At 58.1% G+C, this 46,399-nt stretch carries 47 protein-coding genes and 3 pseudogenes; 20 read left to right on the top strand and 30 right to left on the bottom strand.

Annotation, left to right across the window (positions count from 1 at the left end; all coding sequences use genetic code 11):
- The first annotated feature begins 485 nt into the window (after positions 1–485).
- Positions 486–2,870: a TonB-dependent siderophore receptor gene (locus AABE20_RS04985; RefSeq protein ID WP_338332101.1), complete on the top strand. Its 2,385-nt coding sequence runs from the start codon at positions 486–488 to the stop codon at positions 2,868–2,870.
- 512 nt (positions 2,871–3,382) lie between these two features.
- Here AABE20_RS04985 and AABE20_RS04980 read toward each other — a convergent pair.
- From AABE20_RS04980 to AABE20_RS04970, 3 genes and pseudogenes are all read right to left on the bottom strand, one after another.
- The gene (locus AABE20_RS04980; protein WP_338332100.1) at positions 3,383–5,437 is read right to left on the bottom strand and encodes a toll/interleukin-1 receptor domain-containing protein; all 2,055 of its coding nucleotides are present in this window, start codon (positions 5,435–5,437) and stop codon (positions 3,383–3,385) included.
- A gap of 51 nt (positions 5,438–5,488) precedes the next feature.
- A complete protein-coding gene (locus AABE20_RS04975) occupies positions 5,489–7,465 on the bottom strand; it encodes a hypothetical protein (protein ID WP_338332099.1) in 1,977 nt (658 codons plus the stop codon).
- A 269-nt stretch (positions 7,466–7,734) separates the two neighbouring features.
- Positions 7,735–8,131: pseudogene (locus tag AABE20_RS04970) on the bottom strand (DDE-type integrase/transposase/recombinase); the annotation flags it as partial.
- 110 nt (positions 8,132–8,241) lie between these two features.
- Between AABE20_RS04970 and AABE20_RS14370 the strand changes: the two are divergent.
- The 16 genes and pseudogenes from AABE20_RS14370 (at position 8,242) to AABE20_RS04900 (ending at position 21,034) form a co-directional block, all read left to right on the top strand.
- Positions 8,242–8,400, top strand: a complete 159-nt coding sequence (locus tag AABE20_RS14370) for a DUF2840 domain-containing protein (RefSeq protein WP_408740712.1) — start codon at positions 8,242–8,244, stop codon at positions 8,398–8,400.
- Positions 8,397–8,612: pseudogene (locus AABE20_RS04965) on the top strand (S26 family signal peptidase); the annotation flags it as partial. The gene AABE20_RS14370 and the pseudogene AABE20_RS04965, both read left to right, overlap by 4 nt.
- Positions 8,613–9,145: 533 nt before the next feature.
- Positions 9,146–9,727 carry an Arm DNA-binding domain-containing protein gene (locus AABE20_RS04960; protein ID WP_338332098.1) on the top strand — a complete coding sequence of 194 codons (582 nt, stop codon included), beginning with the start codon at positions 9,146–9,148 and terminating at the stop codon, positions 9,725–9,727.
- Positions 9,714–10,316, top strand: coding sequence for a site-specific integrase (locus AABE20_RS04955; protein WP_338332097.1), 603 nt, complete (start codon positions 9,714–9,716; stop codon positions 10,314–10,316). Before AABE20_RS04960 ends, AABE20_RS04955 begins: the two co-directional genes overlap by 14 nt.
- A gap of 358 nt (positions 10,317–10,674) precedes the next feature.
- A complete protein-coding gene (locus AABE20_RS04950; protein WP_029329788.1) occupies positions 10,675–11,166 on the top strand; it encodes a DUF2946 family protein in 492 nt (163 codons plus the stop codon).
- A 145-nt stretch (positions 11,167–11,311) separates the two neighbouring features.
- A complete protein-coding gene (locus AABE20_RS04945; protein WP_082770917.1) occupies positions 11,312–13,492 on the top strand; it encodes a TonB-dependent receptor domain-containing protein in 2,181 nt (726 codons plus the stop codon).
- A gap of 125 nt (positions 13,493–13,617) precedes the next feature.
- Positions 13,618–13,716, top strand: coding sequence for a methanobactin (gene mbnA / locus AABE20_RS04940; protein WP_074448733.1), 99 nt, complete (start codon positions 13,618–13,620; stop codon positions 13,714–13,716).
- 54 nt (positions 13,717–13,770) lie between these two features.
- Complete coding sequence (gene mbnB / locus AABE20_RS04935) at positions 13,771–14,592, top strand: methanobactin biosynthesis protein MbnB (RefSeq protein ID WP_338332096.1); 822 nt, start codon at positions 13,771–13,773, stop codon at positions 14,590–14,592.
- The gene (mbnC, locus tag AABE20_RS04930) at positions 14,579–15,154 is read left to right on the top strand and encodes a methanobactin biosynthesis protein MbnC (RefSeq protein ID WP_010517452.1); all 576 of its coding nucleotides are present in this window, start codon (positions 14,579–14,581) and stop codon (positions 15,152–15,154) included. Before mbnB ends, mbnC begins: the two co-directional genes overlap by 14 nt.
- Positions 15,151–16,056 (top strand): MbnP family copper-binding protein, encoded by a 906-nt coding sequence (locus tag AABE20_RS04925; RefSeq protein ID WP_157132976.1) that lies wholly within the window; start codon positions 15,151–15,153, stop codon positions 16,054–16,056. The genes mbnC and AABE20_RS04925 overlap by 4 nt, the downstream gene beginning before the upstream one ends.
- Position 16,057: 1 nt before the next feature.
- The gene (locus AABE20_RS04920; protein ID WP_143221966.1) at positions 16,058–17,233 is read left to right on the top strand and encodes a methanobactin export MATE transporter MbnM; all 1,176 of its coding nucleotides are present in this window, start codon (positions 16,058–16,060) and stop codon (positions 17,231–17,233) included.
- A gap of 47 nt (positions 17,234–17,280) precedes the next feature.
- The gene (locus AABE20_RS04915; protein ID WP_157132979.1) at positions 17,281–18,570 is read left to right on the top strand and encodes an aminotransferase class III-fold pyridoxal phosphate-dependent enzyme; all 1,290 of its coding nucleotides are present in this window, start codon (positions 17,281–17,283) and stop codon (positions 18,568–18,570) included.
- Positions 18,571–18,669: 99 nt separating this feature from the next.
- Positions 18,670–19,047 carry a copper homeostasis periplasmic binding protein CopC gene (gene copC / locus AABE20_RS04910; protein ID WP_010517558.1) on the top strand — a complete coding sequence of 126 codons (378 nt, stop codon included), beginning with the start codon at positions 18,670–18,672 and terminating at the stop codon, positions 19,045–19,047.
- Positions 19,044–19,934, top strand: a complete 891-nt coding sequence (locus tag AABE20_RS04905; RefSeq protein WP_034931184.1) for a CopD family protein — start codon at positions 19,044–19,046, stop codon at positions 19,932–19,934. Before copC ends, AABE20_RS04905 begins: the two co-directional genes overlap by 4 nt.
- Before the next feature lie 179 nt (positions 19,935–20,113).
- Positions 20,114–20,305 (top strand): annotated as a pseudogene (locus tag AABE20_RS14365) (LysR family transcriptional regulator); the annotation flags it as partial.
- Positions 20,306–20,389: 84 nt separating this feature from the next.
- Positions 20,390–21,034, top strand: coding sequence for a LysR family substrate-binding domain-containing protein (locus AABE20_RS04900; RefSeq protein WP_228120804.1), 645 nt, complete (start codon positions 20,390–20,392; stop codon positions 21,032–21,034).
- Between the two features lies 1 nt (position 21,035).
- Here AABE20_RS04900 and AABE20_RS04895 read toward each other — a convergent pair whose 3' ends face one another.
- The 12 genes from AABE20_RS04895 to AABE20_RS04840 form a co-directional block, all read right to left on the bottom strand.
- Positions 21,036–21,275, bottom strand: coding sequence for a DUF2274 domain-containing protein (locus AABE20_RS04895; protein ID WP_007397926.1), 240 nt, complete (start codon positions 21,273–21,275; stop codon positions 21,036–21,038).
- On the bottom strand, positions 21,272–22,471 hold the full coding sequence (locus AABE20_RS04890) for a TraB/TrbI/VirB10 family type IV secretion system protein (protein WP_338332095.1): 1,200 nt from the start codon (positions 22,469–22,471) through the stop codon (positions 21,272–21,274). Before AABE20_RS04890 ends, AABE20_RS04895 begins: the two co-directional genes overlap by 4 nt.
- The gene (gene trbG, locus AABE20_RS04885) at positions 22,468–23,469 is read right to left on the bottom strand and encodes a P-type conjugative transfer protein TrbG (RefSeq protein WP_007397924.1); all 1,002 of its coding nucleotides are present in this window, start codon (positions 23,467–23,469) and stop codon (positions 22,468–22,470) included. Before trbG ends, AABE20_RS04890 begins: the two co-directional genes overlap by 4 nt.
- Entirely contained in the window at positions 23,466–24,149 is a 684-nt protein-coding gene (gene trbF / locus AABE20_RS04880; protein ID WP_034933516.1) for a conjugal transfer protein TrbF, read from the bottom strand. The genes trbG and trbF overlap by 4 nt, the downstream gene beginning before the upstream one ends.
- Before the next feature lie 5 nt (positions 24,150–24,154).
- Entirely contained in the window at positions 24,155–25,582 is a 1,428-nt protein-coding gene (trbL, locus tag AABE20_RS04875) for a P-type conjugative transfer protein TrbL (protein WP_034933517.1), read from the bottom strand.
- 5 nt (positions 25,583–25,587) lie between these two features.
- Positions 25,588–26,391 carry a P-type conjugative transfer protein TrbJ gene (trbJ, locus tag AABE20_RS04870; RefSeq protein ID WP_034933520.1) on the bottom strand — a complete coding sequence of 268 codons (804 nt, stop codon included), beginning with the start codon at positions 26,389–26,391 and terminating at the stop codon, positions 25,588–25,590.
- Positions 26,388–28,841, bottom strand: a complete 2,454-nt coding sequence (trbE, locus tag AABE20_RS04865) for a conjugal transfer protein TrbE (protein WP_110581268.1) — start codon at positions 28,839–28,841, stop codon at positions 26,388–26,390. The genes trbJ and trbE overlap by 4 nt, the downstream gene beginning before the upstream one ends.
- Positions 28,842–28,856: 15 nt before the next feature.
- Positions 28,857–29,135, bottom strand: coding sequence for a VirB3 family type IV secretion system protein (locus AABE20_RS04860; RefSeq protein WP_007397919.1), 279 nt, complete (start codon positions 29,133–29,135; stop codon positions 28,857–28,859).
- Positions 29,135–29,503 (bottom strand): TrbC/VirB2 family type IV secretion system protein, encoded by a 369-nt coding sequence (locus AABE20_RS04855; RefSeq protein WP_034933525.1) that lies wholly within the window; start codon positions 29,501–29,503, stop codon positions 29,135–29,137. Before AABE20_RS04855 ends, AABE20_RS04860 begins: the two co-directional genes overlap by 1 nt.
- Entirely contained in the window at positions 29,500–30,456 is a 957-nt protein-coding gene (gene trbB / locus AABE20_RS04850; RefSeq protein WP_034933530.1) for a P-type conjugative transfer ATPase TrbB, read from the bottom strand. The genes AABE20_RS04855 and trbB overlap by 4 nt, the downstream gene beginning before the upstream one ends.
- A gap of 193 nt (positions 30,457–30,649) precedes the next feature.
- On the bottom strand, positions 30,650–31,096 hold the full coding sequence (locus AABE20_RS04845; RefSeq protein ID WP_010517994.1) for a hypothetical protein: 447 nt from the start codon (positions 31,094–31,096) through the stop codon (positions 30,650–30,652).
- A 7-nt stretch (positions 31,097–31,103) separates the two neighbouring features.
- Positions 31,104–33,095 carry a conjugal transfer protein TraG gene (locus tag AABE20_RS04840; RefSeq protein ID WP_010517992.1) on the bottom strand — a complete coding sequence of 664 codons (1,992 nt, stop codon included), beginning with the start codon at positions 33,093–33,095 and terminating at the stop codon, positions 31,104–31,106.
- Positions 33,096–33,383: 288 nt separating this feature from the next.
- Here AABE20_RS04840 and AABE20_RS04835 point away from each other — a divergent pair, with 288 nt between their 5' ends.
- Together AABE20_RS04835 and AABE20_RS04830 are read left to right on the top strand one after the other, a co-directional pair.
- Positions 33,384–33,638 (top strand): type II toxin-antitoxin system Phd/YefM family antitoxin, encoded by a 255-nt coding sequence (locus AABE20_RS04835; protein WP_010517990.1) that lies wholly within the window; start codon positions 33,384–33,386, stop codon positions 33,636–33,638.
- On the top strand, positions 33,638–34,066 hold the full coding sequence (locus AABE20_RS04830; protein WP_034932826.1) for a type II toxin-antitoxin system VapC family toxin: 429 nt from the start codon (positions 33,638–33,640) through the stop codon (positions 34,064–34,066). The genes AABE20_RS04835 and AABE20_RS04830 overlap by 1 nt, the downstream gene beginning before the upstream one ends.
- 13 nt (positions 34,067–34,079) lie before the next feature.
- On the opposite strand, the gene AABE20_RS04825 is transcribed toward AABE20_RS04830, so the two are convergent.
- The 13 genes from AABE20_RS04825 to AABE20_RS04760 all read right to left on the bottom strand — a co-directional run bounded on the left by AABE20_RS04825 (position 34,080) and on the right by AABE20_RS04760 (position 42,592).
- Positions 34,080–35,819 (bottom strand): relaxase/mobilization nuclease domain-containing protein, encoded by a 1,740-nt coding sequence (locus AABE20_RS04825; protein WP_034932823.1) that lies wholly within the window; start codon positions 35,817–35,819, stop codon positions 34,080–34,082.
- Between the two features lie 282 nt (positions 35,820–36,101).
- Entirely contained in the window at positions 36,102–36,818 is a 717-nt protein-coding gene (locus AABE20_RS04820; protein ID WP_034932820.1) for a lytic transglycosylase domain-containing protein, read from the bottom strand.
- A gap of 4 nt (positions 36,819–36,822) precedes the next feature.
- Entirely contained in the window at positions 36,823–37,161 is a 339-nt protein-coding gene (locus AABE20_RS04815) for a DUF736 domain-containing protein (RefSeq protein WP_034932818.1), read from the bottom strand.
- Position 37,162: 1 nt separating this feature from the next.
- The gene (locus AABE20_RS04810; RefSeq protein ID WP_084149795.1) at positions 37,163–37,720 is read right to left on the bottom strand and encodes a S26 family signal peptidase; all 558 of its coding nucleotides are present in this window, start codon (positions 37,718–37,720) and stop codon (positions 37,163–37,165) included.
- Positions 37,717–38,214, bottom strand: coding sequence for a DUF2840 domain-containing protein (locus AABE20_RS04805; protein WP_034932813.1), 498 nt, complete (start codon positions 38,212–38,214; stop codon positions 37,717–37,719). The genes AABE20_RS04810 and AABE20_RS04805 overlap by 4 nt, the downstream gene beginning before the upstream one ends.
- A complete protein-coding gene (locus AABE20_RS04800; protein WP_197713592.1) occupies positions 38,211–39,296 on the bottom strand; it encodes a replication initiator protein A in 1,086 nt (361 codons plus the stop codon). Before AABE20_RS04800 ends, AABE20_RS04805 begins: the two co-directional genes overlap by 4 nt.
- 7 nt (positions 39,297–39,303) lie before the next feature.
- Positions 39,304–39,555, bottom strand: coding sequence for a helix-turn-helix transcriptional regulator (locus AABE20_RS04795; RefSeq protein WP_084149793.1), 252 nt, complete (start codon positions 39,553–39,555; stop codon positions 39,304–39,306).
- A 221-nt stretch (positions 39,556–39,776) separates the two neighbouring features.
- Positions 39,777–40,325 carry a DUF2285 domain-containing protein gene (locus AABE20_RS04790; RefSeq protein WP_223846632.1) on the bottom strand — a complete coding sequence of 183 codons (549 nt, stop codon included), beginning with the start codon at positions 40,323–40,325 and terminating at the stop codon, positions 39,777–39,779.
- A 19-nt stretch (positions 40,326–40,344) separates the two neighbouring features.
- On the bottom strand, positions 40,345–40,563 hold the full coding sequence (locus tag AABE20_RS04785; RefSeq protein WP_075595803.1) for a transcriptional regulator domain-containing protein: 219 nt from the start codon (positions 40,561–40,563) through the stop codon (positions 40,345–40,347).
- A gap of 139 nt (positions 40,564–40,702) precedes the next feature.
- A complete protein-coding gene (locus AABE20_RS04780) occupies positions 40,703–40,966 on the bottom strand; it encodes a hypothetical protein (RefSeq protein ID WP_034932810.1) in 264 nt (87 codons plus the stop codon).
- 572 nt (positions 40,967–41,538) lie between these two features.
- Positions 41,539–41,691 carry a hypothetical protein gene (locus AABE20_RS04770; RefSeq protein ID WP_166498132.1) on the bottom strand — a complete coding sequence of 51 codons (153 nt, stop codon included), beginning with the start codon at positions 41,689–41,691 and terminating at the stop codon, positions 41,539–41,541.
- Between the two features lie 343 nt (positions 41,692–42,034).
- On the bottom strand, positions 42,035–42,358 hold the full coding sequence (locus AABE20_RS04765; RefSeq protein WP_034930119.1) for a DUF736 domain-containing protein: 324 nt from the start codon (positions 42,356–42,358) through the stop codon (positions 42,035–42,037).
- Positions 42,359–42,376: 18 nt separating this feature from the next.
- Positions 42,377–42,592, bottom strand: a complete 216-nt coding sequence (locus AABE20_RS04760) for a hypothetical protein (protein WP_034932806.1) — start codon at positions 42,590–42,592, stop codon at positions 42,377–42,379.
- 651 nt (positions 42,593–43,243) lie between these two features.
- Between AABE20_RS04760 and AABE20_RS04755 the strand changes: the two genes are divergently transcribed.
- Positions 43,244–43,846 carry a plasmid pRiA4b ORF-3 family protein gene (locus AABE20_RS04755; protein ID WP_239015994.1) on the top strand — a complete coding sequence of 201 codons (603 nt, stop codon included), beginning with the start codon at positions 43,244–43,246 and terminating at the stop codon, positions 43,844–43,846.
- 175 nt (positions 43,847–44,021) lie between these two features.
- Here AABE20_RS04755 and AABE20_RS04750 read toward each other — a convergent pair whose 3' ends face one another.
- Positions 44,022–44,957: a DUF2493 domain-containing protein gene (locus AABE20_RS04750; protein ID WP_034932802.1), complete on the bottom strand. Its 936-nt coding sequence runs from the start codon at positions 44,955–44,957 to the stop codon at positions 44,022–44,024.
- A 313-nt stretch (positions 44,958–45,270) separates the two neighbouring features.
- Entirely contained in the window at positions 45,271–46,317 is a 1,047-nt protein-coding gene (locus tag AABE20_RS04745) for a DUF7146 domain-containing protein (protein ID WP_034932798.1), read from the bottom strand.
- Positions 46,318–46,399 lie beyond the last annotated feature (82 nt).

Raw genomic sequence — 46,399 nt, 5'->3', positions numbered from 1 at the left:
GCGTCCCTATCTCTTAAATCGCTCATGCTTCATAGCTGAACAAGACCAGAAGTATTCAGCAAGGCGTCAGTCGCCGGGAGCTTACGATATGCCCCATCCTCGGGCAGAACGAAACCCCGCTCGACCAGCAATGTGCCATCGGTATCGAGGCTGACAAAGACGCCGGCTCGCTGCATGTGCACCGAATCGAAGGACACAGCGCGTTCTTCCAGCGTCTCAAACCATGGGGCGTAACGCGGTATCGCCCAGTCTACACCATCCCAATGACGTCTTGCGATCTGACAATTCATGTGTCGCGCAAATGTTATATGCAGCACAGACCCAAATGCTGCGTATGTAGGCATTGTCCGCGCAGTTGTAATATTTCAATCATTAAGAATGATAAAAAAATTGTAATGTTTTGTCGCTTTGGGTGGGGGCGGTGGTCTGCTAGGTGCATTGCACATGAGAACTACTCGCATTAACATCTTTGGTAGGACCTTGATGTGACACTCCGTCCCGTAACATCTTTCAGCGTAACTGCTCTTTTGGCCTCGACATTCCTCTCTCTGGGGGGAGCATTGTCTGCACAGGCAGCAGACGCGGCGTATAATACAAATAACAAGACAACTTCAGACGAAGTGTTGGAAAAAAAAGCGGACGCCCCCAAAACCCCAGCGGTAAAGGCGAACAAAAATCAGAAGACCATCGTCAATGTCGCTTCCAAGGCGGACGAGAGTATTCTGGTTAAGGCCCACAGGTGGGACCACGGCAGTTACACGGCATCGGAAACAAGCACATCAACCGGTTTACCGCTAAGCCTGCGAGAAACACCACAGACCGTTACCGTCATGACCCGGCAGGTCATGGATGATCAGCAGATCAATAGCCTTGATGATGTTCTGAACACGACCCCCGGTGTTACCTCTTATGCCAACGATAATGCCGGTCGCACAACCTACCGTGCACGTGGCTTTAATATTACCAACTACAAGATTGATGGCATGCAGATTGATGCCTCAACCAGTTTTGGTGGTGTGGGTTCGTCCATGAATATGGACCTGTACGACAACGTGCAGATTGTCCGTGGTGCCAATGGTCTGCTGGGCGGGACGGGGGATCCATCCGCAACAATTTACCTGCAACGTAAGGCACCGCAGCGCGAATTTTCCGCCAATGGCCTGTTACGGCTGGGGAACTGGAACGAACACCGCGTTATGGCGGACCTGAATGCGCCATTAAACCACTCGGGCACCATCCGCAGCCGGTATGTTTTTTCGTGGGATGATACGGATACTTTTCGTGTGCGCGAACACGTTAACCGTATTGGCGCGTTGGCAAACTTTACGGCGGACATATCCTCGCGCGATACACTTAATTTTGGCTTCCAGTATGAACGAACCCAAAATGATGGCGCATCCTGGGGGACAAACGTGCCAATCTGGTATGCTGATGGGACAAAAACAAACCTCTCCCGCAGCACAAACCCTGCGGCAGACTGGAGCCAGGCCACCCGCGACCAGTACACCGCTTTTATTAACTATGACCATGATTTCTCAGCCGGCTGGCACCTGAAGGCTGGGTACATGCGTACGCAGGGAAGTTCCTATAACAACCTTGGTGTTGCAAAAGTTAACAATGCAACACGGAAAACCTATGGTGGTTTCTGGAATCAGGACGGCACAGGCGCTTATCTGAACGCTCTTCATGCCGAGTATGAAGATGCACGCGACAATGCTGACGTGCATGTCTCTGGCCCGGTGCATTTCCTGGGGCATGAGCACCAGCTTGTGTTCGGCTTTAACGGCTATAATGATGAGCTGACGCAATACACATTCAACAATGCCTTGGGGAACTGCTCCATTGCCGGGGTTACACCGTATTCAGGGTGCCAGTACCGAGCGACCGGGTTGCCCATTGCGAACTGGCAGACATGGGATGGTTCTTACCCCAACTTTGTAACGCATCGTACCCACGCGCGTGAAGTTGATGTTACTCGCAATTATGGTGCCTATACATCCGGGCGTTTTGTGCTGGCCAAGGGGCTGTCGCTTATTCTGGGTGGGCGTATCAGTAGTTATCAGGCTTATAAGGGCACTTATAACAAGGCGAACCAGTATTCCGGCTCTTCCAGCACAGGGCAGCAGAATGCAGTGCTAACGCCTTATGCCGGTATGGTTTATGATTTTACCAAAACCATGTCGATTTATGGAAGCTACACAAACGTCTATACGCCTCAGTCAAACCTGCGGGATTCTGATAACAGACCTCTCAATCCGGTTATGGGCAAGAGCTATGAAACGGGTTTGAAAGGGGCATTCTTCAAACAGCGCCTGAATACATCTCTGGCTTTTTATCTTAACCGGCAGAGCAACGTAGCACTGGCAACAGGTACCACAAACGTTACCACGGGTGAGGCCATTTATGATTCAGTCAACGGCGTGAAAACGGAAGGGATCGACTTTGATGCCTCCGGCGAACTGCTGCCCGGTTGGAATGTCTTTTTTGGGTATAGCTATCTTTACGAAAAAGGCCTGAGCTATCGTCAGGACCCGCATCACCTTGTGCGTCTGACAACGAGCTATACATTCCCCGGAAAACTGCATCATCTTACCATTGGTGGGGGGGTATCCAGCCAGTCCAGCACGGAATGGACAACCAACCCGGGGCGTCCTCTTGGGGGTGGCAAGTATGATGCATCCAATCTCCGGGTTAAAGGGTATACACTTATCAATATCATGGCCCGCTACCGTGTCGCGAACTGGCTGGATATTGCAGGCAACATTACAAACCTTACCGATCGCACCTATGTCCGGCAGGCAGGGTTTTACGATGGCATGATTTATGGTGAACCCCGTACGTTCAGCTTTACTCTACGCGGTCATTATTGAAAATAATCTATGCTCAAGATGTATTGTCGGAGATAGAAGGTAAAGCAGAAGCGATATGAATTGTGGACCTGAAGTTATGAGGGCCGCAGTCATATCGCATTGCCATGTGTGATCTGTTTTTCAGTCTGCGATGTGGATTGCGAGCATGCTTTCGATCAGATGGCGCTTTTTATACAGACCATATCTTGGAACGAATGGCGCGATCATACATGGCACAGGACTGCGAAGGACAATGCCTTTGTAAAAGACTGGACGTCGAACCGTAAGCGCCTGAAGCAGGCTTACGTTCCCGATGGCGTGGTGTTTGCAACCAAACCGGCGTTAACCTCGATACCATGAGGTTCTTAGAATCCTCCATCTCCCCCCCCCCCGAACCAGGCGCACTATCGACCGGGATTAACCCGGTCGATAACGGGTTGTGCCGTTTATTTCAGGCAGTTGAAAAAGCGGCGCGGAGCAAAAAGCTTTCCCAGAACATTATTATGCAAAAAACCAGAGGATACCGATATTTTTTAATCTGCCTGACTGAATGCCCGCAATGCATTGGCCCGCTCGCCGGACGAAAGACCCGTGAGCAGGGCAGCGCGCTGGTCGTCGGTAAGATGGTCGCAATGGCGGGCAATAATCTGTATTGCCCCCACTTGAGCACTCCCCATGCCATGCAGGATCATCGCCGCTTCATCAAACGAAAGATGATCCGGCAAAACGGGAGCAAGTGCGATCAGAGCATTATATCGATCCCCCCCACTGACAGTGCCCATGAGCACAGCAAGCGATGGTCCATCCTGCGGAACGGCCAGATGGCCTGCAATAAGCTGAAGTCCCCCGACCCAGGAGTTCGAAAGGAGATGCAGAACCCCGTCAAGTTCGGCCCCCTTTACATTGTTCTGCACATGTCCTGTGATCGTATTCAGCGCATTGTACCGATCGCCACCTGTTGTTCTGCCAAGCAGTGCGGTCAACTGTGGTACGCTCAGGCCATCTGGTAGATGTGGCGCAAGCAGTTGCAGAACACCAACATAACTGTTGCCGCTCCCACGCAGGAACGCCAGCGCATTTTCGACAGACACTGTATCTGGCATATTGGATAACAGCGCATTGACTGCGTTGTACCGATCTCCTCCATCGAGCCGTCCCAGAAGAAGCTGCACGTCAGTCGCCTGCATGGGGCGGGGCAGCAAAGGCACCATAAGCTGCAACATACCAACCCAAGAGTTACCACTTGGCCGCAAGATTGCAAGCGCGGATGCCGTATCAATCGGATCAGACACATTGTGCGCAAGCGCATTCAGCCCGTTATACCGATCTCCACCTGTTGTGCGCCCAAGTAACGCCACCAGGTCAGGACCAGAAAGGGTGGTGGGGAGCAAGGGGGCAAGCTGCTGGATCATACCTACGCGGGAATCACCGCTTGCATTCAAAATACCCAGAGCCTGTGGAACATTCAGGGGCGTTTGCATATGATCTATAAGGTCATGCAGCTTATTGTAGCGCGACCCGCCCGTTATGCCTTCCAAAAGAGCGATCGCCTGCTCGCCTGACAGTTTTTCTTCATGCATGTCAAATGCCTGACCAAGCACGTTTTCCCGCGCAGAGGGATTGATTGCGCTCAACTGCGCCACAATCCGGACCAGAGGGCCAGAACCAGCCGAACCCTTTGCCGCCTCTGGCAGGCTTGGCAGCGCCGGGTCCTTGGGCATAGGTGTTGGCTCGGGAAGGGCCATTGAAACCTCTGGCGGCACAATCTGCGCTGGAGTTGCAACAGGGTGAGTGGGAGCCGGTTCTGGCGTACGCGGAGCAGGGGCGGCGGGTGGCGCAGGCAGAGCGGGGGGGCGCGCAGATTCGACCGTTGAATGCACTGTTGCCGCAAGCTTCTGGGCGTCTGGCTCGGGAACAGCAGGCGTGACTGCCGGGGCACTCCGGGGGGCTGGCGGCTCCATTTTTGCGGCTGCGCTCTCAGCTTCAATCGCTGCGGGATGGGGCGGCAACGGTGCCTGAGTGCCTGACTTTTGCTGCCACATAAAGGCTCCAGCAGCGGCGGCAACAATAACGGCGGCTCCACCCCCCATCAACCCTATGCGGCTACCGGACATACGGCGCGGAAGCCGCACGGCAGTCGCTTCCACCTCGACCGGCACATCCCCCTCGGCGGCGGCTCTGATCTGCCTGCGCAGGGCTGCGCACAACCGTTCTATGGCCTCATTGTAATTTTGAAAAAGATCAATGAACTGCGCATTGGTTAACTGATATTCAAGCGCTCCGCTTGGAACAATATCTTCAAGGCGGACAGGGATCATGGGCTTGCGGCGTGCGCTGGCCAGCGAAAGCTCGCGCGGGATCTCGCGCGAATTGTTGGCATTGGTGCTGAACAGCAGCAGCATGGCGGGCGCGGCTTCCAGTGCGGTAACAATAGCACCCTGATAATCTTCCCCCAGCCCGATATCACGCGAGCTGATCCAGCACGGAATCCCACGCCGTTCCAGATCCTTGACAAGACGGTCCGCCGTCTCCCGGTCACGCGATGAATGGCTGATGAAGATAGGGTGATTGTGGTCAGGGTTAATCATAATCATCTCTTATATATACTGTTTAAAGGGGTTTTAACTTTCAGGCTGTGCTCAGCCGCCGCTTTTAAAGCCAACTGGACGTGCCCGGTGGGTCTGTATCCAAATTGCATTTTCCATCAATGCCTGTCGTCCTAGCGCAATCACCAGGTCCTCCCAGTCCGCATGCGCCTCATCTGCCCCGGACTGGTGCATGTGCTCCGCCGAGCGCATGCGAGCCGCCTGCTTGGCGGCTTCTTTAAACACCAGCAAAGACTGGCTGTAGGAGTGCAGATGATCCTCGTAGGCACGCGCCTCCTTGAAAATCAGGAAAAAAGCCGCAACCGCAGGCAGAACCCCGATCAGAACGGTGGGAACCTCCCGCAGCCACTCGGGGATCATCTCGGGCAACGCGCCCCCGCAGACGATCTGCACAAGAACCAGAACAACCGCAAAGCCATATGTCCCAATAAGGCAGAACTTGGCATATTTGTCACTGACCTTGACGGCCCGATCATAAATATCGATGCGGGTGGCAAAGTACTTCCGCTGCGCCACGACCCATCGCTCATGGATTGTGGTGCGCAGATTCTGGGGGCGCGCATCGGTTGCATGCATGCGGCATCTGCGCATCCGCAGGGCGGCTCCAATACCCATTAACGAAGGACCTCTCAGCGCCAGACGGATCCAGCCGATTTCGTCTTCCTGATGCCGTAGGTAGTTGTCCGATGCCGCTAGCGGAATACCGCTTGCGGCCCATATTGTCTGCACACGCAAGGCCTCGGCAAGCGCGCGGTAGTCCTGATAGTGGTTTTGCCATCCGCGTTTTTTAACCACCCAACGATAGAGCGCGAAGGACAGCGCCAGCACAACAATATAGCCCAAGAGCCAAGGTACTTGCTTGCCATATTCGCAATAGATTTCAAAACAGGCCGATGCGATCGGAATGGTTATGCCAAATGCAAACAGTGCGCCCAGACGACGTTGCCCGCTTCCTCCGGTGGGCCATGACAGCCCCGGAGACCAGCTACCGATAAGGTTCTGCTGTGCCTGATAGGCATAAAGATCGGCCTGCGCATATAGCCGCACCAGACGCAGGATTACCGAACTTTCCGTGTCTGGCACGCCAAGTTCTCCTGCAGCTATCTCGCAGTCACGGGCCGTCATGCGGCCGACCGTGCCAAGCGCCTGCCCTGCGGTTGCAATCTGGTGGCAACTCGCGGGGATAAGACCCGCAAGTGTGGCGCAGTCCTGAGGTAAAGACAGGTCCAGAACCGCTTGAGGGCGTACAGTTTCCCCGCATGGCTGCAGGTTGGGAAGAGGCGGCGGCTGGTCCCACCAGATGGCCTGGCCGGGTAGTCTGCCTTCCATGGCGCGGCTGACCCGTGGCGCTGCTATCTGGAGCACTGGCCCACTCCGCGCCAGTTCAAGCCGGGACAGCCGTTCGGCAAAAAGAATGCTCCGGTCGAACATAGCAACCGGTACTTCTGTATATTCCCCGTTCATCCGCATGGACACCACATGCGCAGTGCCACCACGTCGGGTCCGCTGGCGGCTGATGCGGGTGCTCAGGGGTTCGGCATCATACCCGTCCCATAGGGCAAGCAGAAGATGGCATTGGCGACACAGCAGAATACCCAGCTGCTCATATTGAACGGCGGCGCGCTTTTCCGCACTCGCACCCTCTGGCATTTCGACATCGGGGAGTTCGATAATATCCGTCGGGTCCAGCGCCCCCAACACACGATCGAATGTTTTAGCTCCTTCTGCCGACAAAGTCTGGCGGTAGCGGGCGCGCTCCATAGGCAAAAGTGCTACAACCCCGACCGACAGCTCCTGAGCGACCTCGGCCACCAACTGGTCCGCTCCATCGGCCAGCGCCGTAACAACACGCAACCCCGAACCAAAAGCATGATGCCAGACACCTAGTGCATGGCGCACGGCAAGACGCACCTGCTCCATACTCTCTGGAGCAAGGTCACGATGGCCGGTAACGCCTATTAATATATGAAGGTCACTGCCCTGTTTCGAGGCATCAAATTGTCCATTCATGATCACTCCGGGCAGAGAAAAGTCTTATCTATTCGACTGTTGGCAATATCTAACGAATTGGTCAAATGCGGATAAAAAAGGCCTCCTGCTGACACGCCTGAACCTGACAGGCCTTGGCGATGGCAAGAAGGCAGTAAAATCTTCTTTACATGCAAAAAGAGCACTCGCCCAGTCACGGCAATCTGTTCCGCGCTCAGGTTGCAGTATCCGGGCCTGATCGCTCCCGGTTGCACAACCGCGATGACGCTTGCGACGTGGCTCCTCCCGAGATGGTTCAGCACCTTATTTCCCGCGGGCTTTCGTTGCCAGATGGCCTGTTCAAGGGCGTTGAGCGCGAACTGGGAGGTCATGGAAGTCGAAACTTTCCAGCCCACGATCGTGCGAGCGAACACATCAATGACGAACGCCACATAGACCATACAATTCCAGGTCTGGACATAGGTGAAGTCCGAGACCCTGAAGCTGGTTGGGGGCCTCGGCCCGAAACTGCCGGTTGACCCTGTCATCGGGACAGGGGCGTGCCGTATCCGGACGGGTCGTGATGACCTTCTGGCCCCGGATTGCACTTTTCAGAGCCATCTTGCGCATCAGGCGCCCAACGGTGCAACGCGCCACCTGTCGTTCTTCGCGCAGCAGGCTGTGCCACACCTTGCGCGCACTATAAACAGCACGGCTTCTTCTTCTTCTCTACCATAGGGTTCATCTTCCGAAAGTTTTACTCTCCGGTAAACCCGGGGCAGTTCAATTCTGCGAAGACGTCGATGGCTGTCTAGGGTGTGTCGTCAGTTAATTCCAATAATGGCGGAGACGAATTGCACGGCTGCGAGGAAAGTTGGCGGCATGTCCATAACCGTATCATCGCCGGGCAGGAACCACGGCCCTATACACAGCCCCTGCACGCGGCATGGCTGAAACGGGCGAGGCTGGTGTCATGACGCGGCGCGCCTGGTTCTTCGGCACCTATTTCGTCGTGCTGGCGGTAGGTGTGTCCGCTGCCTTACGTGTAACACCCCGGCTGCTATGGAACAGCACGGCCAGCGTCCCGGTGGGGCTGTATCGGCTGCGTGCTGAAGGTGACTTGCATGTCGGGGATCTTGCCGCCCTGCGTCTGCCCGACCGGCTGGCCCTGCTGCTGTCACAACGCGGCTAGCAGTTGCTCGCGCACTCAACGATGACGAACTTTCCCGTGACCTCTTAAAGTCGTGCCGTAAATTTGTGGAAGCTTTCATCTGACCGCAAAGAGACGGTGAACTGAGGCTCTGAGACCGCTTTCAGACGACTGACCTTAAGGACGTCACCCCGATTCCTTTCCTTCCCGGCCCTCTTCTGGCGCGCCTCGCACGCAGCGTTGCTACGCGGGAATTCTCTCCCGAATGATTCCTATATGATTCCAGTTGGCGTGTTGGAACGCAGAAAGCCCGCTCGGGGAGCGGGCTAACTACTTGATTTCAAACGGAATTTCTGGTTGCGGGGGCAGGATTTGAACCTGCGGCCTTCAGGTTATGAGTTTGTAGGCAAGAGCTACGCCCTGCCACGAAATTCCCCGACGCATCCCGAAGAACCACTACTATCCTATTATTTTAATTGAATAAGTCGTTCATTTTGGCTCTTCTGTCTACGCTTACTCACGCTGACGTTTCAATCCCATTTGCATCCTATACGCATCCTGTGGAGGCAGCCATGCCCCGGATATCAAAGCGCATAATCGCCACCCTCCAGCCTGCTGAGAAGGACTACATCGTCTGGGACGATCAGGTCGCCGGCTTCGCCCTGCGGGTCTGGCCTTCGGGTCGGATGAGCTACGTGGTTCATTATCGAGCCAATGGCCGGTTCCGACGTTATACGATCGGCCATCATGGTCCCTGGACGGCAGACAAAGCACGCGATGAAGCGATTAAAATCCTCGCTCGTGTGAAAGACGGCAACGACCCAAACACCGAACGCGGCGAAGAGCGGACCTCCCCCACAATCAGTCAGTTCTGCAAGACTTTCATTGAACGGCATGTAAAGACGCATCTGAAATCAACCACACAAGCCGAATATCAACGCGCGATTGACCTGTTCATTATAAAAAAAAATTGGCAGCCGGATGGTGGCCACCCTGACCCACTCGGATGTGGTCGCATTCCACCACGCCTATCGCCATATCCCGTATCAGGCGAACCGGACTCTGGGTGTGCTGTCGAAAATGTTCTCTCTGGCAATCCTCTGGGGTGTGCGGACAGACAACGTCAATCCATGCAGGGGCGTGAAACGCTATAAGGAGCAGAAGCGCGAGCGCTACCTCACAACAGAAGAACATCAGCGTCTTGGCAAAGCACTCGACGACGGCCGTTCCGCAATGCCGGAAGCCGTCAACGCGTTCCAACTCCTGCTTTTAACCGGTTGCCGCCTGCGGGAAATCCAACGTCTGAAATGGGAATATGTTTTTCTGGACGAAGGGATAATCAGATTACCTGACAGCAAAAATGGTGCCCGCACGGTTCAGTTGGGCGAGAGTGCGATCGGCTTGCTTGGAGACATCACGCGGGTTGAGGGCAATCCCTATGTCATCACGGGACGGAAAGACGGTGGTCACCTGACCGATCTGGAGAAGCCGTGGCGGCGCATCCGAAAGGAAGCCGGGCTGCATGATGTCCGCATTCACGATCTCCGCCATTCCTTTGCATCCGATGCGCTGGAACTCGGCGAGGATCTGGTCATGATCGGGAAACTGCTGGGTCATCGCGATCTCAAATCGACCGCACGTTATGCTCACCTCAAGAAAGAACCAATCCAGCGTGCAGTCAAAGGGATCGATTTGAAAATTTTTACGGCACTTGTTTCAGGAGGCAGCGAGAGCAACATCTGAACACGTCAATTATGCCCTGCCTCACAGAACTATTTTTAAAAATACCTAAAAATATATTCGGCTTTGTTGCACAATTCACTGATTGGTCGTGCTGAACGCTCTTATGTTTTTTGTTATACGACCGCCTAAGTGATTGAGGTTCCGAGCGTTGTGAAGCGGTTAAAAGTAGCAACGTGGATGTGAACTTCGGCGATCTTCCACGTATTTGCGAAACAAAGCCGCCGCCAAGCCAAAATGGGCTCTTCAAGCATCCTGGTAGGAATGCCTGCCATGTGTGTGCAATATCGGGTTGACAGGCTCGCAACCATAATGGATTTTATAAAAAGTCTACCGTGACAGGAGCATATGTTTTCAAAAGATGGCCCATGCCATACATCCTGCGCCCCGCTCTTCATTGAGCCGCTGGTTTCTGGTCGCGTTCACGCTCATGGGCTTTCTGGGGCAACTCCTGATCCAGAGTCAGGCAATGCCGGGAGAAATGCCTCGTGCTACCATCCTGCGCCTGACAGGCATTGATATCGCTCCACATCTTTATCACACGCCACATAAGCACTCCGTCTGTGCGGATATGCCTGGCATGACAATGGACAATGTGACGCAGGCTGTGTCAGCCGACAATGAGGGCGACCACGACCACATGTCCGGGCATCCTTCTCATCACGATGGAAGCTGTCCGTTATGCCCCCTCCTGCACCTGCCAGTATTCCTGTTCACAGCTCTCGTGATCTTGCTGGCACTGGCGTTTATTCGTTGGCAACGCCACGTCAACATCGTTAACCCCCGTGCTCCACCTGTCATCACACTTGGTGTTCCTTTCTCCTGTGGCCCCCCTGTGTCTGCGGTCTTCTAGCGCCCGCAGGCCGTTTAAGCTGTCATTCATCGACCGTACGCGTTCACTTAACGCATAGTGCGTCGCTGACGTCATAAACTAATGACGAAAAAGACAATGACCGTCCTGCTGGCTGAACGATATTCTCAGCTCAGGATCAGCTTCCATGTCTTCGACACATGTTTGCGCACACACGTTCCATCGCGCGCACTTACTTTCTGCCGCCGCAATTTTTCTTATCCCGTCCTTCGCGGCGCATGCCAATGAACTGCCCGGAAAAGAGCGTGAGAGTGCCGCATCAACCAGGCAGGCGGCGATTAAAAAAACTCCGGAACAGTCATCACGAAACACGTCAAAACAACTCGGCGCTCACGTAAAAACAGGAGCAGCCGTCCCTATATCCAGCAACGCAGCTGAGCGGCTCGTTGTCACAGCCACGCGAACGCCACAGCAGATCCAGGACGTTCCCGCCTCGGTCAGCCTGATAACACGTCAGGACATCCAAATGAGGCAATCTTCCACGATTTCAGATGCCCTCAATCGCTTGCCTGATGTCGATATGGTCGGCACGGCGCGTATGGAAGGTCAGGTTCCCCAAATCCGTGGGTTTGCGGGACGCGAGATCATTTTGATGGTCGATGGCGCACGGCGTAATTGGGATTCCCAAGGGATTGAAGCGCCGCTTTATATCGATCCCGCCTTTATCCAGAGTGTAGAAGTTGTCGCCGGATCAGCGTCCACTCTTTATGGAACAGGTGGTCTCGGCGGAGTTATGTCAATTAAGACTATTGACGCAAAGTCCCTTCTGAAACCGGGTCAAGGCTTGGGCGGAGAAATTGATGGCGGCTATCAAAGCGCCAACGGAAATGGGAAGGGATCAGCAAAAATATACGGAAAATGGGGCAAGTTCGATGCGCTTCTTGCTTATTCTGGGCAAACCTTCAACTCGATACGATTAGGGGGCGGCGAGAGACTTTCACCCAATGACGGGCAAAGCCACAGCGCACTACTTAAACTTGGATATGACATCAATGACCGAATTAGAATAGATTTTGGTCAGCAATTTTATCTTGATGAAAACTATAGATCTTCAGTGCCACAAAAAGGTCCTTCCACTTACCACTGTTCTACCTGCCAAGAGCAAAATGTCCGACAGGACGAGTCAACATTGCACCTCACAACACGTAACGAGCAAGGCGAGGAAGATGGAAGGCTGACCCTTTACAGAACGAAAATGGCCTCAAAGCAGGTGCCGAACAGCATGGACTCTAATGGCGGGTCCACTGTCCTTGAGACCTATGGTTTCGACTTACAAAAATCATACTTTCGTAATTTCGGATTGTTTGGAAGACATAAATTTACTGGAGGCGTAAATTACTACCGCGATTTTTATACGTACACCACATCTGGTTCAAATACACCCAACGCACAACAGCAGGTATATGGGGTTTACGGGCAAGATGAAATAAAATTTCGCCACCATGTCACTCTTTCCCCTAGCTTGCGTTACGATAGATACAATACCTTTCCTGAACACGGGAAAGGTCTCTCAAATAGCTCAAACGGTGCTATTCTTCCAAAAATAACATTATCGTGGCAACCAACACGCGAATGGATGATATATCTCAGTTGGGGGAAAGCTTATAATGCTCCCACCCCAGCGCAAAGCGACATGGATTTGACAGGCAATCAATGGTTCGCAAATTTTGTTTCTAACAAAAATCTAAAACCCGAATCTGCCAAAACATACGAAGGCGGATTTACTTATACAAAGAGCGCACTGTTTAGCGAGCACGATCGTGCGAGCGTCCGCGCTACAGGTTTTTACGAAGACGTAACCAATCTCATTCAAGAAGTTGCTATCGGGCGTTTTAATGGAAAATATGGGAAAAACAGACCCATTTATCAATATCAGAACGTTGGACACGCCACACGTTACGGTATTGAGCTACATAGTAATTACGACATAGGAAACTGGGGGTTTGATCTGAGCTTCAGCCACATAAGAGTCACAAACGCTCGGACCGGTGCTGGGTTGTACTCGCCTCCAGATAAAGTTGCCGCTGATATGCGTTACCGTTTTCCGAACATCGGACTGACTTTAATGTACAGCCTCATGGCCGTAGACGCTCAGAACTACGATGCAACTATTATTCGTCGGCGTCCCGGCTATATGGTGCACGACATACTCGCAACCTGGGCACCTCCTCGCAAGCCTTGGCGAATTAATTTTGCTGTTACCAACTTATTCGACAAGGAATACAGTATGTATAAAATGGCTTCCACAAACGTTGATTTTCCTGAAGTAGGTCGCAGCTTTCGCTTTGATCTATCATATAGATTTTGACAATCGCCAGGAGGTTATTCTGAAATAAATCAAATTATTACACGTAATTCCATTGATTTATTTCCTGTTTTTATGTATAATTAGACGCCGCATAGAATGTCTATTGTGGTTACTGGAGGTATGAAATGGCTATTACTATAACTATACTTAAAACCAAACAAATTTCTGTACCTGTCCGGGCCGGACTGCAGTGTGGTTCGGGTGTCTGCGGTTATAACGCTTAAAACAATACAGAGACTGGCGCCTTTCCGCGCCAGTCTCGCCCTAGGAGGTATACGATGTGTAACGGTTCTATTGGCATAAATTTCACTGGCGGCCAATCTTACTCATCTATTATGTCCCTTATTGACGAGGGACATATAGATTACGTCGAACTCCTGATCGACAATTTTTTACATCTCAATCCAACAGAAATTGCAAAGAAATTTCCTTGCCCTGTCGCATTCCATATTATGCAATCCCGTTTTTTGGAGCGAGGTGAGGAAGAATTAAAGTATATATCAAGCAGAATAACGCAAATGTCTGAGGCGTTTCAGCCACTTTATATTTCCGATCATATCGCACTTTTCGAGCATAACGGAACTAATTTTTATCAACTCGCCGAAATAAATTATGCAATAGGGTCAATATATTTTGATAAAATTCGGCGATGGCAGGATATGCTTGGTCATACTCTATATTTAGAGAATTATCCTTCACTGCTCGACGGTTCTTATGAAGCTCCAACTTTCTTCGAGCATATATCAAAGAAAACTGAATGTAATGTGTTGTTTGATATATCCAATGCTGTTTGTGCCTCTAGGAATACGGGCGCAGACATAGACGACTGGAAGAATGTAATATCGAAAACGCTACACTATCATGTTGCAGGATACACTCCAGTACCAAGCGATAATAATATTTTAATTGATTCACATTCGGAGCAGATTTCATCAGAAACGGAGATCTTCATAGATCGTTATGCTGATCTGTTTTTTCGTGAAAATACTACAATTACTTACGAACGAGACGGAAATTTTGATTACGACCTTATAGTGGAAGATTTAAACAGCCTTCGCTTGAAATCGAAAAACCAGAGTGTATACAATGAACAATCATAGAAAATATTTGCGTGATATCGATGTCATAGACTTTATGTCGCGCCCAGATCAGTTTTCTTTGTTTTCTGACAACAGGCGCGCGTTGGTGCGATTAGATATTGCGTGGCGCGGTTATTGGCATGCTCTTTATGATCCATGTCCATCCCTACTGGATTTTTCTGGTGATCAAGACGGATTCAATATTTTTCGGCCCTTTATGAGGTGGGGTTCTGAGCGAAAAATTTGTTTTGGTTGGCCATTACACCTCTGGGTTATCATTTGGTTGCAAGAAAATGAGATGCTGAATAGTTCTAATTCCGAAATCATTCTATCGGAATTGGCGGGAGCTGCAGCTGCTCGGTGGGCCATATCTGATCGCACAGAAGCACTAGGCATCGCCATTTACCGCGGTATCAAACAAAACTGGACTGTCGGCTGGAAGTGCCGTGCGGTAGATCTGCAACGAGAAATTCAAGAAATTGAAATTGGTGCGGATTTAAGCCCGGAAGATGATATTCCGTCGTATTTCCTTATTTTTGATAACAAAATTTCTGTATTCCCTGGATGGAGCCGCATACTGTGAGCAATTTGACCTATGCGCCGTCAGTGTATAGAATAAATTTTTTTTTGTTATTCATTGGGATGGGTCTATTTATTTTCCCGGCCTTTTCTTCAAACGAAGCCCACGCAGCACCAAAGCTCGGGCGCCTTACTTTCCAGGCGGCATTCGGAAACCAGCCGGTAAGTTGTGCTAGAACCATAAGCCCGGTGGGGACAAGCGACAATACGGTCCGCATCAACGATCTACGCTTCTACATCCACGATGTGGCGCTGCTCACGAAGGACGGCCGTGCGGTGCTGGTCAAGCCAGGGCCGTCCGGCCTCTGGCAGCGTGACGGGATAGCGCTGATCGACCTGATCGATCGCAATATTCCATGCAGCGATACGACTCCGTCGCCGAACTCGGCTATCAGTTTTGTTTGGCCGCAAGGCCATTTCACCGGCCTGCGCTTCACCGTTGGGCTGCCTATGGCCGCCAATCACGGCGATCCTACGATTGCACAGCCACCACTGAACATGACGAGCATGTTCTGGACCTGGCAGTCAGGATATCGTTTTTTCACGCTCGACATCACGATGATTCCGAAGCCTGGCGACAAAGCGCGACCGCACGGCTTCCCTGTCCATATCGGGAGCACCGGCTGTGAGTCCGCCAGCGCGGTCGAGGCGCCGAAGGGCGCGTGCACGGCCCCGAACCTCGTCACGGTCACGCTGCCGGAGTTCGATCCGGCGCATCAGACCGTGAAGCTCGACATAAGTCGACTGCTCGCTCTGAGTAATGTCAGCACCAACCAGATTAATAGTGCGCCAGGTTGCATGTCTGGACCGGACGACAAGGATTGCGCAGGTGTGTTCCGTGAGTTCGGCCTGCCATTCGGATCAGAGACCTCTCCGCCGGCTCAGTCGGTATTTCGGGGTCGATAAGATGCGCACGTTATTTCGCAAAGTTCTCCAGATGGCCCTTCTGGGTGGGGGGGCGCTGCTTCTATCGGCCGCAACCCGGCCCACGACGTGGCATTGGGACATCCCCTCCTGGGCGCCTGCGCCAGTCGTCCCGTCCGACAATCCGATGAGGGCAGAGAAGGTCGCACTGGGGCGGCGGCTGTTTTATGACAAACGGCTATCGGAGAATGGGACGCTCGCCTGCGCGTCGTGCCATCTCCAGAAACTGGGCTTTGCCTCTGGTGTCCCGACGCATGTAGGCGCGCATGGCGAGCCGGGACTACGCACGCCGATGCCACTGGCGAACGTAGCCTATCTGCCGAGCTACACCTGGGCCAATCCACAGCTCACCACTCTGGAAAAGCAGATGCTGATCCCGATGTTCAGCGACCAACCGGTCGAGCTGGGCATGGGCGGCCAGGAAAAGGCGCTGTTTGCCCGGCTCTCGGATGATCCCTGCTATGCGCGCCTGTTCCGTGTCGCCTTCCCCGAGGCGAAGGGCGCGATCACACTCTCCACGGTCACGAAGGCGATTGCATCCTTCGAGCGCACGCTGCTGTCCTTCGACAGTCCCTACGACCACTCGCTGCATGGCGACAAGACGGCGCTGTCCCCGGCCGCGCAACGAGGCGAGGCGCTCTTCTTCGGCGAGAAGCTCGAATGTTCGCATTGCCATAATGGCCTGAATCTGACCGACAATATCCGCGCGGCTAACATGCCCTTTCCAGAAACAGGCTTTCACAATACCGGCTTGTATAACGAGGACGGCAAGGGGGCCTATCCTGCCAGTGATCACGGGCTGCGGACAGTGACAGGCAATGCCGAGGACGAGGGGAAATTCCGCACGGAAAGCCTGCGCAACGTCGCTCTGACGGGTCCCTATATGCATGATGGCTCCATCGCCACGCTGCACGACGTGCTGGCAGCACATTACTCGAAGGGAGGTCGGTCGGCGACAGGGCCACACGGAGAGAACCCGTTGCGCGACCAGTTCATAGAGCCGTTCGATATCAGCGAGGCGGAGATCGCGGACGTGATCGCCTTCCTGAACTCCCTGACGGATCAGAGCTTCCTCACCAACCCGGCGTTCTCAGATCCGGGAAAGACCTGCCCTTTGGCTCTGCCCTCAGCCTCTCCCTCTGGTAAAGGCGCACAATGATGACTTCGCGACTGGTGTACGGCTTATCGCATCTTAGCAACTCCGCCATGTCATCAGGCGTCGATATGGTATCTGGATCTGGTGTCTTCGTCTTCGATTCTTCGGGTAAAGACTATATCGACGCGGTGTCGGCACTGTTTTGCGCTACGCTCGGCTTTCATAATGAACGCCTGATCGAAGCCGCCACACGCCAGATGCGAGAGCTGCCAGTCTATCCCACCGCGCTAAACCGGACGGTCCCTGTCGTCCACGCGCTTGCGGACGCGCTCAGCGCGGCAGCGCCGATACCGGACGCTCACGTTCTTTTCGCCACAACCGGATCGGAAGCTATCGAAACTCTCATTAAAACGACTTGGTATATCAATAAACAACGAAATCCAAAACGGCATAAAATAATCACGCGTCGGGGGAGCTACCATGGATCGACGATATTTGCCACGAGACTTGGCGGGATCGAAAGCATTATCAATTCATTCGATCTGACGGGTGACGATATTCTGTATGCTGCGCAACCCCGCTGGCCACGTGACGCGTTGGCTGGAGAAACAGAAGAAGATTATGCACATCGCCTGGCGCTGGAACTGGCAGAACTGATAGATCACACGGGTGCCGAAAATATCGCGGCCTTCCTCTGCGAGCCAGTCTCGATTGCTGGCGGCATGTACCCAGCGCCGGAAGGATATTTTGAAGCAATCCGCAACGTCTTGTCGATGCGCGATATTCCTCTTTATTTCGATGAAATCGTGACGGGCTTCGGTCGAACCGGAAAGATGTGGGGAAGCCAGACCGTCAACCAGACGCCCGACTGCCTCGTCGCATCGAAGGGGCTTTCAGCGGCCTATCAACCGATTTCGGCGGTCGTCATGAATGATGATTTTCACTCCGCATTGGTGGACTGCTCGATTATGCACCATGGGTTTCATCATGGCGGCACATATCACGCACATCCTGTTGCCGCTGCCGTCGCCCTTGAAACGCTAAAAATCTATGAGGATGAAAGAATAGTAGATCATGTGCGGGATATTTCAGAACATTGGATAAAGATGATTTCGAAACTTGCGGCACACGAACTGGTCCGATCCACACGGACAATCGGATTATTAAGCGCGATTGAAGTCGGATTCCGTAGCTACAGGGAGCTTGATTTCCGAAATGATGAGAAGAGAGACATCAAACGGTCAGTTGTGAAAGCATGTATGGAACACGGCGTCCTGATAAGAATCTCACACGATAGCATAATTTTAGCACCACCTCTCATTATTTCTAAAAAAGACATTGATGAGCTTGAGCAACGCATGACGAAAGCTTTCAATACTATTCTGTTTTCAACAGCATAGCTGCGTCGAAGGTATCCTTTTCGTTGGCCAATAAGAGACTTTTTTCTCTGAAAATATTTGTCTTTCTGCTGTAATTCACACCAAGCAAGGAAAGTAAACATGACTTCTATCCGTAAAATCGTTGCCTCTATGTGTCTCGCAGGGAACTTCGTTCTGCAGATGGCGGACCCTGCCTATGCACATGCCCACCTGAACGCCGAAATACCCGCTGCGGATAGCACGGGAACGGCGCCGCAGAGCCTGACGCTAGGCTTTACTGAAGCAGTAGTTGTCAAGCTCACCGGCGTCGTTGTCACTGGCCCCAAGGGTAATGTTATAGAAACAGGAAACGTTTCCCTGTCGGATGACGGCAAGACTCTGACGATCCCGCTCAAAATTGACCTCGTGCCTGGACGATATTCCGTAACCTGGCACGCCCTTGCCGTCGATGGACACAAGACTCATGGCGTCTACGGGTTCACAGTTACTAACCGATGACACCGGATGCTTTCCTGATCCTATGTCGCGCCGCACGAGACAGCCTGGCGCTCTTTCTTACAGGTAGCCTGCTTTTTGCAGGGTGGCTGGCTCCGCGCAAACTCGGAAACGCACTCTCTGCCCGCCTGGGAAAGTTTTGGGCATGGGGGAGCGTTTTTACGACGGTAATCGTCGTTGCAACACTGCCAGCCGAAGTCTCCGAGGTCGGAGATGGATGGCAGGATGCCTTCTCGCCGACTTTAAGCAAAGCCGTGCTTGTTGACACCACCATTGGACAGGCATGGATCATTCAGGCCGTAGCTGGCGTCTGTCTTCTACTTCTAACTTGGCGTAAATGCGGCGCGGTCCTGTCGGTCATACCCGCATGCGTGCTTCTGACGGCGACAGCCTTGACAGGTCACGTGCGCATGATCGGTGTGGGCGCGATGTTCTTCCAGGCCGTGCATTTGCTTGCAGGTAGTTTCTGGTGCGGGGGCCTCATCCCCGTTGCCATGCTTGTCAGTGATACACGAAAAAAGAAGTGGGATTGCTCCATGCAAGTGGCGTTAGCACGGTACTCGGCTGCGGGGCATATCGCGGTGCTTCTGGTCCTGCTTACCGGCTCTGGACTCGGCCTGAATATCCTGGGGGGATGGCCGAAGCATGTCACTGTCTATTCTACACTACTCATTCTCAAGCTGGGATTAACGAGCGGTATGGTCTGTATCGCCTGCGTCAACCGCTATGTATACGTGAAAAATCTACGCCAGAAAAGAAACATTACGGTTAGCCTTAAATATCTTCAACGCGGAACAATAGCCGAAATTGCACTTTCTATTGCTGTTATTGCAATTGTTGCCGTTGCTGGGAGAATGGACCCGACAATCTTATCTCTGCCTACAAACTAGAGTCATGCGCGCATATCTATAGATGCGAATAAATATATCTAGGTATTAATTGTGGTATATAAGACATATATAAATATTACATTATATTTTTCATGTATACATAAATTATATTATTGTGCGTTACAACACTCACACTACAAACTGTCGAATTTTAATTTGTATGAGAGGAAAGAAATGGAATGGTAAGACACCCTCCTCTTGATCTACGGGAACTGCAATGCGTATGCGCAATTGCTCTTCAAGGAAGCATCCATGGCGCGGCACGCGCTCTAAATTCCAAACAGTCCGCAGTCAGTCGTTCACTTCGGCTACTTGAGGAGCGCGTCGGAATTCAGCTTTTCCGCAGGACATCATCTGGCACAACGCCTACGCCAGTCGGCGAAGCATTCCTCCGACAAGCTGAGGCTCTGTTGCACGACACAAATGCTCTTTATGAATATACTCGGAGATGCGCCTTGGGTGAAAGCGGTATCGTATCAATAGGAATACAAAGTAATGTACCGCCAGGACGGGTGTCGGCCTTCATCGAACCGTATAGAATTCTTTATCCCGGTATTTCGTTTATATATCGTGACGTATCCAAGAGAGATGTAATTTCGGCTCTTTTCGACGGTATCGTTGATTTAGTAATTATAGCCCTTCCGCTGAACGAATCTTGCGCAGCTACCTTACCACTGTGGAGCGATCGAATTGTCGCTGTGACACCGACAAACCATCCTCTTGCTTCGTCTGTCACGACATGTTGGAGCGATTTACGGGAAGAAACTTTTGTCTTCGGTAACGATGATACAGGAGAGGACATGTCTACACTGTTAAAACGCAAAGCAAGCATTGCTGGCTTTCTACCAACAGTGTGTAGGGAAGAAATCATAAGTCTGCGGACGATCGCTCTCGTCATTAACGGACATGGTATTACGCTCATGCCGGCTGGCTGGCTCGCATTTTTTCCAGGTACGATCCTTGAGCAGGTAACTGTGCTAGAAGTGCGCGACGGCGACGGTTTTTCACATCTTGATTACGGCATTGGATGGCGCGATAGAAATTTGTCGACCGTCGCACATAAAATACTTGTTTTCTTGGGAAAGCAGAATCTCGAATAGACTAAGTTTCTCTGCTTACTATCTGCTTAGCTCGCGCACGCTTAAGCTTCGCGAAAGCTCGATCAGATGCAATGAATCCACGGATCATGTGCGGCACGAGACGGGTTGGATCGACGGGCTGACCATTCTGGCTGACCAGTGCTGCGTAAGTCACCAGATCACGATGGAGGTCCGCCGGTAAGTCCACGGGCATGCGGACCGGCTTTTCATCCGGAATTTCAGTGATGCGCAGCGTTGTCATGGTGCTGTTTCCTTTGCGTGGCGAGGTTGCAGGACAAGGTCGCGGTTAAGGATCAAGGTGAAAGGCAGCCCCGGCCGGTCGGTTAGGGTCGGCTGGATGTTGAGGCTGCGATCAACCAGCCGGTTACCAACCATGGAAAACCCATTGCTGGCCCCAGAACGGATGGCCTGCGCCAGATTGTTCTCGCTCTGACTGGTTCCGGCCTCTGATCCGACGCTCAGGAGCGTGGTCACGATGGCAGCCCTGAAAAGCTGGCCCCAGTGGTTGTTCACTTCATCGGACAGGCCGGACTGGCCGATGGCGTCGCCACCGGGCAGTTTTTCCAGCACCAGGCTCTCGCCGTTCGGGTAAATCAGCCGGGTCCAGATGATCTGGGTACGCTGCTGCCCGAAAGAAATGCCGCTGTTATAGGCCCCGAACAGCAGGCTTCCCTGCGGGATCAGCAGGAAACGACCGGTCGGGCTGTCATAGACGTTCTGCGTGACATGGCCAGTAATCTGACCCGGAAGGTCAGAGCTGATTTTCGTGTTCAGCGCCCCCGCGATGACAGTGCCCGCCTGAAGGATATAAGGCGAAGCTGACGGCATGATGCGATACGGGCTGGTCGTCGCGCGGTCAGGCTGGCCTGCCAGAAAGGCACGGTTGCCTGATTGGGCGTCGGTCGAAGAAGATGGATTTGCCTGGGACGCAGATGCACCCGATGTGGGCGAAGTTGCCTGGTCGGTACCCCGGTCGCGTTCTCCCGTCTGCACGAACAATTTGCTGGCGATTGCGGCCTCGATCTCCTGCGCGGCACGGCGGTCGTCGCCACCCGAGGCTGCCTTTCCCTGCTCCTGTGCGTGGAGGATGGTATGCCCCAGATCACCGGGCAGCGCTGGTCCCAGCTTCGGCACATCCTTGCCGACATAGTCGGACGGCAGTCCCGCCAGCCCGTCGGCAGAGGGACGCACATCCGCGTCCTGCGCGGCAGGCGTGGATGACACCCGATGGCTTGCCTGAAGGGCATAGCCCAGCGCGAAGGCCACCGCGATCATGCCAACCCCGCCCAGCGACCAGACCACGGTGCGGGAAAGCCGCACGACACGCGGTCGTTCCGTCCGCAGACGCAGATCAGGTGGCGGCGGTGATGCTGCGGAATTTCCCCCTGTGGCCGGAGCCGCAGAATTTTCTCCCACTGTGTGAGCCTGCCCGGTCATGACTTCCTGCCGTCAATGCGGACAATGCGCACCCGCTGCTCGGAATGCTTATCGCCCAGCCGCAGTTCAGCGGCGGCGAACAGCCGATCCACGATCATCCAGTTCTGCCGCACCCGGTAATTGACCAGTTCCGGGCCGCCATCCGCCCCCAGCACGAAGAGCGGCGGCAGTTCCCCCTGCCCGATCCCGGATGGAAAAGCGATATAGACCTTGTGACCGTCATCAAAGGCCCGGCCGGGTAACCAGGGCGGCGTGCCGCCTTTCACCGGCTGGATGGCATAGCGGAAATTCAGGGTATCGAGATTCAGCCCCGCGTCCACTGGGGCAGAGTCATCGGCCGCGTCGTCCTGCCGGTGCAGGGCAATCAGATCGTCCTCGGGATAGTTCCACGAGACCGACGCCATGTATGTGGGGGGTGTTGACCTCAATTCCGCCAGATAAGTCCGTCGGTCAGTATTGATGATCAGATTAGTGGTCAGATCCGGCCGGGTCGGCTTCACCAGGATATGGATGCGTTTGGTCGCCCCTTCTCCGCTTTCGGTGTCACCGATGACCCAGCGCACCGTATCCCCAGCAGCAACTGGGCCGGTGCCCACCAGTTTTTCACCCTGCTGGAGCATGATGTCCGTGATCTCGCCTGGCGAGGTATAGACCTGATAGAGGGCACCCGGAGAATAGGGATAGACCTGCACCGCATTGATGAAACCGGCCCGCGTCGGCTGGATGCGCGCCGCCAGATTAGCCTGGGTCACGCGCGTGGTCGGATCAGTAACCTCGGGGACCGGATGGGCCGTGCGTCGTGACGGCAGTGGCTTGAACTGGCCCGGCAGAGGAAGTGGCTGTGGCACCTCCACCACCTGCACGGGCTTCGGTGGATCGGGAATTCTCGTCGCGCGCGCGGCGTCATCGTACCGGATGACGGGCGGATGGTAACTGCCCGCGCAACCGGCAAGCGAGAGCAGCGCCACAGGAAGGGCTGCGAAAATGAAGCGCGTCATTGACCAAGCTCCTTCGACCAGTTGATGGCGGAGACGTAGATTCCGAGCGGATTTTTCCTGAGATGGTCGGCATCGCGTGGCGTGTGCAGAACGACCGACACGATGGCGGTCCAGCGTTCGGTGCCGGTGAACGCGCCGTCGCGGTAATGGCGCTCGCTCCAGGCGACACGGAAGCTGCCGGGAGACGCCCGGATCACCGAGGCGATGTCCACCTCGACCTGCTCATGCCCGATGCGCGAGAACGGATCATTGAGGCGGGCATAATCGTTAAGCGCCTGAGCGCCCGACGTGGTGGTGAAATCATAGGCGCGTAGCCAGTTCTGCCGCACCACCACAGGGTCCGACGACAGAGCGCGCACGTCATGAACGAACTGCGCCAGATACCAAGCGATCTGCGGATCGGTGGGCATATAGCCCGCTATCGCGGGGGCCACGACCTGCGCCTGCCCCAGCCGATCGACCTGCACGACCCACGGCGTGATGGTACCGCGCGCGGACTGCCAGACCAGCCCTACGCCAAGGCCTGCGGACAGAAGCAGAGAGCCGAACGCCATCAGCCGCCAGTTACGGGCCTGTACACGGGCGGAGCCGATGCGCTCGTCCCAGACTTGCGCGGCTTTCTGATAGGGCGTGACAGGCTCGGGCGTGGTCCCGTAGCGGGTGGTGGAGCGACGGAACATCGTCCTCATTCCTTTTCCGACAGATCGATGGAGGAAGATCCGCCCCCGCCATCGGCGGAGCGGATAACATGGGCGGCCTCAGCAGCATGAGCGGCGGCATTGCGGCGCTTCATCTTCTGAGCCCAGCGGGGCGGTTCGCCGGAACCGCCACCATCTCCACCAGACGGACCCTCACCGGTAGGGCCGCCACCCGTGGGGCCATCCCCTTCTCCGGCAGGACCACCGCCTCCAGAAGGTGCCGGTCCGTTATCCCCGGCTCCGCCTTCGCCTCCCTCCCCCATCCCGCGCGCGGCCCAGCGTCCACCGGCGGCATAGCTTTCCTTGAGGGATGAACCGGCACGCGAAGCCGCCCCTTTGACGGCATTCGCGACATTTCCACCGACGGCCCGGCCCATGCCTCCGATCCCGGCGGCCATGCTGCCCGCGCCGCCAGACGCGCCTGCGGCTCCGGCCGAATAGGCGGAGGTAGCAGCCCCGGCAATCGCGGCCCCTCCCCGCGCGGCGGCAGCCGTGGCGCCGAGGGCTGCGGCACCACCGGAAGCAACAGCCCCGACACCGGCCGCCGCAGCAGCACCCATGGCGCCAACCGCCATGCCGGTACCGACTGCCGCTCCCGCGCCAAGCTGCGGTGCGCCGGAAATCAGCCCATTGGCGATGCTGCCGCCAAAAATGGACAGGCCGACAATTGCAAGGGAGGCCAGCACCACCGAGACGGACTGCCCGATCGTGGGAACGTCGCTGCCGTAGGAGGTTGAGAACTGGGCGAACAGAACCGACGCGATAGCGGAAATGACCGCCAGCACCATGATCTTCACACCCGACGAGACGACATTGCCCAGCACCTTTTCCGCCAGAAAGGCGGTGCGGCTGAACAGGGCGAAGGGGATCAGGATGAAACCCGCCAGCGTGGTCAGCTTGAATTCGATCAGGGCAACAAAAAGCTGCACGGCCAGAATGAAGAACGCCGCGAGCACGATCAGCCACGACAGACAGAGCACAAAGATCTGAATGAAGTTCGTAAAGAAGGCGACAGGACCAAGGAGATTATGGACTGAATCCAGAAGCGGCTGGGCTGCATCGAAACCCGTGGATGCCAGTCGGCCGGGCCGCAGGAAGTCTCCGAGTGCCAGATTGCCGCCACCGGCTCTCAGGCCAAGGGCCGCAAAACTGTCAAAGACGGTCTTCGACAGACTGGAGAAATTGCTGATCAGAAAGGAAAAGAATCCGATATAGAGCGTCTTCTTCACCAGACGCTGGATGATGTCCTCATCAGCAGCCCAGGCCCAGAACAGGCCAGCCAGCGCCATATCCAGCACGGACAGTGTTCCTGCTAGTGAGATCACATTCCCCTTCACCAGACCGAAGCCGCTGTCGATGGTGGTGGTGAAGGTATTCAGGAAAGTGTCGATAACGCCCACATTGCCCATCGCCATGGCGGTCAGTTCCCGCTGCTGCCGAAAATGGACACCGTGCCGGGCACATAGGCGTCATGCTGTGAAAAATGCTGATACTGGGCTTCACTTTCCGCTTCCGTCGCAGCATCGCGCGCCTGTTGCAGGGCTGTGGCGCGGCCATTGGCAGCAAGTTCGGCCTGAATGTCGGATAACTGACGGGACTGTAGCGCCAGAAGCTGGTTTCCTGCCTGCGCCGCCTGCAACGCGCCCGTGGAGGTCTGGCTGGAAGAGACAAGCTGGGTCATGGCCGAACTGTCGCTGGGGATGTTTCCTACCACCCGAGCCTGAAGCTTCAGGGCATCTTCGAACCCGCCCACGGAATTCTGCCACCGTGTCTGTGCCTGGCTGAACAGGGCACTGTCTGACATGCCGGACGAGATTGAGGTGTACGCCTGCTGGTATTGCTGCTCGACCGAGGTCACCGAATAAGCGATGTTCTGTGCCTGCGCGAGCAAGGCTGTTGTCTGGGAAATCGTTGATTGCAGCGTCGACAATGTCGACAGTGGCAGGCTCGCCAGATTACGGCCCTGGTTGACCAGCATCTGCGCCTGATTGGCAAGAGATGTGATCTGGTTGTCGATCTGCTGAAGCGTGCGGGCCGCGATCAGCACGTTCTGGACGTGGTTCGCCCCATCATAGACCGCCCATTGGGCACGGGCCGGTCGTGAAAGGTCGAACGTTGCACCGAATGCCAGCGTAACAGAGGCGACAAGAGCAGTGCGATGGAAATGTTTTTCTCTCACACGCGCAAAAAAATCGGTCCGAAGCTGGCAATGTCTTTCCGTCATGGCACGTCCTCCGCCCCGCGATCGTCGCGCAACAGATCCGCCGCCCATGACACGCCCCGCGCGTCAAACCACGCGAGGAGAAAACCGTCCCGGCCGTGTTCCGCCAGCACTGCATCGATCAGCTTGTGATCGTCCTTCCCTGATGCTGCGCATAAGGCGAGTGCGACAGGCCCGAGCCCCAGTTCGAACAGGCGATTGCCGCGTTGCGTCTGGCAGTAATAGTCCCGCTTCGACGCGGCCCGCGCGATGATGGCGATCTGTCGGTCGTTCAGGCCAAAATCCCGATAGAGCGCCATGATCTGCGGCTCGATCGCCCGCTCGTTAGGCAGGAATATCCGTGTCGGGCAGCTTTCCACCACCGCCGGAGCAATGCGGGAATTGGCAATATCCGACAGGGACTGGGTGGCGAAGATGACGCTGGCGTTCTTTTTGCGCAGGGTTTTCAGCCACTCTCGCAACTGGCCGGAGAAATCCCCGTCATCGAGAACCAGCCAGCCCTCATCGATGACCAGCAGGGTCGGCCGGCCGTCCAGACGGCCTTCGATGCGGTGGAACAGGTACGACAGAACGGAGGAGGCCGCGCCCGAGCCGATCAGACCTTCGGTTTCGAACACCACCACATCGGCATCCCCGATACGCTCGGCATCCGCATCCAGGAGGCGGCCGTAGGGACCACCGAGGCAGTAGGGCGCCAACGCCTGCTTCAGGGCGTTGGACTGGAGAAGCGCGACCAGGCCGGACAGGGTCCGCTCACGGGCAGGCGACGATGCCAGCGAATTCAGAGCCGACCAGAGGTGAGACTTCACCTCCGGGGTCAGCGCCACCCCCTCGCCGACAAGGATCTGACCGAGCCATTCACTGGCCCATTTGCGCTTATCCGGATCATCGATCCGCGCCAGCGGCTGAAGTAATACGCCGCTGCCCTCTTCTCCAGACAGATCGGCATCTGTCAGTCCACCCCCGAGATCGCGCCAATCGCCTCCCATCGCCAGCGTTGCCGCGCGCATCGACCCGCCAAAATCGAAGGCAAAAATCTGCGATCCCGCATAGCGACGGAACTGGAGCGCCATGAGCGCCAGCAGCACGGATTTACCTGCCCCGGTCGGTCCCGCGATTAGCGTATGACCCACATCGCCGACATGCAGGGAAAACCGGAACGGCGTGGCCCCTGCCGTTTTGCCATAAAACAGCGGTGCGGCCTTGAAATGCCCATCCATCTCCGGCCCTGCCCACACGGCGGAAAGCGGAATCATGTGCGCCAGATTCAGGGTCGAGACCGGGGGCTGCCGCACATTGGCGTAGACATGCCCCGGCAGAGATCCCAGCCACGCCTCCACCGCGTTCAGGCTTTCCGCCATGCAGGTGAAGTCACGGCCCTGAATGATCTTTTCCACGAGGCGAAGTTTTTCCGCCGCTATGCTGGCGCTGCCATCCCACACCGTCACCGTGGCCGTGATGTAAGCCTGCCCGACATCATCCGCGCCCAGCGACTGCAACGCCAGATCGGCATCGGCTGCCTTGTTGGCGGCATCGTTATCCACGAGAACTGACGCCTCATTGGTCATCACTTCGCGGACAATGGCTGCGATACTCTTGCGCTTTGCGAACCACTGGCGCCTGATTTTCGTCAGCACCTTGGTGGCGTCGGTCTTGTCCAGCAGGATGGCGCGGGTGGACCAGCGATAGGGCATGGCCAGCCGGTTCAGGTCGTCCAGGATTCCGGGGAAAGTCCGCGACGGGAAACCCGTAATGGTCAGGGTTTTCAGGAAGGCATCGCCCAGCTTTGGCTCCAGACCACCCGAAAGCGGCTGGTCCACCAGCAGGGCATCCAGATGCATCGGAATTTCCGGCACCCGGACCCGCTGGTTCCGGGTGGAGATGGTACTGTGCAGATAAGTCAGCATCTCACCGTCATCCAGCCATGCCGCCTCGGGCATGAAGCCATCCAGCAAGGCCAGCATCCGATCCGTGCGGTCCACGAACGTATGGAGCATGCCATGCGGATCGGGACCATCGCGTTCCCTGCCTTCATAGAGAAAACGCTCGGCGCGACCTGATGATTCCGCCGGTGGCAGCCAGACCAGGGTCAGAAAATACCGACTCTCGAAATGCGCGCCCTCATCCTCGAACTGCTCCCGGCGCTCCAGGTCGACCATCTGGCTGGCTGCGTCGGGAAAGTCACCGTCAGGATAGAGTGTCGCCGGGACGCGCTGCGCTTCCACGAACACCGCCCAGCCTGAGCCAAGGCGACGGAGCGCATTGTTCAATCTTCCGGTCACACCGACCAGTTCCGCTGGTGTTGCGCTATCGAGATCGGGACCACGTATTTTTGCGGTGCGCTGAAAACTGCCGTCCTTGTTCAGGACGACGCCCTTTTCGACCAGCGCGGCCCAGGGCAGGAAATCAGACAGCAGGGAGTTTCGGTTGCGATATTCGCCAAGGGACATCATGGCCCTGTCCTCCCTCTACGCACGAAGCCAGGCGGGATAACGGAGATGCCGTCGTCCCACCTCGATGAAGACCGGATCGCGTTTCGCACCCCAGACCGCGAGCCCATGGCCGACGATCCAGAATGCGGCCCCGATCAGCCACAGCCGCAGACCAAGGGCGATCGCTGCCGCCAGCGTGCCGTTGGCGATGGCAACGGCGCGGGGCGCACCACCGAGCAGGATGGGATCGGTCAGCGAGCGATGCACCGGGACATGGAAGCCCGGCACGGCATCATCGTCATATCCCACGGCCATCAGATCAGCGCCCCACCGGAGAACGAAAAGAACGACAGGAAGAAGCTGGACGCGGCAAAAGCAATGGATAGACCAAAGACAATCTGGATCAGGCGGCGGAACCCGCCGGATGTTTCCCCGAAGGCCAGCGTCAGGCCGGTCACGGTAATGATGATCACCGAGATGATTTTGGCGACCGGTCCCTGCACGGATTCCAGAATCTCGTTGAGCGGGGTTTCCCACGGCATGCTGGATCCTGACGCCCATGCCGACGACGCGAAAGCAAACGACAGCAACAGGGACGTTCCGAATACACGGAGATCCCGCACATGCCAGTCAGGACGTGCGACAGCGCACACGACGGCGCGCAGACGTGAAGGCGGCCTCATGATGACTCTCCATTGGCAGAGCAGGATGTTTCGGGAGACGAGAAGCTGACCGGACGGATGCGATAGGCACCCGTCACGGGATCTAGGCCATCGATTTCTGCCAGTTCGGACAGGTGGCGGGCCGTGCCGCGTCCGGACAGGACCGCGATGACGTCGATGGTTTCCGCGATCATGGCGCGTGGCACTGTGACCACCGCCTCCTGGATCAGTTGTTCCAGCCGATACAGGGCCGCGAGCACTGATCCGGCATGTAGTGTACCGATACCGCCGGGATGGCCGGTGCCCCATGCTTTCAGCAGGTCCAGCGCCTCGGGGCCGCGCACCTCACCAATCGGGATACGGTCGGGCCGCAGGCGCAGGGCGGACCGCACCAGTTCGGACAGGGTTACGACACCATCCCTTGTACGCATGGCGATCAGATTGGGGGCTGTGCATTGCAGTTCCCGCGTATCTTCGATCAGCACGACGCGATCACCGGTTTTCGCGACCTCGGCCAGCAGCGCATTGACCAGCGTGGTCTTGCCGGTCGATGTCCCGCCGGCGACCAGGATGTTTTTCCGTTCCGCGACCGCGCGGCGCAGAAATACCGCCTGCCCCACCGTCATGATTCCGGCGGCGACATAATCGTCGAGGGTGAACACGGCCACGGCGGGCTTGCGGATGGCGAAACTCGGGGCGGTCACGACGGGCGGGAGCAATCCCTCGAACCGCTCACCGGTTGGCAGTTCCGCCGATACGCGCGGTGCTGCCTCATGCACCTCCGCCCCGACATGGTGCGCGACCAGGCGTACGATGCGCTCGGCATCGGCCGGCGTAACCCTGTCGCCGGTATCGCCCAGCCCCTCGGACAGGCGGTCGATCCACAGCCTGCCATCGGGATTGAGCATCACCTCGACAATGGCAGGATCAGCGAGGTGCCGGGCAATCGCCGGTCCCATCGCCGTGCGCAGCATGGACATGCCGCGTACCGTGGCCCTTTCATGGATGCTGGAAACTGACATGATTTTCCCCGCTATGAGCCGAACACGATGCGCGGACAGCAACGGGGCAATTAAGAAAGGCAGGAAACCACGCGGTTCAACAGGAATTCATGCGTCGTAGGGCGGTGGGGAAACGTAGGGCAAAAATACTTGCAGGGTGCGGAAATTACGAATCCGGTTCATCCTGTAAGGCAGGATCGGAAACATCGTCTGGAATTTCCTGCTGGAGTCTCGGTCCCTGGGCCAGCCTGCGACCGAGGGCCGAGACAAAATTATCGTAACGCGCCCCGGCCTGCGCCCGTGCTGCCCTGGCAGCCGGTTCAGGCAAGGGCGGGGTCGTGGTGAGCCAGAAGCGGATGAACAGCGCCAGGGTCTCCACCGTGATGCCGATATCGCGCTCCAGCCGCGCAAGACGCCGGTCCTGCCGGTCGAGGCGCTTCGATGTTGCAGCCTCGCGGCGCTCCTCCCCGTCGGGCGACAGAAAGGAAGCGACGGCAGCCTCCACGATCAGGGACATCGGCTGCGCACGTCGCGCGGCATAGGCGGAGAGGGTCTTCATCACATCAGGGTCGAGATAGACGGAGATCTGGGCTTTCTTTTTTGCCATCACCATACTTTCCTCACAGTTCCAGCTCGTCGCCACAGTCGAGCGATGCCTGCCGGGCCACACCGCGCATGAGATCGTTCATCCGGTTGTTACGGGGCGCGATGTCGTCGAATTCGTCAGTCGGGTCGGGTGCGAATTCATTTTCCATCGGCTCCTTCTTCTCGACCGTTCCCTCACCCAGTTCTGGCTGACGGCGGCGGGCAGACTGTTTCGGGTCTTCATCCCCCTCGTCCTCCGTCGGCTCCGCCCCGGCATCCGGCGCCGGTGGGCGTGGCGGCAACGGTCGCGTGCTCCAGTCGTCGGGACGGCCATCTTTCGGGCGCGGAAGATCAGGCGGAGGAAGAACGCGCTCGCGGAAGCGGTCATCCTCGAAATAGCGGGCCTTCTTCGCGCGGATCGGATAGAGACCGGAGACCATGACGATCTCGTCCGCTGGCGGGAGCTGCATGACTTCTCCCGCCGTCAGCAGCGGGCGTGCCGTCTCCGAGCGCGAAACCATCAGATGGCCCAGCCAGGGCGAAAGCCGGTGCCCCGCGTAGTTCTTCATCGCCTTCATCTCGGTGGCAGTCCCAAGCGCGTCAGACACACGTTTCGCCGTCCGCTCATCGTTGGTGGCGAAGCTCACCCGGACATGGCAGTTGTCGAGGATCGAATTGTTCGGCCCATAAGCCCGTTCGATCTGGTTGAGGGACTGGGCGATCAGGAAGCTTTTGATCCGGTAGCCCGCCATGAAAGCCAGCGCCGATTCAAAGAAATCCAGACGCCCGAGGGCCGGAAATTCGTCGAGCATCAGTAGCAGGCGCCGTCGCTGTGCCGCAGCCTCCAAGTCTTCCGTCAGCCTACGGCCAATCTGGTTCAGCACCAGCCTGATCAATGGCTTGGTGCGGCTGATATCCGAGGGGGGCACGGTCAGGTAAAGCGTCACTGGGCGGTCCCCTCCAACGATGTCGGCAATGCGCCATTCGCAGCGCCGGGTGACTTCCGCCACCACCGGATCACGGTACAGGCCAAGGAAGGACATGGCAGTGGAGAGCACGCCCGAGCGTTCATTGGGCGATTTGTTCAGCAGCTCGCGCGCGGCCGATGCAACAACAGGATGTGGCCACTTCTCACCCAGATGGTTTGTCCGCATCATGACCGACAGCGTGGTGGCGATCGGGCGCTTCGGGTCCGACAGGAAATTGGCGACACCGGCGAGGGTTTTGTCTGGCTCGGCATAGAGGACATGCAGGATGGCGCCGACAAGCAGGGAGTGTGAGGTTTTCTCCCAGTGATTGCGCTTCTCCAGACTGCCTTCCGGGTCCACGAGGATATCGGCGACATTCTGGGCATCGCGGACTTCCCACTCTCCACGCCGGATTTCCAGTAACGGGTTATAGGCGGACGAGATCGCATTGGTCGGGTCAAACAGCACGACGCGACCGAAACGGGCGCGAAATCCCGCCGTCAACTCCCAGTTCTCGCCCTTAATGTCGTGGACAATAGCTGAGCCAGGCCAGGTCAGAAGCGTCGGGATGACCATACCGACACCCTTGCCACTGCGCGTTGGTGCAAAGGTCAGGACGTGCTCCGGTCCGTCATGGCGCAGATAGGCCTTGCCATACCGGCCAAGCACCACCCCATCCGGGTCAAGCAGCCCGGCTTTCGCGATCTCGTCCGGGTCCGCCCAGCGTGCCGACCCGTAGGTTTCGATTTTCCTGGCTTCACGGGCGCGATGGACCGACAGCGTCACGGCGGCGGCGAAAGCCAGCACCCCACCCGATCCGGCCATCCACGCCCCGCGCGCAAAGACGTTCGGGGCATAGGCGTCGAATTCGAACCACCACCAGAAAAACAGCGGCGGCGCGTAGACCGACCAGTGATGGAACAGCACGAACCAGGGCCGACCGAGTTCAGGCTGGAAGCCCAGTTCCCAGGCCGTCCATTGGGTCGCGGCCCACCAGGACAGGACGACAATGGACAGGACCACCGCGACCTGTCCCCATTGAATTTTGGTTCCCGGCATTTTCGATTCCTCCTTGCGCAGGAACAGGTCGGGCGGCCATTTTCCGTTCCGCAAGGGCTTTTCCCGCGTCGTCGCATCCCGGCGCATGGCAGGGAAAAAATACTTGTCCGGTGCGGCCCAGACCGTCATCACATTGAGCGAAGGTCGCGGGAGTCGAATGATAACCGGGTCTTGTGGCTGGACGGGTGCTGCGGCCAACGATGATGCGAACCCCGACCAGACATGGATTTTCTGGCACTCCCTCTCATTATGTAGTAATGTTCCTACATTGCAGTCTGGAGGCCGGACATGAGCATCACCACACTTTCAAGCCGCGAGTTCAACCAGGACACCAGCCGGGCCAAGAAGGCGGCGGCCGAGGGACCGGTGTTCATCACCGACAGGGGACGCACGGCCCATGTCCTGCTCAGTATTGAGGAATACCGCCGTCTGACACACCATCCGCGCAAGATCGCGGACGCTCTGGCGATGCCGGAAGCTGCGGACATCGCATTCGATCCGCCTCGCGCCAATATCACACTCCGCCCGGCCGATTTTTCCTGATGTTCCTGCTGGACACGAACGTCGTTTCAGAACTGAGAAAAATCCGCGCCGGGAAGGCCGACCCGAACGTGGCGCTCTGGGCCGACAGCGTGGAGGCGGACGATCTGTATCTCTCCGCCATCACCGTCATGGAACTGGAAACCGGCATCCTGCGCGTGGAGCGCCGCGACGGAGCCACCGGCACGATCCTGCGGACCTGGCTGGAACAGCATGTCCTTCCCGCGTTCGAAAGGCGTATTTTTCCCGTCGATACGTCCGTAGCCCTGCGCTGCGCCCGGCTCCATGTTCCCGATCCCCGTTCGGAACGCGATGCGCTCATCGCCGCAACCGCGCTGGTTCATGGCAAGACGGTCGTGACCCGCAACGTCGCGGATTTCCTGCCGTGCGGCGTCCCCCTGCTCAACCCGTGGGAACCCCAGCCGAACTGACAGGAGCGCTGGTTCACAAACCCAGCCCCCTGTTCCGGGTGAAGGTCCAATCAACCCCGCCATCGTCGCGAGCGACACCGGAGACGTGCCTGCCCTGCTGCTTCTCCAGCGAGGGCGTCCAGGGCACGAGTTGAAACTGAAGCCCATCATCGATCATCGCATAGCGGCCGGAGGCCAGCACCATGCGCTGACGGTAGGTGCCCGTGATATACTCCCCCGAACCCGACTGGCTGAATGTCCGGCCTGTCTCGCTGGCCAGCCGCTCTCCAACCTCGTGAACCTCCCGGTCCCTGAGTTTGCCGATCAGATTACGCGCCAGCACCAATTCCTGTGCGCGGTGCTCGGCGAGCCCCTGCTCGATCAGTTGCTCGGCGCGCCGCTCCATCGCGTCACGTACTTCGGCGCCAAAACCCGCCTGCCCCAATGCGACAGGATCACGCGCCACCGCCTGCCGGTCGAGCCAGGTGGCCCCGCGCGCCGTCACCTGATCCTCGATCGACAGGTCAGAACGAACAGCCAGCGCAACACGACGCTGCCCCTTCCTGTCATCGAAGGCACGAAGCTCCACGACCGCCCCCATACTACCATCACCGGTCGCATCCAGATCGGGAAAGCGGATATGATGCGTGCGACCGTCCACACCGTCGATGACGGCGTAGGCCGTGCCTTTCAGTTCATCGTCCAGCCCGCGATCGACCAGCCTGCCGACGACAGGGACGTCGAGGCTTTCACCCGCCAACACATAGCTCGACGTGCTCCGCTCGATGCCGCGTTCAGTCAGGGAACGGTGAATGCGCTTGATGATGTCGCCGCGTTCGCCCAGTTCGCGTAACGTCGCTTCGGCGGACTCATCCAGCATCCATTGTCCCTGTCCGACCTGATGGGCGAGGCCGAGCCCCTCCAGGCGGCGCAGGCGGCCGACCTTCAGGGCCTCAAACGGATCAGGCTGCCGATCCGGCGCTGGCGCCACGTCGATGATGCCGCTGCGGCCCGCGTCGCGGACGAGTTGCCGGTCAAGCTGTGTCCAGTATTCGGCATCGACCTGACGTTCGAGGGCACGGTGAATTTCGATGTCATTGCGTTGCCCGAGTTCTTGCGTCACCAGATCCTGCGCACGGGCGCGCAACCCGTCTTTGATATAATCCCGCGAGATCACGAGGTCGCTGCCATCCTCGGCTACGCCGCGCACGAGGATGTGGACGTGGGGATGCCGGGTGTTCCAGTGATCCACCCCCACCCAGTCGAGTTTCGTGCCGAGATCTTTTTCCATCTGCCCGACCAGTTCGCGGGCATAGCCCTTGAGGTCAGCCATGTCCGGCGCGTCCTCCGGCGAGACGATGAAACGGAAGTGGTGGCGGTCGTCTTCGCAGCGTTCGGCGAAGGCCTTCGGGTCCGCATCGTCGATGCCGGGACCGAAGAGCCGTACCTTCTCACCGTCCTTCGTCACCCCTTCCCGGCGCAGGTAACGCAGATGGGCCGCGAGTGGAGCCTTGCGCCCGCTATGGCGTACGACACGGGCCTTGACGGTCACGCGGCGGGCACGGCTGGTCAGCAGGCGATTGGCCCTGGCTGCCGCGACACGGCCACGCCCGAAGGCCGAACGGGAACCGCCGCCGTTGCGACCCGATCGGAACCCACCGCCTCCGGCACGCTGGGCCGAGGCGAGGGCCTGGGCGACGAAGGGCTTGAGCCGCTGGGCGCGTGGTGAGCGGATGCGACCCAGACGGGGCTGGAAGTCATTCTCGCGCGCCATCACTGCCTCCAATGTGCGAAAAAGCCAGGAGCAACAACGAAATACGGGGTCGGCAAACATTGCCGGTAAGGGCGGAACATTGTCGGAAGGCAGAAAAAACACAGAAAAACCAACACCCCAACCGAGGCGCAATGTGCGCCCTTTTATCTCGCCTCTCCTTAACCCCACCCCAAAGTGCCTGTTCCACCCTGCCAGCACCCAATCCGCGATGCTGGTCCCTGCCCCGATTGCCCTGCGCGAACCACCGCATACCGGTAGAGGAAATGATGCCTGGACGCGCATTCATGGCATCGCTCGTGATGCGGAAGAGACGACGAACAACCCACCGGAAAGCGGCCTGACAGGCGCAAGACCATGCGCGATGATGTCACTTCGAACACCATTCGGCGGCAGCTTCATTGCAACCGGAACGCCTTTCCCCGCATCGTCCGACTGCGCGGCAAAAATCGGCGCGCTGGTCCAGAACAGCGGGTCGGGATGCGAAACCAGCAGCAATGGATCTACACCGCCCTGACCGATCAGGGGCAGCAATCCGGCGACATAGGCGCGCGTTTCGGGTGGCAGCGGACGTTGCCGATCACGGTAGTCCTCATAGCGCCCCGGCCCGGCGTTATAGGCTGCCAGAAAGCCCGGAGAGCCATAGCGATCATGCATCTCGCGCAGGAACGCAGCGCCTGCAAGAATGTTGTCATGCACATCGAACGGATCGCTTCCCAGCCCGTAACGGGTACGAAGGTCGCTCCAGGTCGTGGGCATGATCTGCATGAGGCCGAGCGCGCCTTTTGATGAAATCGCGCTAATATCACCACCGCTCTCAGCGCTCATTACGGCCCGTATCCATGTGGCGGGAATGTCGAAGCGCTGCACGGCTTCAGCGATCACGGCACCATAAGGATCGGTGTCAGCGGGCGCTGGAACCGATGCCGCCCATGACAGGTCAGGTGCGCCCGATACGCCGATTGCAATGACACCAACAGCGAGGAAGAAGATGCGTCGCATCGTCTCATTCCCCGCGTTCGACACGTCGTGACGGACGCGTCCAGTTCAGCACCCAAACCGCACGCTCCCCACCGGCACGGAAGAGATTGGCCCGGATCGGTTGTGCAAAGGCGGGGTCGTCGAGGGCTACGGCGATGTATTCACCAGCCCTCTCGCCGGTGCGTTTCCAGCCAGCACCAACCTCCGGGCCATCGGCATCGGTGAGATGGATGCGGTAATCCGAGGCATGTTCGGCGTCGGAAAACTCAGCCGGAACGAGAAGGATATCCTGCGCCACGGTGAGGGTGCGAATGCGCCCGGCAAAACCGGTTTTCGTGCGCGTGAAAAGACCGATCTGTGCCATTTCATTGCCCTTTCGGAGACGGGTTGGTGGTCACGATGGCAGGCTGGTTACTCCCGGATGGAAGCCAGACCGGGGTGGCACGACCGATGACGGTGGAAACGGGCAACGGGCCGAAATACCGACCATCGAGACTGCGTGGTTCAGCCGTGTTCATGACAAAAATCTGGCCGGAATCGAGACGATGGCAGCCCTGCCAGAAGGGGAGCGGACGGCCACGGTGATCGACGGATTGCGCGTCGCCAGCGAATTGCCCGTCGATGGTGATGCGTTGTCCCGTACGGCACACGGACTGCCCCGCGACAGCCGCTACGGGCTTGAGCAGGGGCACGCCAGACGGCAGATACCCCCGACGCGCCAGCAGCATCGCCTCGCGCTCGGGCAGACGGACAGCAACCAGATCACCGACATGCGGCGCGGGAACCGGGTGCAATCGGTACAACCCGACGGGCACGCTCGCCGTCTCGTTCCAGATCAGGCGTGGCGCAGGATGAACGACCATTGACGCGCCCACACCGAGCACGGCGAAATAGGTCGCAAAGAACCAGCCACGCCGGGTCATGACGTCACCTGCCGCCGCTTGAGCCATGCTGAATGTTGCTCGCGCGTATAGGCACGCGGCTCATGTCCGGCCGTAATGCGATGGTGCAGATGCCGCCAGTATTCGGGCGCTGCATCCGCCGGATCGAGACCCAGTGCCTCAATGGCGTCGACCGCCCGGAGCACATGTTCGACCCGTGGCCAGCTATCGACACGCAGGAGGATTTCGCCGCCGGGACGCACGAACGGCAAAGTCTGGAACACTTCGCCAGCCCTGACCGCGCGCACGATATCCAGCCGGGAGACGGTGATACCGAGGTCATTGGACGCCCAGCGCACAAAGGCGAAAACACTTCCTGGCGCGAAACTGGAAATGCGGCGGCGGTCATCGAGTATCTGCTCGTCACTGCAATGCCCGAAGCGCAGCCAGTGTTCGATGCGCCTGTCGATCCAGGTCAGTTCGACATGCGTCAGTGCCGCCGGATGCCGGTGGGAGATAGGAGACTGTCTGGTCATGGCCCTACTCCCGGCCCCTTGAAGGGGGCAATGGACGGGCAAGAGGGGTTATCCGCAGAACGGCGCTTCCCATCAACATAAGAGTTAGATTCTAAGTTAGATAAGTTAAGGGCCGGAATCACCGTTTCAGGCCAAAGACTTAGCTGGGGTTTGTGCGTGTGAAGTCCCGATAGTCCTGCGTGTGATGTCCCGATAGTGGATGCGTGTGAAGTCCCGATACCATTCGCATAGTTATCCACAGGATGTGTGGATAAATCAGTTGGCAGGATGCGCAGTAACTCGCGCGCGCCAGCACGTTCAATGTTCAGGCGATAGCCTGGCAAGGGCTGGCTGGCGGCGGCACGCCGGATCTGGATGGCAAAGTCCGAGGGACGCATCAGGCTGCCGGATTTCTGGTGCAGATGCCCGATCTCGAAAGTCCAGCCGGTAGGTTGACGACCCGCGTGTTTGCGGGCCACGCGGTAAAGCCAGCGCTCGATGCCGCCCGTCAGCCGGAAATAGGCCGGGTCGATGGCCAGCACCAGCGAACGGTCGATCACGCCACGATAGAGCCATTCCGGAATGACGATCTCGACACCAGCGGCGCGACCGTTCCGGCTGGCGCAGATTTCCCACTCGGTAATCCAGGAAAACTGCTGCCGTCGCCAGTTCTGGCCGTTGCGGATCGTGGTGGCGACCACGGTGGACTGGAGCCGGGCAAGTGCCGCCCTGAGCAGCCCATAATCCCGCGCCCCGGTCTGTCGGCCGATACCGGTGAGCAGCTGATAGGGAGTGAAGCGCAGGAAGCGTGACGTTGTCAGGCCGAGATTTTCCGCCTCGACAATCTGGCTGGCGGCCCAGATCAGCACGTCAGCGTCCCAGATCGTCGCCATGCCGTGCTCGGGCATCCCGAACACCTCAACGCGCGTGTCCCCTACTGCGTAGAGGATTGGCGTCGTGCGCTTCGTTTTGGACAGGGAGAAAAACGGTCGCTCCATCAGATCGCGCTGGTCGCGCGGACTGATCTCGCCGCTGGCGACAACGAACGGCAGGAGCCTGCTGCGCTCACTGGCCGTGAGGATGTGGCGGGCCTGCATGTCCATCCTCCCCTCACCGGCGATTAAGGCCGGCAGAGCGGGCCTCGTCATAATTCGGATCAGAGGTGGACCGGCAGGCGCTGGCGGTAGCCCAGGCGTCGAGGTCGTCGATCAGGTAGACGACACGACCGCCAAGCTTGCGGAAGGTCGGACCACTGCCATGGCAGCGGTATTTTTCCAGCGTGCGGGGAGAAAGGCCTAGAATCTGCGCGGCCTGATGTGTGCGCAGGTAGCGTGCCGGTGACGGCGCGTGTCTGTCGAGCATGGTATGCCTCCATCTGGTCTCGAAGCGCCGCAGGAATGATGCGGCGGATCGGGATGACGGTGGCGAAGAAAGCAGGCGTTGGGGGTGGACGAAGATTTTTCAGACTCAGTGTCCACCCTTCGTGTACCGGGACGTGCATGGGCGATACCGCGCGGAGCCGGGCGTGAAGCAGCGTGGGGAAAATGGGGGATCGCAGCGGGAAGGAGCGAAAACAGGCAGCACTATTTTCCGCGTAGAAAATCCAGATAACCGCCTTTGACCCGGTTCCGGGCGTCAAGAAGCAGGCGCTCCGCATGGCGACGCGCCGCCGTGTTGCGCCATTCGACCGCCGGTAAATCCGCCTGCCATGAACGATTGGCCGCAATGGCGATATCGCGGACGGTGCCGCCCGCTTCGTGAATATCGAAGGCGAGAAGGAGCAGTATCTGCCGCGCACGTTGCAACGGGGTCAACTGGAGGGCGCGCGGAAGCAGGCCAACGCGCTGGCCGCGCTGCCTGCGAAAGAAACGCAGCGCCACGTCGAGACGCAGTTCAGCGGCGTCGTCCATCGGCAGGAGCACGGCGGGTCGAACGATAGCCAGCGGGCTCAGAAGCCGAAGGTAAAGATTGCCAGCCACATCGCCGATCACCAACCACGCGTCGTCTTCCGCATCATGACGGGCCAGAAGGGTTCCAAGCACCGCCGGATTGATCGGGGTCACGATGGCGAAATCCGATGGCGCGGGCGTGAGGATCAGTGTGGCCGGTGAAACCTCGGGCCGCCAGATCATGCGCCCCTGAGGGACGGGTTCATCGGGCGCATGGACAAAAGCAGAGCCCCCAGCGTCGGGAGAACGCCGCGCACTCGGCGGCGGAATCCACGCCCCGACGGCCGATCCGCCGTTGCAGGCGGGCATAGTCGCGGCGATAGGTGGTGTTACGGCGGAGAAATTCGACGGCGAAACCGGAGCGGTCCAGACGGCTGATATGGTCGCGCAGTTCCGGTGAACGCCATAAAGGTGTTGGCATGCGGGCCTCCCTGTCTGTCCCCCCATGCGGCAAAAGGGGAAGCTTCCATCAGCCAGAGCGGGAGCGGGAGTGCATAGACCCTGATTTTTTATCGGGGAGAGAAGCGCAGGGCAGATGCGGGTGCCGGGGCGAAGCCCGGCTATTGCAGGCGCGGTTGCAGCAGATACTGGAAACCGGCTTCGCTCATCCAGCGCGCCCGTGCCAGATGCCTGCCATGAACGGCTTTCGCACGCAGCGGTTCGCGAACCGGGTCAATTTCGAACAGCACCGCAACGACTTCGCGCCAGTCCGCCCCTTCCTCGTCCGCGACCAGAAGGCGCAGGTAAAGCCCGAGATGCGCTTCGTCGTAGGCGTTTACCCGTTCGGTGAGAGGGGGATGGTCAAGGAAAGACGGGTCGGTCATGGCGGTTCCTCACGATACCGCTGCCAGATCGGTTCGATAACAAAGATCGGGATTGCCGACCGGCCAGGTTTGCATGACCCCGCCAGAAATCAGCACGCCCAACGGGGAAGGAATGACATGAACGGAACAGATCAGGGCGATTCCGCCCGACTACGCCCCCTACCCTGCCGCGTCTGGATATCGGAAGTCTCGTTAAGAAACATGACGCCGCGTCCCTGTCCGGACTCGATGAACAGAATGCCCGCCGCTTCCAGCGCGCGACGGACCTGATCGATCGTGCCCTCATGAACGCTCAGACCGCGTTCGGATTCTAGGCGCTTGAGCGCGGTCAATGCTACGAGGGCCTTTTCAGCGAGCCTTTCCTGTGTCCAGTTCAGGAGTGCCCGTGCCGCCCTTACCTGTCGGCCAGTGATCATCCACGATCACATCCGACACGCGGAGCCTGCACACCAGAAATACGACTATAATAGTCGCTTTGTGGATATTCAACATCGTTCTTTCAGGGGGATACCGAAAGAGAGTCGGCGTCTGGTTCCCGATTGTATTGGCGACCATGCAAAAAGACCCCCGCTCTATGCGGGGGCCGTCTCGTCGTGGCGCTCTGTTGCGCATCGTGCAAGCGCCTCGTTCAGTTCGCGCTCGATCTGCCGGCGCTCGCGGCGGCTCAGGTGAAAGCTGGTCAGTTCGGCGCGCAGCATCTGGATCTGGTCGTGTAGCGTGGTCATCGTCCTGCTCCTTTCGTTTTTCGAAGACAGGACGGACGGCTCATGCCGGGGTGGACCGGGTCAGGGATCGCCGAAGGCGACCGGCTTGCCGGCGTGTGGGGGAGCCGATTTTGTGCGGTGCGCCCGAAGGGTGCATCGGGCAAAATTGGGGGGACCACGCGTCCTTGACGCGGTTCGCCCTCGCGCATGGTACAATGGGAAGGCTGAGGGAAAGCCCCGTGTTCCTCCTGCGTCTCACGTCGGGCGACCTGCACTGCCGCCCGCGCCCCGGAAAAGCACGTGGGAAAATGAAAGCCCGGAAGGCCCCGCCCGGGGAGACCGGGCGGGGTTGGTGGTGGGGCGCTTACTCCCCGTTCCGGCTGCGGGGCCGGGTCCAGATGAGCGAGTAGCCCTCGCCCTCCTCGTCGGTGAACAGGTTGGCGAAGATCGGGGCGGCGAAGGAGGGATCGTCCAGCTTCAGACTCAGATAGGTGCGGCCTTCGCTGGAGCGGCGGGTCCAGGCGGCACCGAGTTCTACCCGTCCGAGGTAGACGCGGTAGTTGGGGGCGTTGTCGTTGGCGCGGTTGGTTTCGGCCACCAGACGGACGTTGCGGGCCTGCAGGGCCAGGGTGACGATTTCGCCTTCGAAGCCTTCGCCCACCTTCTTGAAGGAACCGATGTTAGCCATTGTCGTATCTCCATGCTGTTATCGGGCCGCGACCACCGTGGCCTCGATGGCGATCGACCAGCCGGAGGCGAGCGGCAGAGCACCCCTCGGGGCCGAAGCGCAGCGGAGGACGGCAGGGCCGGAACTTTCTTGTTTCGCGAGGAATGACGGCGCAGCCGGCAGGGGAAGAAAGTTCTGGAACGCCGTTGCGGCCAGCCGATCGAGGCGCAGCCGGTCTTCGGCTAGATCAGCCATCCGACAGAGGCCATGGTGTGCGGACCCGCCAGCCCCAAAGAGATACGATGCCGGCATGACCGGTCCGACAGGTGGGGGGACGATGCGATCTGGCGCGAGACTGTCACGCTGGCATTTTGGGAAACTGGCCCCGTCCGGTGGTCGTTTTTGCCGTCCCCGATGTTACGCCCCCTTTTCACCCGCTCATGGGCAGGGTTGCCCGTGCGGTGCGACAGGCCCCCGCTCCCGGCACAAGCGCATCCCGTTAGAGCGGGCCGGATGATCCCTCGTTCGCTGCCTGCCGTCCCGGCCCTTTCACCGATGGGGTTGGCGCGGGCGTTTCATCCCCATGGACCGTCCCCGCAGACACACGGGGCTGCCATCGAACTCCGTCCCGCCGGTTCTCCGGGCGGGGACTTCCAGGGGGCGGGCGAACGTGCCTACCGCCATCAGGTGCGCAGGAACTGGGGAGCCCGACGTCATTGCGGCTCAGACGTCAGACTTCATGTATCATGACGGTTTTACAAACCGTCGTGGAAATAATGCCCACCACGCTCTGTAAAAACCGTGCCGAGAAATCAGCACTGATCTTACACCCCGCCACACGCAACTTTCTTGACTTTATCAGGAATTACCATTTTTCTTGAAACCATGTTTGGACCTCCCAATGCTATGCAGATCAGAGTCTCAATCGACGATATCGAACCAGCCGTCTGGCGGCGTCTCGTCGTGCCTAGTGCGTGGAACCTGGAGCAGCTTCACCTCGCGATCCAGGCGGCCTTTAACTGGTGGAATTATCATCTCCATGAGTTCGAGATCGGGGGACTGCGTTACGGAAATGCCATTGAGGCTGCGGAAGGATCGGCCATCGGCGATCCTCAGGTCTTTGACGAGCGCCAGGTCCGGTTGCGAGATTTCCGCAACGCGGGCACGGCGTTCACCTACGTCTATGATTTTGGCGACGACTGGCGCCATACCGTAGAAATCGAAAATCTGCTTTTCCTCGAAAGCGCTCCCCAGCACGCGACCTGTGTTGACGGCGCGCGAGCCCGTCCGCCTGAGGATGTCGGCGGCATTCCAGGCTATGAGCAGTTTCTGGAGGTAATCGGCTCCCTCAAGGATCCCGAGCATCGGGAAACCAAGGCCTGGTGTGGTGGCCATTTCGATCCCGAGTGGTTCGATCTTGCAACCGTCGACAAGGATGTTCGAAACGCATTGAAGCCGAATGTGAAAAGAAGGCTTCATCAGCCGAAACCGAAAAAAAGCAAGTTGTAGATATCACTAAGTCAATCAGGCGTGTTTCAAGGTATAAGGTCAATGTTGTCGATCGGGATCGACGGCAGAACCGGGTTAAACGCGCCATGCCTTATCTTTCAGGCATTGAAAGACCGTCAATACGGTAGCCCTATGCTACCGTGCCGATTTCTCGGCACGGTTTCCTCACAACCTGTCAGGCACTATTCTTTTTCTGAAACCGCCAGACCGGGATACCCATCTGCTTCGCCTTGTCGGCCAGATTGTCCTGAATGCCCGAACCCGGAAATACCATGACGCCGACGGGCAGGACTTTCAGCAGGGCGTCGTTGCGCCGGAACGGGGCGGCTTTGCCGTGCCGGTTCCAGTCCGGTTTGAAGGCAATCTGTGGAATTTCGCGATGATCGGCCCAGCGGGAAGCGATGAATTCCGCGCCCTTGGGCGAGCCACCATGCAGCAGCACCATGTCGGGATGCTTCTCACGCACCTTGTCCAGCCGGTTCCAGATCAGGAGATGGTCCTCGTAATCGAGCCCGCCGGTCACTGCGACCTTTGGCCCGGGTGGCACGAGCAGCTCCGTTTCGGCCTTGCGGCGGGCGTTGAGGAAATCGCGGCTGTCGATCATCGACGCCGTCAGGGTGCTCCGGCTGACCAGCGAGCCGGAGCGTGGCCGCCAGGGCGACATCGTCAGGCGTTCGAACTGGTCGCAGGCGAGGGCGCGGAATATCTCATAGGCATTGCGTCGCTCCAGCAGGGTCAGCCCCTCGGCGATGAGGCGCTCCAGTTCCACCGAGCGGATCTCGCTGCCATCCTGTTCCTGCTGGCTGCGTTTCTGCGCCTGCTCGTTACGGTCAAGATCACGCTCCACCTGCCCGACCATACGGTGAAAGACGTTGACGGTGGACCAGAGCAGCGGTTCGAGATCAGGTTCCAGCCGCGTGTCGGTCAGTGTGGCTGACAGGGCATCGAAGATATCGGCAATCGCGCCCTCGATCTGGCTGGCGTCGGGCAACGGCCTCGCGTCCGGCTCGTCCTCGAAGGGACGATGGCCGTAAAGCTGGAGTTCCGCCAGCACATGAGCGGTGGAAGAGGTAGCGTGTGCGGGTTCGAAATCGTGCTGTGTGCGGGTCATGGGTCTGTCCTCCGGTTCTGGCCGCGCCCCTCGCGGCCTTTCCGGGGGCGGACAGCGGCAGACGAAGGCCGGGCCGGAACCGCGCAACGCGCGGCCGCAGCGCAGCGGAGGATGGCAGGGAGACGGCTATTTTGCTTCGCGATGCAAAGCGCGGCACGCGCGGCGGAAAATAGCCGGTTCCGCCATTGCAGGCCCGGCCTGGCTGACGCCCGCTCCCCTTCCAGAAAGGCCGCGGGCGCGCCCCATCCGGAAACAGGACAGCCCTGCGCACACCGGAAAGAAGAAGACCCTCACACCCCCTTCCCGGGCCGCCTCAGTGCGTGACGGGATGCAGAAACCGCGCCACGTCCTGCGGGGCAAGCTGGGGATGCAGGATTGCCCGCATCGCGCCACGCCCGAGGTAGCGGAGATCATCGTTGAAGTCCGCCAGACGCGGTGACAGCACGAGGCACTCGATCCCGGCTTCCTGCGTCCGGGTCTGCAGGATCGTCACCGCATGGTCTCCGGCCGGATCGTCATCGCGCAGCACGTAGAGGCGGCGCAGCGTATTTGGAAACATCATGGCGGCGAGATGCGCCGAGGACAGGCAGGCGGCCAGTGGCAGAGCGGGCATGATCTCATGGAGCGAGAGCACCGTCTCGATGCCCTCGCCCGCCGCCAGAACGTCGGACACCGTGCCAAAGCGCACGGCATTGCCGAGCAGGTCGCCCAGGGCACGGCGCGGATGATCGACCGGCGCCTTGCCGCGCCCGTCCGCCGCCAGCCAGGTCCGATGAACCCCGGTCAGGGTGCCGTCGAGGTCGGTGACGGCGGTGATCATGGCGGGCCAGGTCTCGGTCGGACTGTCCTCGTCCGGACGGTAAAAGCAGCGCGGATGGAAGTGCAGGGCTGCGGTTCCGTGCAAACGCGTAATGTCGCGTCTGCGGAGATACATTTCTACGGACGTGCCCGCGATCGGCCCGGACATGGCCCAGAGCCGTCGCGCGGCTTCGGACGAACTGGCGGAACCACGCTCACGGGCAGGCCGGTCCTGTGACGGCGGCACCGGATCAGGGCGAGGCAGACTGAGGAAGGCGCGCGCCTCGTCGACCACGTCGCGGAAATCCACCAGACCGAGGCTTTCGCGGATCACGTCAAGCAGGTCGCCATGCTCGCCAGACTGCGCATCGGTCCACTTACCGGCCCTGCCGTTGGCGGTATCGTGCAGCCGGACAAACAGCGACCGGCCGGGGGTGTTGCGTACGTTACCGACCAGCCAGTAATTGCCATGACGGCGACCGGCGGACAGATAGCGTCGGCATACCGCCTCCGCGTTCTCCGCCAGACGGTGAGCCAGATCCCCAGCATCATGTCCAGTCATCGCCTTGCCCTCCTGTGTCGGGATTGCCTCCGTCCAGGGCAATCGCCAGCCAGCGATCAGTGGTCATCCATGAAATCGCTTT

The sequence above is a fragment of the Acetobacter zythi genome (assembly GCF_963921165.1).
In the GTDB taxonomy this organism is placed as follows: domain Bacteria; phylum Pseudomonadota; class Alphaproteobacteria; order Acetobacterales; family Acetobacteraceae; genus Acetobacter.
This window is presented reverse-complemented; position numbering and strand designations above follow the sequence as displayed.

Coding starts and splice junctions, on each gene's coding strand:
- AABE20_RS04980 (WP_338332100.1), bottom strand. CDS start 5,437: ATGATTAACCCTGACCACAATCACCCTATCTTCATCAGCCATTCATCG.
- AABE20_RS04975 (WP_338332099.1), bottom strand. CDS start 7,465: ATGAATGGACAATTTGATGCCTCGAAACAGGGCAGTGACCTTCATATA.
- AABE20_RS04960 (WP_338332098.1), top strand. CDS start 9,146: ATGCCCCGGATATCAAAGCGCATAATCGCCACCCTCCAGCCTGCTGAG.
- AABE20_RS04950 (WP_029329788.1), top strand. CDS start 10,675: ATGGCCCATGCCATACATCCTGCGCCCCGCTCTTCATTGAGCCGCTGG.
- AABE20_RS04945 (WP_082770917.1), top strand. CDS start 11,312: ATGTCTTCGACACATGTTTGCGCACACACGTTCCATCGCGCGCACTTA.
- mbnA (WP_074448733.1), top strand. CDS start 13,618: ATGGCTATTACTATAACTATACTTAAAACCAAACAAATTTCTGTACCT.
- mbnB (WP_338332096.1), top strand. CDS start 13,771: ATGTGTAACGGTTCTATTGGCATAAATTTCACTGGCGGCCAATCTTAC.
- mbnC (WP_010517452.1), top strand. CDS start 14,579: ATGAACAATCATAGAAAATATTTGCGTGATATCGATGTCATAGACTTT.
- AABE20_RS04920 (WP_143221966.1), top strand. CDS start 16,058: ATGCGCACGTTATTTCGCAAAGTTCTCCAGATGGCCCTTCTGGGTGGG.
- AABE20_RS04915 (WP_157132979.1), top strand. CDS start 17,281: ATGTCATCAGGCGTCGATATGGTATCTGGATCTGGTGTCTTCGTCTTC.
- copC (WP_010517558.1), top strand. CDS start 18,670: ATGACTTCTATCCGTAAAATCGTTGCCTCTATGTGTCTCGCAGGGAAC.
- AABE20_RS04905 (WP_034931184.1), top strand. CDS start 19,044: ATGACACCGGATGCTTTCCTGATCCTATGTCGCGCCGCACGAGACAGC.
- AABE20_RS04895 (WP_007397926.1), bottom strand. CDS start 21,275: ATGACAACGCTGCGCATCACTGAAATTCCGGATGAAAAGCCGGTCCGC.
- AABE20_RS04890 (WP_338332095.1), bottom strand. CDS start 22,471: ATGACCGGGCAGGCTCACACAGTGGGAGAAAATTCTGCGGCTCCGGCC.
- trbG (WP_007397924.1), bottom strand. CDS start 23,469: ATGACGCGCTTCATTTTCGCAGCCCTTCCTGTGGCGCTGCTCTCGCTT.
- trbF (WP_034933516.1), bottom strand. CDS start 24,149: ATGTTCCGTCGCTCCACCACCCGCTACGGGACCACGCCCGAGCCTGTC.
- trbL (WP_034933517.1), bottom strand. CDS start 25,582: ATGGCGATGGGCAATGTGGGCGTTATCGACACTTTCCTGAATACCTTC.
- trbJ (WP_034933520.1), bottom strand. CDS start 26,391: ATGACGGAAAGACATTGCCAGCTTCGGACCGATTTTTTTGCGCGTGTG.
- trbE (WP_110581268.1), bottom strand. CDS start 28,841: ATGATGTCCCTTGGCGAATATCGCAACCGAAACTCCCTGCTGTCTGAT.
- AABE20_RS04860 (WP_007397919.1), bottom strand. CDS start 29,135: ATGGCCGTGGGATATGACGATGATGCCGTGCCGGGCTTCCATGTCCCG.
- AABE20_RS04855 (WP_034933525.1), bottom strand. CDS start 29,503: ATGAGGCCGCCTTCACGTCTGCGCGCCGTCGTGTGCGCTGTCGCACGT.
- trbB (WP_034933530.1), bottom strand. CDS start 30,456: ATGCTGCGCACGGCGATGGGACCGGCGATTGCCCGGCACCTCGCTGAT.
- AABE20_RS04845 (WP_010517994.1), bottom strand. CDS start 31,096: ATGGTGATGGCAAAAAAGAAAGCCCAGATCTCCGTCTATCTCGACCCT.
- AABE20_RS04840 (WP_010517992.1), bottom strand. CDS start 33,095: ATGCCGGGAACCAAAATTCAATGGGGACAGGTCGCGGTGGTCCTGTCC.
- AABE20_RS04835 (WP_010517990.1), top strand. CDS start 33,384: ATGAGCATCACCACACTTTCAAGCCGCGAGTTCAACCAGGACACCAGC.
- AABE20_RS04830 (WP_034932826.1), top strand. CDS start 33,638: ATGTTCCTGCTGGACACGAACGTCGTTTCAGAACTGAGAAAAATCCGC.
- AABE20_RS04825 (WP_034932823.1), bottom strand. CDS start 35,819: ATGGCGCGCGAGAATGACTTCCAGCCCCGTCTGGGTCGCATCCGCTCA.
- AABE20_RS04820 (WP_034932820.1), bottom strand. CDS start 36,818: ATGCGACGCATCTTCTTCCTCGCTGTTGGTGTCATTGCAATCGGCGTA.
- AABE20_RS04815 (WP_034932818.1), bottom strand. CDS start 37,161: ATGGCACAGATCGGTCTTTTCACGCGCACGAAAACCGGTTTTGCCGGG.
- AABE20_RS04810 (WP_084149795.1), bottom strand. CDS start 37,720: ATGACCCGGCGTGGCTGGTTCTTTGCGACCTATTTCGCCGTGCTCGGT.
- AABE20_RS04805 (WP_034932813.1), bottom strand. CDS start 38,214: ATGACCAGACAGTCTCCTATCTCCCACCGGCATCCGGCGGCACTGACG.
- AABE20_RS04800 (WP_197713592.1), bottom strand. CDS start 39,296: ATGGACATGCAGGCCCGCCACATCCTCACGGCCAGTGAGCGCAGCAGG.
- AABE20_RS04795 (WP_084149793.1), bottom strand. CDS start 39,555: ATGCTCGACAGACACGCGCCGTCACCGGCACGCTACCTGCGCACACAT.
- AABE20_RS04790 (WP_223846632.1), bottom strand. CDS start 40,325: ATGATCTGGCGGCCCGAGGTTTCACCGGCCACACTGATCCTCACGCCC.
- AABE20_RS04785 (WP_075595803.1), bottom strand. CDS start 40,563: ATGCCAACACCTTTATGGCGTTCACCGGAACTGCGCGACCATATCAGC.
- AABE20_RS04780 (WP_034932810.1), bottom strand. CDS start 40,966: ATGACCGACCCGTCTTTCCTTGACCATCCCCCTCTCACCGAACGGGTA.
- AABE20_RS04770 (WP_166498132.1), bottom strand. CDS start 41,691: ATGACCACGCTACACGACCAGATCCAGATGCTGCGCGCCGAACTGACC.
- AABE20_RS04765 (WP_034930119.1), bottom strand. CDS start 42,358: ATGGCTAACATCGGTTCCTTCAAGAAGGTGGGCGAAGGCTTCGAAGGC.
- AABE20_RS04760 (WP_034932806.1), bottom strand. CDS start 42,592: ATGGCTGATCTAGCCGAAGACCGGCTGCGCCTCGATCGGCTGGCCGCA.
- AABE20_RS04755 (WP_239015994.1), top strand. CDS start 43,244: ATGCAGATCAGAGTCTCAATCGACGATATCGAACCAGCCGTCTGGCGG.
- AABE20_RS04750 (WP_034932802.1), bottom strand. CDS start 44,957: ATGACCCGCACACAGCACGATTTCGAACCCGCACACGCTACCTCTTCC.
- AABE20_RS04745 (WP_034932798.1), bottom strand. CDS start 46,317: ATGACTGGACATGATGCTGGGGATCTGGCTCACCGTCTGGCGGAGAAC.